The organism is Parazoarcus sp. PS-13 R2A (assembly GCF_057621855.1).
This window is the reverse complement of record NZ_JBYEXN010000001.1, coordinates 1-57105: the sequence shown is the minus strand read 5'-3', so window position 1 is coordinate 57105 and position 57105 is coordinate 1. Positions and strand designations below refer to the sequence as shown.

General features: G+C 64.6%; 51 protein-coding genes and 1 pseudogene (1 of these 52 only partly in view). 25 read left to right on the top strand and 27 right to left on the bottom strand.

What is annotated here, in order from left to right; genetic code table 11:
- On the bottom strand, positions 1–855 hold the 5' portion of the coding sequence (locus AC22G6_RS00260) for an isovaleryl-CoA dehydrogenase (protein ID WP_487365116.1). 327 nt of this gene lie to the left of the window's left edge; the window shows 855 of its 1182 coding nt (coding positions 1–855); the start codon lies at positions 853–855; its stop codon lies off the left edge, out of view.
- A 159-nt stretch (positions 856–1014) separates the two neighbouring features.
- Here AC22G6_RS00260 and AC22G6_RS00255 point away from each other — a divergent pair, with 159 nt between their 5' ends.
- Positions 1015–2058, top strand: a complete 1044-nt coding sequence (locus AC22G6_RS00255; protein ID WP_487365115.1) for an AraC family transcriptional regulator — start codon at positions 1015–1017, stop codon at positions 2056–2058.
- Positions 2059–2076: 18 nt separating this feature from the next.
- On the opposite strand, the gene AC22G6_RS00250 is transcribed toward AC22G6_RS00255, so the two are convergent.
- The 6 genes from AC22G6_RS00250 to AC22G6_RS00225 all read right to left on the bottom strand — a co-directional run bounded on the left by AC22G6_RS00250 (position 2077) and on the right by AC22G6_RS00225 (position 7154).
- Positions 2077–2889, bottom strand: coding sequence for a mechanosensitive ion channel family protein (locus AC22G6_RS00250; RefSeq protein ID WP_487365114.1), 813 nt, complete (start codon positions 2887–2889; stop codon positions 2077–2079).
- A gap of 6 nt (positions 2890–2895) precedes the next feature.
- Positions 2896–4125 (bottom strand): hypothetical protein, encoded by a 1230-nt coding sequence (locus AC22G6_RS00245; protein WP_487365113.1) that lies wholly within the window; start codon positions 4123–4125, stop codon positions 2896–2898.
- 63 nt (positions 4126–4188) lie between these two features.
- Positions 4189–5064 carry a glutathione-dependent disulfide-bond oxidoreductase gene (yghU, locus tag AC22G6_RS00240; protein ID WP_487365112.1) on the bottom strand — a complete coding sequence of 292 codons (876 nt, stop codon included), beginning with the start codon at positions 5062–5064 and terminating at the stop codon, positions 4189–4191.
- Between the two features lie 35 nt (positions 5065–5099).
- On the bottom strand, positions 5100–5753 hold the full coding sequence (locus tag AC22G6_RS00235) for a DsbA family oxidoreductase (RefSeq protein WP_487365111.1): 654 nt from the start codon (positions 5751–5753) through the stop codon (positions 5100–5102).
- 64 nt (positions 5754–5817) lie between these two features.
- The gene (locus AC22G6_RS00230; RefSeq protein ID WP_487365110.1) at positions 5818–6372 is read right to left on the bottom strand and encodes a carboxymuconolactone decarboxylase family protein; all 555 of its coding nucleotides are present in this window, start codon (positions 6370–6372) and stop codon (positions 5818–5820) included.
- Between the two features lie 200 nt (positions 6373–6572).
- Positions 6573–7154 carry a TetR/AcrR family transcriptional regulator gene (locus AC22G6_RS00225; RefSeq protein ID WP_487365109.1) on the bottom strand — a complete coding sequence of 194 codons (582 nt, stop codon included), beginning with the start codon at positions 7152–7154 and terminating at the stop codon, positions 6573–6575.
- A gap of 229 nt (positions 7155–7383) precedes the next feature.
- Here AC22G6_RS00225 and AC22G6_RS00220 point away from each other — a divergent pair, with 229 nt between their 5' ends.
- Positions 7384–7959, top strand: a complete 576-nt coding sequence (locus AC22G6_RS00220) for a Tll0287-like domain-containing protein (RefSeq protein ID WP_487365108.1) — start codon at positions 7384–7386, stop codon at positions 7957–7959.
- A 15-nt stretch (positions 7960–7974) separates the two neighbouring features.
- Here the strand turns inward: AC22G6_RS00220 and AC22G6_RS00215 are convergent, their stop codons facing one another.
- From AC22G6_RS00215 to AC22G6_RS00205, 3 genes are all read right to left on the bottom strand, one after another.
- Entirely contained in the window at positions 7975–8868 is an 894-nt protein-coding gene (locus tag AC22G6_RS00215) for a fructosamine kinase family protein (protein ID WP_487365107.1), read from the bottom strand.
- A 61-nt stretch (positions 8869–8929) separates the two neighbouring features.
- Complete coding sequence (locus AC22G6_RS00210) at positions 8930–9322, bottom strand: cupin domain-containing protein (RefSeq protein ID WP_487365106.1); 393 nt, start codon at positions 9320–9322, stop codon at positions 8930–8932.
- Between the two features lies 1 nt (position 9323).
- Positions 9324–12509 (bottom strand): bifunctional diguanylate cyclase/phosphodiesterase, encoded by a 3186-nt coding sequence (locus AC22G6_RS00205; RefSeq protein WP_487365105.1) that lies wholly within the window; start codon positions 12507–12509, stop codon positions 9324–9326.
- Between the two features lie 150 nt (positions 12510–12659).
- Between AC22G6_RS00205 and AC22G6_RS00200 the strand changes: the two genes are divergently transcribed.
- Positions 12660–13217: a flavin reductase family protein gene (locus tag AC22G6_RS00200; protein ID WP_487365104.1), complete on the top strand. Its 558-nt coding sequence runs from the start codon at positions 12660–12662 to the stop codon at positions 13215–13217.
- Positions 13218–13227: 10 nt separating this feature from the next.
- Here AC22G6_RS00200 and AC22G6_RS00195 read toward each other — a convergent pair whose 3' ends face one another.
- From AC22G6_RS00195 to AC22G6_RS00170, 6 genes and pseudogenes are all read right to left on the bottom strand, one after another.
- The gene (locus tag AC22G6_RS00195; RefSeq protein WP_487365103.1) at positions 13228–13839 is read right to left on the bottom strand and encodes a DsbA family protein; all 612 of its coding nucleotides are present in this window, start codon (positions 13837–13839) and stop codon (positions 13228–13230) included.
- Positions 13840–13946: 107 nt separating this feature from the next.
- Positions 13947–15080: an acyl-CoA dehydrogenase gene (locus AC22G6_RS00190; RefSeq protein ID WP_487365102.1), complete on the bottom strand. Its 1134-nt coding sequence runs from the start codon at positions 15078–15080 to the stop codon at positions 13947–13949.
- Between the two features lie 212 nt (positions 15081–15292).
- Positions 15293–16495 (bottom strand): acetyl-CoA C-acetyltransferase, encoded by a 1203-nt coding sequence (locus AC22G6_RS00185; protein WP_487365101.1) that lies wholly within the window; start codon positions 16493–16495, stop codon positions 15293–15295.
- 31 nt (positions 16496–16526) lie between these two features.
- Positions 16527–17699, bottom strand: a pseudogene (can, locus tag AC22G6_RS00180) (carbonate dehydratase); the annotation flags it as partial.
- Positions 17700–17726: 27 nt separating this feature from the next.
- Complete coding sequence (locus tag AC22G6_RS00175; RefSeq protein ID WP_487365100.1) at positions 17727–18194, bottom strand: PaaI family thioesterase; 468 nt, start codon at positions 18192–18194, stop codon at positions 17727–17729.
- 95 nt (positions 18195–18289) lie between these two features.
- A complete protein-coding gene (locus AC22G6_RS00170; protein ID WP_108950379.1) occupies positions 18290–18733 on the bottom strand; it encodes a MerR family transcriptional regulator in 444 nt (147 codons plus the stop codon).
- A gap of 157 nt (positions 18734–18890) precedes the next feature.
- Between AC22G6_RS00170 and AC22G6_RS00165 the strand changes: the two genes are divergently transcribed.
- The 3 genes from AC22G6_RS00165 to AC22G6_RS00155 all read left to right on the top strand — a co-directional run bounded on the left by AC22G6_RS00165 (position 18891) and on the right by AC22G6_RS00155 (position 22291).
- Positions 18891–19919, top strand: coding sequence for an MBL fold metallo-hydrolase (locus AC22G6_RS00165; protein ID WP_487365099.1), 1029 nt, complete (start codon positions 18891–18893; stop codon positions 19917–19919).
- 38 nt (positions 19920–19957) lie between these two features.
- Positions 19958–21781 (top strand): PHA/PHB synthase family protein, encoded by a 1824-nt coding sequence (locus AC22G6_RS00160; protein ID WP_487365098.1) that lies wholly within the window; start codon positions 19958–19960, stop codon positions 21779–21781.
- A 69-nt stretch (positions 21782–21850) separates the two neighbouring features.
- A complete protein-coding gene (locus AC22G6_RS00155; protein ID WP_487365097.1) occupies positions 21851–22291 on the top strand; it encodes a putative toxin-antitoxin system toxin component, PIN family in 441 nt (146 codons plus the stop codon).
- Positions 22292–22309: 18 nt separating this feature from the next.
- Here the strand turns inward: AC22G6_RS00155 and AC22G6_RS00150 are convergent, their stop codons facing one another.
- Positions 22310–23155 (bottom strand): helical backbone metal receptor, encoded by an 846-nt coding sequence (locus AC22G6_RS00150; RefSeq protein ID WP_487365096.1) that lies wholly within the window; start codon positions 23153–23155, stop codon positions 22310–22312.
- 302 nt (positions 23156–23457) lie between these two features.
- Between AC22G6_RS00150 and AC22G6_RS00145 the strand changes: the two genes are divergently transcribed.
- The gene (locus tag AC22G6_RS00145) at positions 23458–24426 is read left to right on the top strand and encodes a TAXI family TRAP transporter solute-binding subunit (RefSeq protein ID WP_487365095.1); all 969 of its coding nucleotides are present in this window, start codon (positions 23458–23460) and stop codon (positions 24424–24426) included.
- A gap of 150 nt (positions 24427–24576) precedes the next feature.
- The gene (locus AC22G6_RS00140) at positions 24577–27195 is read left to right on the top strand and encodes a TRAP transporter permease (RefSeq protein ID WP_487365094.1); all 2619 of its coding nucleotides are present in this window, start codon (positions 24577–24579) and stop codon (positions 27193–27195) included.
- Positions 27196–27253: 58 nt separating this feature from the next.
- Here the strand turns inward: AC22G6_RS00140 and AC22G6_RS00135 are convergent, their stop codons facing one another.
- The 5 genes from AC22G6_RS00135 to argS all read right to left on the bottom strand — a co-directional run bounded on the left by AC22G6_RS00135 (position 27254) and on the right by argS (position 31634).
- Positions 27254–27670: a PilZ domain-containing protein gene (locus AC22G6_RS00135; protein WP_487365093.1), complete on the bottom strand. Its 417-nt coding sequence runs from the start codon at positions 27668–27670 to the stop codon at positions 27254–27256.
- Between the two features lie 70 nt (positions 27671–27740).
- Positions 27741–28523 (bottom strand): SDR family oxidoreductase, encoded by a 783-nt coding sequence (locus tag AC22G6_RS00130; protein WP_487365092.1) that lies wholly within the window; start codon positions 28521–28523, stop codon positions 27741–27743.
- A gap of 33 nt (positions 28524–28556) precedes the next feature.
- The gene (locus AC22G6_RS00125) at positions 28557–29204 is read right to left on the bottom strand and encodes a thiol:disulfide interchange protein DsbA/DsbL (protein WP_487365091.1); all 648 of its coding nucleotides are present in this window, start codon (positions 29202–29204) and stop codon (positions 28557–28559) included.
- Positions 29205–29277: 73 nt separating this feature from the next.
- Positions 29278–29856 carry an SPOR domain-containing protein gene (locus AC22G6_RS00120; RefSeq protein WP_108950370.1) on the bottom strand — a complete coding sequence of 193 codons (579 nt, stop codon included), beginning with the start codon at positions 29854–29856 and terminating at the stop codon, positions 29278–29280.
- A gap of 14 nt (positions 29857–29870) precedes the next feature.
- Entirely contained in the window at positions 29871–31634 is a 1764-nt protein-coding gene (argS, locus tag AC22G6_RS00115) for an arginine--tRNA ligase (protein WP_487365090.1), read from the bottom strand.
- Positions 31635–31783: 149 nt separating this feature from the next.
- Between argS and ubiB the strand changes: the two genes are divergently transcribed.
- The 7 genes from ubiB (at position 31784) to AC22G6_RS00080 (ending at position 41010) form a co-directional block, all read left to right on the top strand.
- Positions 31784–33316, top strand: a complete 1533-nt coding sequence (ubiB, locus tag AC22G6_RS00110) for a ubiquinone biosynthesis regulatory protein kinase UbiB (RefSeq protein WP_487365089.1) — start codon at positions 31784–31786, stop codon at positions 33314–33316.
- Between the two features lie 114 nt (positions 33317–33430).
- The gene (gene rocD / locus AC22G6_RS00105) at positions 33431–35548 is read left to right on the top strand and encodes an ornithine--oxo-acid transaminase (protein WP_487365088.1); all 2118 of its coding nucleotides are present in this window, start codon (positions 33431–33433) and stop codon (positions 35546–35548) included.
- A 171-nt stretch (positions 35549–35719) separates the two neighbouring features.
- On the top strand, positions 35720–37180 hold the full coding sequence (locus AC22G6_RS00100) for a high affinity choline transporter 1 (protein WP_487365087.1): 1461 nt from the start codon (positions 35720–35722) through the stop codon (positions 37178–37180).
- A 90-nt stretch (positions 37181–37270) separates the two neighbouring features.
- The gene (gene ubiU / locus AC22G6_RS00095) at positions 37271–38284 is read left to right on the top strand and encodes a ubiquinone anaerobic biosynthesis protein UbiU (protein WP_487365086.1); all 1014 of its coding nucleotides are present in this window, start codon (positions 37271–37273) and stop codon (positions 38282–38284) included.
- A gap of 5 nt (positions 38285–38289) precedes the next feature.
- Positions 38290–39186 carry a U32 family peptidase gene (locus AC22G6_RS00090; protein WP_487365085.1) on the top strand — a complete coding sequence of 299 codons (897 nt, stop codon included), beginning with the start codon at positions 38290–38292 and terminating at the stop codon, positions 39184–39186.
- 13 nt (positions 39187–39199) lie between these two features.
- Positions 39200–39700: a ubiquinone anaerobic biosynthesis accessory factor UbiT gene (gene ubiT / locus AC22G6_RS00085; RefSeq protein ID WP_487365084.1), complete on the top strand. Its 501-nt coding sequence runs from the start codon at positions 39200–39202 to the stop codon at positions 39698–39700.
- 128 nt (positions 39701–39828) lie between these two features.
- Positions 39829–41010, top strand: coding sequence for a ComEA family DNA-binding protein (locus tag AC22G6_RS00080; protein ID WP_487365083.1), 1182 nt, complete (start codon positions 39829–39831; stop codon positions 41008–41010).
- A gap of 21 nt (positions 41011–41031) precedes the next feature.
- On the opposite strand, the gene AC22G6_RS00075 is transcribed toward AC22G6_RS00080, so the two are convergent.
- The 3 genes from AC22G6_RS00075 to AC22G6_RS00065 all read right to left on the bottom strand — a co-directional run bounded on the left by AC22G6_RS00075 (position 41032) and on the right by AC22G6_RS00065 (position 45716).
- The gene (locus tag AC22G6_RS00075; RefSeq protein ID WP_487365082.1) at positions 41032–43596 is read right to left on the bottom strand and encodes a branched-chain amino acid ABC transporter ATP-binding protein/permease; all 2565 of its coding nucleotides are present in this window, start codon (positions 43594–43596) and stop codon (positions 41032–41034) included.
- Positions 43593–44468: a branched-chain amino acid ABC transporter permease gene (locus AC22G6_RS00070; protein ID WP_487365081.1), complete on the bottom strand. Its 876-nt coding sequence runs from the start codon at positions 44466–44468 to the stop codon at positions 43593–43595. Before AC22G6_RS00070 ends, AC22G6_RS00075 begins: the two co-directional genes overlap by 4 nt.
- 66 nt (positions 44469–44534) lie before the next feature.
- Positions 44535–45716, bottom strand: a complete 1182-nt coding sequence (locus AC22G6_RS00065; protein ID WP_487365080.1) for an ABC transporter substrate-binding protein — start codon at positions 45714–45716, stop codon at positions 44535–44537.
- Between the two features lie 210 nt (positions 45717–45926).
- Between AC22G6_RS00065 and AC22G6_RS00060 the strand changes: the two genes are divergently transcribed.
- From AC22G6_RS00060 to AC22G6_RS00015, 10 genes are all read left to right on the top strand, one after another.
- Positions 45927–46364: a nuclear transport factor 2-like protein gene (locus AC22G6_RS00060; RefSeq protein WP_487365079.1), complete on the top strand. Its 438-nt coding sequence runs from the start codon at positions 45927–45929 to the stop codon at positions 46362–46364.
- A 13-nt stretch (positions 46365–46377) separates the two neighbouring features.
- Positions 46378–47316 carry a polysaccharide deacetylase family protein gene (locus AC22G6_RS00055; protein WP_487365078.1) on the top strand — a complete coding sequence of 313 codons (939 nt, stop codon included), beginning with the start codon at positions 46378–46380 and terminating at the stop codon, positions 47314–47316.
- A gap of 10 nt (positions 47317–47326) precedes the next feature.
- The gene (locus AC22G6_RS00050) at positions 47327–48547 is read left to right on the top strand and encodes an amidase (RefSeq protein WP_487365077.1); all 1221 of its coding nucleotides are present in this window, start codon (positions 47327–47329) and stop codon (positions 48545–48547) included.
- Between the two features lie 51 nt (positions 48548–48598).
- Positions 48599–49378 (top strand): GntR family transcriptional regulator, encoded by a 780-nt coding sequence (locus AC22G6_RS00045; protein WP_487365076.1) that lies wholly within the window; start codon positions 48599–48601, stop codon positions 49376–49378.
- A gap of 59 nt (positions 49379–49437) precedes the next feature.
- On the top strand, positions 49438–49884 hold the full coding sequence (locus AC22G6_RS00040) for an Lrp/AsnC family transcriptional regulator (protein WP_108972274.1): 447 nt from the start codon (positions 49438–49440) through the stop codon (positions 49882–49884).
- A 378-nt stretch (positions 49885–50262) separates the two neighbouring features.
- On the top strand, positions 50263–51345 hold the full coding sequence (locus tag AC22G6_RS00035) for a TRAP transporter substrate-binding protein (RefSeq protein WP_487365075.1): 1083 nt from the start codon (positions 50263–50265) through the stop codon (positions 51343–51345).
- Between the two features lie 19 nt (positions 51346–51364).
- Positions 51365–51898 (top strand): TRAP transporter small permease subunit, encoded by a 534-nt coding sequence (locus AC22G6_RS00030; protein WP_487365074.1) that lies wholly within the window; start codon positions 51365–51367, stop codon positions 51896–51898.
- Complete coding sequence (locus AC22G6_RS00025; RefSeq protein ID WP_487365073.1) at positions 51895–53220, top strand: TRAP transporter large permease; 1326 nt, start codon at positions 51895–51897, stop codon at positions 53218–53220. Before AC22G6_RS00030 ends, AC22G6_RS00025 begins: the two co-directional genes overlap by 4 nt.
- Before the next feature lie 18 nt (positions 53221–53238).
- Complete coding sequence (locus AC22G6_RS00020; RefSeq protein ID WP_487365072.1) at positions 53239–54075, top strand: sulfite exporter TauE/SafE family protein; 837 nt, start codon at positions 53239–53241, stop codon at positions 54073–54075.
- A gap of 36 nt (positions 54076–54111) precedes the next feature.
- Positions 54112–55698, top strand: coding sequence for a gamma-glutamyltransferase family protein (locus tag AC22G6_RS00015; RefSeq protein WP_487365071.1), 1587 nt, complete (start codon positions 54112–54114; stop codon positions 55696–55698).
- Between the two features lie 81 nt (positions 55699–55779).
- On the opposite strand, the gene folB is transcribed toward AC22G6_RS00015, so the two are convergent.
- Both folB and folD read right to left on the bottom strand, forming a co-directional pair.
- Positions 55780–56187 (bottom strand): dihydroneopterin aldolase, encoded by a 408-nt coding sequence (gene folB / locus AC22G6_RS00010; RefSeq protein ID WP_487365070.1) that lies wholly within the window; start codon positions 56185–56187, stop codon positions 55780–55782.
- A gap of 1 nt (position 56188) precedes the next feature.
- A complete protein-coding gene (folD, locus tag AC22G6_RS00005) occupies positions 56189–57094 on the bottom strand; it encodes a bifunctional methylenetetrahydrofolate dehydrogenase/methenyltetrahydrofolate cyclohydrolase FolD (protein ID WP_487365387.1) in 906 nt (301 codons plus the stop codon).
- Positions 57095–57105 lie beyond the last annotated feature (11 nt).

Sequence of the window (57105 nt, the reverse complement as noted above, 5' to 3'; positions counted from 1 at the left end):
CTCGCCGATCGGAGTGTCGAACTGCTTGCGCTCGTGCAGGTAGGGCACGACTGCATCCATGCACGCCGCCATGATGCCGAGCGGGCCGCCCGACAGCACGGCGCGCTCGTAGTCGAGACCGGACATCAGCACGTTGACGCCGCGGCCGATGTTGGCCTCGCCGCCGAGCACGTTCTCGAGCGGGACTTCGACATCATCGAAGAACAGCGGGAAGGTGTTGGAGCCGCGCATGCCGAGCTTGTCGAGGTGGGTGCCATGCGTGAAACCCTTCATGCCCTTCTCGATGATGAAGGCGGTAATGCCTTTCGGGCCGGCGTTGATGTCGGTCTTGGCATACACCACCAGGGTGTCGGCATCGCCGCCGTTGGTGATCCACATCTTGCTGCCGTTGAGCACGAAATGGTCGCCCTTGCGATCGGCACGCAGCTTCATGCTCACCACGTCGGAGCCGGCATTGGGCTCGGACATCGCCAGCGCGCCGACGTGATCGCCCGAGATCAGCCTGGGCAGGTACTTCTGCCGCTGCGCCTCGGTGCCGTTGCGGCGGATCTGGTTGATGCACAGATTGGAGTGCGCGCCGTAGGACAGGCCGACCGAAGCCGACGCGCGGGAGATCTCTTCCATGGCGATGATGTGGGCCAGGTAGCCCATGTCGGTGCCGCCGTACTCCTCGCTGACCGTCATGCCATGCACGCCGAGATCGCCCAGCTTCTTCCACAGATCGGCGGGGAACTCGTTCACACGGTCGATCTCGGCCGCACGCGGCGCAATCTCGGCCGCACAGAAATCGCGCAAGGTGTCACGCAGGGCTTCGATGGTTTCGCCGAGATTGAAGTCGAGGCTCGGAATATGCATGGTTTGTCTCCTTCTCCGTTTATTCGCAGTCTGGTGGCAGCTCGCGCCTGACGATGATCGGCGCCTCTGCCCGGTGATGAAATAAGGGTAGACCGAAGCGCTGCGCGACAACTGCCATCAAGGTTGCAAATCCTGCCAATAGGATTACGATTTTGAGCCATGAAGATCATCACGCCATCCTCTGCCGAGCTGACGCTCGGCCGCGCAGCAACGCCAATTGCTTTCATTCGTGCGATCGTGCGCGGGTATCGCGCGAGAGGCATGGATCCGGCCAGGGCCTTGCGGCAGGCACAGATTCCGCCACAGGCCCTCGACGACCCGCAGGCGCGTGTCACGGCAGCACAGATGGAAGTGATGTCGGGCATTGCCATGCAGGAGCTCGATGACGAAGCCCTGGGCTGGTTTTCGCGCCGCCTGCCCTGGGGCAGCTACGGCATGCTGTGTCGCGCCTCGCTGACCTCACCGACGCTCGAGGTGGCGCTCAAGCGCTGGTGCCGCCACCACCGCCTGCTGACCGACGACCTCACCCTCGAATTCAGCCAGCAGCGCAACATGGCCACCATCCGCATTGCCGAGGCGCGCGATTTCGGCGACATGCGCGAGTTCTGCCTCGTCAGCATCCTGCGCTACCTGCTCGGCTACGTCAGCTGGCTGATCGACTCGCGCATCGCGCTGAGCGAAACCAGCCTGCCCTTCGCCGCGCCGCCCCACGCCGACGCCTATCCTTACCTCTTCCCCGGCCCGCTGCGTTTCGACGCCGATGCCGCGAGCTTCGCCTTCGACGCCCGCTATCTGTCGCTGCCGCTGCGTCGCGACGAGCGCGCCCTGCAGACCATGCTGCAACGCGCGCTGCCACTCACGGTGCTGCAGTACCGGCGTGACCGCCTGCTGGTGCATAGCGTCAGCCAGATTCTCAACACCAGCCCGGGCTTCGCGCACACGGCGGAGGACGTCGCCGCACAGCTCAACCTGTCGGTCCGGACTCTGCACCGGCAACTGAAGGAGGAAGGCGTCTCGCTGCAACGCCTGAAGAACGAAACCCGCCGCGAACGTGCGATCAAGCTGCTGCTGCAGACACGCAAGCCGGTGAAGCAGGTGGCGGCGGCCGTGGGCTTCGACAGCGAGAAGAGCTTCTCGCGCGCCTTTCGCGAGTGGACGGGCGTGGCGCCGGGGCAGTTCAGGGAAGGTGCCAGCGGGGCCTGAGGCCGTGCCGACGCCGCTTCAGCCTGCGTCGATCTCCGTCGTCGGCGCCGTCGCAAACGACACCCCGAGCCCGAGCAGGGTCGCTTTGCCGCGCACGGTGAGATCGGTCACGAAACGGAACTGCTGGCGCGCATCGACCGGATAGGCCTTGAGGCGATACCAGGTTCCCCACGGCTTCTCGCGCACGACCACGGCGATGGGCTGGCCGAAATGCAGAAAGGCGCTGGAGAGCGCGACATCGGACAAGGCCTGCTGCACGGCAGCGGCATCGTGCTCGGGATTGAGATAGAAATCGGCAATGCACTGCAGTCGCGGGGCGCCGTCATTGGAATTGAAGATGGGCGTATTCCACAGCCGCGAATGCGGAATCGAGACCACGTCGTCGCTCGGCGTTACCACCTGAACCGTTCGCATGCCAACGTGCCGCACTTCGCCGTAAATGCCATCGACCTTGATCCAGTCCCCGTTGCGGTAGGGCATTTCCCCCACCGCGACGACACCGGCAATCAGGCTGCTGGCGAGGTCCTTCAACGCAAAGCCGATCGCCAGACCAACGGTACCGAGCAGCGCGACCATGTTCTGCACCGACGGATTGATCACCACGGGGACGATCATGATGAAGGCCGCGACGATGATCAGCAGGCGCAACACCGGCACCAGGGCCAGCACGAACAGTCTCCGCCTGCCATGCAGGCGGTTGCCGAGCCATGGCAGTGCGCGCTGCGAGCCGGCAATCAGCACTGTGGCGATCAGGAGCACGGCGCCAACCTCGAGCGCCATCGTCCAGTCGGGCGGTCGGAAAATCTGTGCGATCGAGCTTTCGTCAGTCATGGCGGGTCAGAAGTCGTCAATCAGAAAACCCCGTCCGCGCAGCCAGCCACGCACGAGTTCGTAGCCCAGCGCGCTCACCCGCCAGCGTCCCTCACACTGTTCGACCAGGGTCAGTCGCTGCAGGCGCAGCACGATGGCAATGCAGTGGTGGCGCGGCAAGGGCAGCACGGCGGGCAGCACGGCATCGCTCAGCCCGTTGTGCAGCAGCAGCGCATGCAGGACGAGGGCCGCGTCTTCTTTTGCTTCGAGCGGCAGCGCAAGCTCGGGCTGTGCAGCCGACACCCAGACCACTTCGGCTTCCGGGTCGCCCTTCTTCTCCGGCGCGCTCGACTTGGCATCGCCCAGCTCTGCTGCCGGATCGGGCACCGCACGCAGGCGCTGGCGCCAATAGCGGCGTGCCGTGCCGACATTCCCCCGACAGTGCGCTGCAAGCTGCGCCACCTCATCACTGGCGGCAGTGTCGTCCTCGCAGGGGACGGTCAGCATGTCGCGGCCACTGCGGGCGTTGCGAAACCGCAGATGGCGCGCCCCTTCGGTGTCCACCAGCTGTGCAAACAGTCGTGACAAGCGGGGGCCGTCGAACGCCTGAAGCGTCATCGCCACCGGCAAGGGAAGCGACGAAGCCCGCTGCAGAAAAGCCCATGCCCAGCTGTCGCATCCCGCCAACCCCGGCCCGGCGCGCCCGCTGACCATGTCTTCAAGCAGGCTGCGCGCCAGCGCAAGTCCGTTTGCGGTTCGCAGGAAGAAGCGCTCAAGACCGGTCAGCGCCCATGGCTGGCCATCCGCAGGCCACGTCACCTGCCAGCGTCCATCGTTCGCCAGCAGCGCTTCGCATGACGGTGGCTCGATGATCTGCGCGTGATGACGGGCCGCCCAGTCGGCAACGATCTCGGCATGGCCGCAGTGGGGCTGACCAACCAGGACCTGCACACAGGAAATCGCGGCCCCGGCCTCCCCGCTCAATGTCGCATCGAGCGCGTTCGACGCGTCGCGCCAGTCGATCCGGCCCACGAGGTGCTCGAGCTGCATCTCGGGCAGGGAGCGCAGCTCGTCCTCCTTCCTCACCGGCGCGGTGTCGTCGTGATGGGCGCTGTGAAACAGCCGCAGGAACGACGACCAGGCAGCGGCCGCTGCGCTCCCGGCAGCCTGTTCGGGCTGCGCGTAGGCAGACAGCGGCACGAACTGCCACAGCTCGGGGGCTTGTTTTTCCGCTTCGGAGGAGACGCCTTCGCTCATGACGCTATTCTGGCGGAGAAGCCCGCGGATGTCGCATGTAAATCTCCGCTCCCGAAACGTTGCTCAGGCAGTGCTTTCGGGGTCGAGCTTGTCCTGGGTCCGGAGCTCGAAATCGGATGCGTCGTGGCGCTCGTGCAGCTGCTCCGATGGCTTGCCCCAGGTCCGGTTGACCTTGCGTCCGCGCTGGACAGCAGGACGCTGGCGGATCTCTTCGGCCCAGCGGCGCAGGTTCCCGTAGCTTTCGACCTGCAGAAACTCGCCCGCACCATAGGCTTCACCGAGCACCAGATTGCCGTACCAGGGCCACGTGGCAATGTCGGCGATGGAGTATTCATCGCCGCCCAGATAGCGATGCGCAGCCAGCTCACGGTCGAGCACATCCATCTGGCGCTTCACCTCCATGGTGAAGCGGTTGATCGGGTATTCGAACTTCTCGGGTGCATAGGCGTAAAAATGCCCGAAGCCGCCGCCAAGGTAAGGCGCCGAACCCTGCAGCCAGAACAGCCAGTTCAGCACCTCGGTGCGCGCAGCCGCATCCTTGGGCAGGAAATGGCCGAACTTTTCTGCCAGATAGAGGAGAATCGCACCGCTTTCAAACACACGGCAGCCGGTACCGGCATCGAAGAGCGCCGGGATCTTCGAGTTTGGATTGACCTCGACGAATCCGGTCGAAAACTGTTCGCCCTTGGCAATCCGGATCAGATGAGCGTCATATTCCGCGCCGCTCACACCCAGCGCCAGCAACTCCTCGAGCAGGATCGTGACCTTCTGTCCATTGGGCGTGCCCATCGAATACAGCTGCAGGGGATGCTTGCCGCGCGGCAGCGCGGCCTCGTGTGTAGCCCCGGCAATCGGTCGATTGATCTTGGCCCACTCTCCACCATTCTCGGCATCCCAGGTCCAGACCGCTGGCGGGACGTACTTGGTCGCTTCGGACATGATTCAGACCCCCTTGTTGATCGTTGAAAACGCGCTCAATCCGGCATCCCGGCCAGCTGCGCCAGAATGCTTGTGTAGTTGTCGACGCCTTGCGCACCGGTCACAAGGTGGCGACGATTGAAGATCATTGCCGGCACACCTCGAATGCCCTGGTTCAGCCAGGTATTTTCGGCCTCGCGCACATCGACGGCAAAGCGTTGATCGGCAAGAACCGCCAGCGCTGCGTCCCGTTCCAGCCCGACTTCCGCCGCCACATCTGCCAGCACGGCGACATCAGACAGATTCCGCCGATCCCTGAAGTGTGCGGCAAAAAGCGCCAGTTTCAGCTCATGCATGCGCCCCTGCAACCCGGCCCAATGCAGCAGTTGATGCACGTTGAAGGTGTTGTGCATGCGCATGTCGTCGGAAAAGCGGAACTCGAAGCCGAGGCCAGCGCCAATTTCCGTCTTCCTGACCCGGCTCTCCTCGGATTGTTCCGCGGTGGAACCGTACTTCTCGGCGACGTGCTCGCGCAGGTTTTGGCCCCCGGGCGGCATCGACGGGTTCAGCTCGAATGGATGCCAGTGAATCTCGTGCGCCGTGCCGGTCGCCTCCAGCGCATTGGCCAGTTGCCTGTAACCGATGATGCACCAGGGGCAGACCACATCTGACACGATGTCGATCCGCAGCGTCTGAGTCGGAGCGGTCATGATTGAGTCTCTCACTTTTCGCGCGGCCAGCGCCGCGCATCGTATTGGTCAGAAGCCTGCGGGTTCAGGCCGACTTGCGCCACTCGAAGCGCTGAAACATCGCATCCACCGGCGTCTTCGCCAGATGGTTGGTGTAGTTCGACATCACCTTCTGCGAGACGCCGAGCACCACCTCAAGAACCTGGCGCCGGGTGAAGCCTGCGTCGAGGAAATCCTGCACCGCACCCTCATCCACGTTGCCACGGTTGCGCGCCACACTCAACGTGAAGGTCCGCAGCGCCTCCAGATGGGCATTGGGCAAAGGCGTTTCATCGCGCAGCGCAGCGGTGATCGCATCGTCCACCTTCATGCCTTTGGCGATGCCGGTGTGGGCGGGCACGCAGTAGTGGCAGGCGTGCTCCACGTTGATCGACTGCCAGACCACGGTCAGCTCGTCGCTGTCAAAGCTGGAGTTCACGAAAAGCTCATGAACCGTCTGATAGGCCTCCAGCATCCCCGGCGCCTCCGCCATGACTGCGTGCAGGCCCGGAATCATGCCGAAAGCCTTCCTCGATCTGGCGAGCAGCGGCTTGCTGGCTTCGGGTGCGGTGGCTTCGTCGTGAAGTTGAAAATCAGGCATGTGTAGCTCCTTGGTCAGCGATCCGGGCGAGAGCCCGTGACCGGTTGAGAACGGTGGGTGTATCGCAACGCGCCCCGCAAGGTCGGCGGCTGCACTTCGGTATTGAAAGCGACTGTTTAGATCGATCGGTTTAAATTTAAGCCGTTTAAACCGATCGGTCAATACAATTTTTCAGCGCGGGGGTGGAGCGGTGGAAGCTGTCAGCGCAACAAGCGCTGAGCCTGACCGGCAATCGTCCTGAGCGAGGACGCGTCACACATGCCACGGCCCAGCACCCGGATGGCGACGATCATTGCCATCAGCCCTTTGGCGGTCGCTGCGGGATCGAGCCCCTCGGGAATTTCCTTGCGCGCCTGCGCGACTTCGATGCTGCGTCGGAAGAAGGCTTCCATTTCTCGCAGTCCGTTGCGGACGATGCGGTTGACCTCTTCGCCTTGCGCGCCGAGATCGGAAGCCGTGTTGATCAGAAAACAGCCCTTCTTCTCGGTGTCCGCAATGGTTTCGGCGACGATGCCGTCAAACAGCGCTGCGATGGCCTGCACCGGATCATCCATGGATTCGAGTTCGGCCAGCAGTGCCCTGCGGTTTTCCTTGTCGTACTTCTGCAGCGCCTTGATGAACAACTGCTCCTTGCCGCCAAAGGCGTTGTACAGGCTGCCGCGGGTAATGCCCGTCCCTGCGATGAGGTCGGCCATGGACGCGGGCTCAAAGCCCTTCTGCCAGAACACCTTCATCGCCTTGCCAACGACTTCGTCTTCGTCGAATGACTTTTCCCAGGGCATCGCATGCCACCTTGATCTGCGTTAACGACGCCTGATACTAGCATTTTTAAACCGAAAGGTTCAGACCATTGATCAGTGGTCTGCTGCCGAGGGGAAGCGCCCGGACTCATGCCTTCAGAATTGTCAGGCCGTGTGCGCTCGCGCCCCGCATCAGGCCCCGGCACTGGCCCATCCGCAGCGACAGGCGCATAATGATTTGCTTATTTACACAGTCTGGAAGGAGCCCTCCATGCGACATCCACTGCTACGCGCCCTTGTTCCCGTGTTGCTGACCCTTTCTGCATTCCACGCTGTGGCGGACGAAACTGCGCTGCTGGCCGAGGCTCGCGGGGTGGCAAGCAGCATTCCGCCGAAACTGATTGCCGTACTGCAGGAGGAGATTGCGAAGGGCGGCCCCGAGGGTGCAATCGGCGTGTGCCGCGACAAGGCGCCGCAGATGGCGAAGGCCGCGTCGGAGAAAACCGGCTGGAATATCCGCCGCGTGAGTCTCAAGAACCGCAACCCGAAGGCGGTGCCCGACGCCTGGGAGCGTGCGGCGCTGGAGGCCTTCGACCGCCGCGCAGCGGCCGGAGAGGCGCCCGCAACGCTGGAGAAAGGCGAAGTCGTCGTCGAGGGCGGGGTAAAGTCCTACCGCTACATGAAGGCCTTGCCCACGCAGGCGCTCTGCCTGTCCTGCCACGGCAGCGACACCGACATCGACCCGGCGGTCAGGACGAAGCTACAGGCCTTGTACCCCGACGACAAGGCCACCGGGTACACGGTGGGCGAGATCCGTGGCGCCATGACCATCCGCCGCCCGCTCTGAGCCTTGCCGCCTGCGCTAACGCAGCAGCTCGGACGCCAGACTGCGGACCATGCGCTCGGCCTGCCCGAGGTAGGCGCGACCGAAGAGGTTGAGATGGTTCAGCACGTGATAAAGGTTGTAGAGCGTTTTGCGCTGCGCGTAGCCTTCGGCCGGCGGCAAGGCCGCACGGTAGGTGGCGTAGAAGGCGGTGGGGAAGCCGCCAAACAGCTCGCTCATCGCCAGGTCTGCATCGCGGTCGCCGCGATAGACCGCAGGATCGAAGATCACCGGCCGGCCCCCGGCATCCACGGCAGCGTTGCCGTTCCACAGATCGCCATGGAGCAGGCTGGGGCGCGGACAGTAGTCCAGAAACAAGGCAGGCACACGCGCCAGCACCTGTTCGAGCTCGGACCCAAGCGCCGTGCCGTAGCCGGCTGAGCGCGCCCGTTCCAGCTGCGGCGCCAGCCGGCATCTGACGAAGAATTGTGCCCAGGCATGGTGCGGGGTGTTCGCCTGAGGACTTGTGCCGATGAAGTTGTCGCGCCCCCAGCCAAAGTCCTCACCAACATCGAGATGCAGTTGCACCAGCGCTTCGGCAAAGCGGCGGCCATCCTCCGCGCTCAAGAGCGGATGCAGTTCGATGTATTCAAGCAGCAGGAAGGCCTCATCCGCCGTCGCACCGCACGCCAGAACCTGCGGCACCCGAAAGGCACCATTCCCGGCCAGCGCCGCCAGGCCATCGACCTCGGCATCGAACATCGGCAGTGCGTCCGCAGCGTTCAGCTTGAGACAGCAGGGCCGGTCATGCGCGCGCACCTCGAGCACCCGATTGATGCAGCCGCCGCCCAGCGCCCGCGCCTCCGCACCGGAAAAATCCAGCCCGCTCAGGACCTTGATAGCCTGCGCCGTTTCGGCGTTCAGTTTCTGCACGTTTGACACCGGGAAGCCCCTCTCTCGCACAGCCGGCCGGAACCACGCCCTGCCGGCAGCATTACTGCGCCCCCCGTTTCACGAACACGTAGTGCTTGCTGACCGCCTCCAGCACCTCAAACACGCCCTTGAAGCCGGCGGGAATCACGCAGGCTTCACCGGGACCGAACTCACGCGCCACCCCGCCCTCATCGGTGATGCGGATGCGCCCGCTCAACACGTGGAAGAACTCGTCGGTATCGTCGGCGAAAGCGATGCGCCAGGCGCCGGGTTCGCAGGACCAGGCGCCGGCAGACACGCCGTCCTGTTCATAATGATTCCAGGTCGTGCGCAAGGGATTGCCCTCGAGCAGGCGCGCAGGACGCGGATGATCGAATTCGGCCGGCGCGGACGAGCCGGTGAAGGACGTCAGGGTCTTGTGCATGGCGGGTGGCGTGAAGTGGACGCCGCGCATTTTACCCGGCGTCCACGCCTCCGTCGCCCGCCCCGGTTTCCGGCGCGTCGGGCTTCCACGCCGAATCGGGTCGCCAGCTGGCCACCCAGGCGAGCACCGCGTCCGACGGCATCGGACGCGCAATGCCAAAGCCCTGGGCAAGCACGCAGCCCAGCTCGAGCAGTTTCGTTCCATGCGCAACGGTTTCGACCCCCTCGGCGATCACATCGCGCTGGAAGGCCGCGGCCAGACCGACGACGCCCTCGACGATTGCCATATCGTCGGCATCGTCGAGCATGTTCCGCACAAAACTCTGGTCGATCTTCAACAGGCCAGCAGGCAGGCGTCTCAGGTAGGTCAGCGAGGAATACCCGGTGCCGAAGTCGTCCAGCGAAAACCTGACGCCCATCGCAAGGCAGGCGTGCATCAGCTCGCAGACCTGCTCCATGTCTTCGAGCGCATTGGTCTCCACGATCTCGAGCTCGAGCAGCTGCGGATCCACCCCCGGGTGGGCCGCAAGCAGCGCAGCAAGACGCACGACGAAATCGCCTTGCTGCAGCTGGCGTGCGCCGACGTTCACGCTGACTGGCAGGTTCAGTCCGGCGGCACGCCATGCGTCCAGCTGGCTGAGCACCGTATCGATCACCCACTCGCCGACCTCGACGCTGATGACATGATCCTCGATCTGGGGCAGAAAACCGTCCGGCACCAGCAAGCCGCGAACCGGATGCTGCCACCGGATCAGCGCCTCCAGGCCGACCACCACCCCGGTCTTCAGGTTGACCTTGGGCTGGTAGTGAAGCAGGAACTCTCCCCGCTCGAAACCCTCGCGGACGGCCTGGCGGCTGGCGTGCAGGGATTTGAGCTCAGCGTCGTAGCTGACGTCGAAAAAGTGGCAGCGATTCTTGCCGGCCTGCTTGGCCAGATACATGGCCTGGTCGGCATGGCGCATCAGCACTTCGGCCTCCGCGGCATCCTGCGGATACAGCGTGACCCCGATACTCGCGGAAACACGCAGTACGAGCCCATCGACGGTCACCGGTTCGGCCACTGCCTGCAGCATGCGATCAAGCACGACCTCACCGTCCTTCCGTGTGTGGAGGTCAGTCAGCACTGCGACGAACTCGTCGCCGCCGATGCGTGCCAGCGTATCGCCGTCCCGCAGCGCATCCTTCATGCGGTCGGATAGGACGTTCAGCAGCTTGTCGCCGACATTGTGGCCATGCGTGTCATTGACCGGCTTGAAGCCATCCAGATCGAGATACGCGACGGCAAGCGACAGCCCCCGCCGCTGACTCTGCGCCATCGCATGCTTCAACCGGTCCGCCAGCAACACGCGGTTCGGGAGCCCGGTCAGTGCATCGTAGTGCGCGATATGCTCAAGCTGCTTTTCGTGCGCCTTCATCAGGGTGATGTCGGTCAGCAGGGCAACGTAGTTCGTGATGCCGCCGCTGATGTCCCGCACCGAACTGATCGTGAGCATCGCCGCATAGTGTTCGCCGCTCTTCTTGTCGCTCCAGATCTCGCCATACCAGTGACCGCGTTCTCGCAGCATCCGCCACATGGCGGCGTGATAGTCGGGCGTCTGGCTGCCCGACCCAAGCAGGTTCGCGGGCTGGCCGATGAACTCTTCGCGAGCGTAACCGGTGATCTCGCAGAAGGTCTGGTTTGCATCGACGATCCTGCCCTCGGCATCGGTGATGAAGATGCCTTCGCGGGCATCGGTGAAGACACTGGCGGCCAGACGAAGACTGGCCTCGGCCTGCTTGTCCGCGGTCACGTCCTCGACACTCGACCAGATCAGCCGCTCCCCACCGCGCTCAAGCACCATGCTGGATACGCGCACCGGAATGCTGTGGCCATCACGGTGCCGGTAATCGACTTCGTAACGGCAGCATGACTCCATGACGCGAAGACGTTCCAGCTGACGGACTTCGTCGTCGGCCCGTTCCGGCTCGATGATGTCCCGATAATTGAGCGCTTTGGTTTCCGCAATCGTGCGCCCGAGAATGGCGGCAAACGCCGGGTTGACGTCGAGCAGCCGCCCGTCCCGGGAGCGCAGCGCCAGACCGATCGGCGTCGTCTCGAACAGCATGCGGTTGTAGTTCTTGCTGTCCTGCAGCTGCTTCTCGGTCTCCAGCCGCTTTCTCGCCATGCGCGAGAAACGCTCCTGCAGTCGGACCAGCTCAAGCGCGCCCTTGAACTGCGAGACATGCTGATGCTTGCCTGACTCCAGCTCCCCCGTCGACCGGGTCAGCTGCTCAAGAGGCTGCAGGATGCTCACCCGCACGCCCCACATCGCCGTCACGAACATCAGCGCGACGAAGAACAGCAGCATCAGCGCGCCCTTGATCGCCTGCGATTCGATCGCTGCCATCTGTGCATCGAAAGGGATGCCGACGCCGACAAAGACCGGATTGCCGAAATCGCGATCGACCAGCCGCATGAGGGCGAAGATGCGCGTTATTCCGCTCCCGTCCTTGCTGACAGCGACCGTGTAGTTCGAGGCACTGTCCGCGTCCGGCGTCTGGATGTTCAGCTCGCCGAGCTTCAACCCCAGACGATCCCGGGCTTCGGGAAAATGCGCCACGATCCGGTTGTCCGCATCGGCAATGTAGGCAATCGAGTTCTCCGGCAGCCGCGTCTCGGCCAGACGCTCGCTCCACCACGAGAGTGAAATGACCGCAACGGCGGCCCCCACGATGCGGCCGTCGGCCGGCGCAACAACAGGGTACGCAAAATTCACGCTGGTCACGCCCGCGGCCCGGTCGGTCTGGAACTCGCCGATCGAAAACTCCCCCTTGTCGAGCGCACGGCGGATGTATGAGCGGTCTGCAACATTGACCCGGGCCTCCAGCGGCAAGGCGTTGCACAGCAATTCGCCATCCGCACCCGGTACGCCCAGATTGACGTAACGCTCCGTCAGCCCCAGCACCTTGGTCAGAAACGCGCTGCATGCAGGGGATGCCGGCTGCTGCACTTCCGGAAACTGGGCCAGGCGCTCCAGGTAGCGTCGCGTCTCCTCGATCAGGCGAGCCTGATCACTCGCCAGGAGGCTGGCGGTATCGATCGCCTGCTGCTGGGCACCCTCGATCGCCTCGATGCGCCCATTCCATGCGTTGACAGCCAGCATCACCACACCCGGAAGCGCTACGAGTAGAACCAGTGCAACCAGCCTGGCGCGCAGTGAATGCAGAAATTGACGCATGGTTTAGCTGAACACGATCTGCAAACGGAAAGGTGCATGCCGGCCAGAACAGTCTTGCCGTAGAAGAGCATTCTACGCTCAGCTTGCATACAAACCGGCAGCGCCCTGTCGTACCCTTGCCCGTTTCACGAGTACAGGAGTGTCTGCCTCATGAGCCAACGCACGGCCGTCGATCTGAACAAGGCCTACCTGCTGCTGAACCACGGCCCGGTCACGCTCGTCAGCAGCGCTGCGGGCGAGCGCCGGAACGTCATGGCCGCGTCGTGGGCAATGCCACTCGACTTCGACCCGCCCAAGGTCGCCGTGGTGATAGACCGCAGCACCGTGACACGAGAGCTGGTCGAGGCCAGTGGAGAGTTCGTGCTCAACATCCCGTCCCTGAGGATCGCCGAGACCGTGCTGCAGGCGGGGTCGGTCAGCGGCCGCGAGGGTGACAAGCTCGCAGCGCTGGAGATCACGACGAGCCCGGCGTCTGCCGTCGGCGCCCCGCTCGTTGAAGGCTGCCTCGGCTGGCTGGAGTGCAGGGTGATTCCCGAACCGGAGAATCAGCGCAAGTACGATCTGTTTGTGGCCGAAGTGGTAGCCGCATGGGCCGACCCGGCCGTCTTCAGCAACGGCCGGTGGTCATTTCAGGATGGGGAAAAACGCACCATCCACTATCGCGCCGGCGGGCACTTCTTTGCGACCGGCGACGGCTTCGAGGTGTGACCCGGCAGACTCAGAAGCCGCCCGTCTCCAGCCAGCGCTCGATCTGAGGCAAGCGGTCGACACCCCAGAAGCACTCGCCATCGATGACGACATACGGCGAGCCGAAGATCCCGCGCGCAAGTGCCGCCTCGCATTCGGCCTTCAGCCTGGCCTTGATGGCATCGGCTGAGACGGCAGCACCGAGTTCATCACCCGGCACGCCCACGGATTCGGCCACAAGCTTTACCGTATCGAGCGACGAGATGTCGTGACCGTCGACAAAGAAGGCGCGAAATACGGCCAGCGCAAAGCGTCGCGCCAGCGCCGGATCGGTATCCTGCAGATGGTAGAACGCACGTGCGGCATGCTGGGTTGCCACCGGGAAGGGCTCGGGAACCACGAATGGCAGCCCAAGATAACGGGCGCTGCGGACGATGTCGTGCAGCGAGTAGTCGCCCTTCATCGGCAGCCCGGTCAGTGGCACGCCACCGGTAACCTTGTACACCGCACCCAGCAGGTACGGATGCCAGGCCACTTCGCGGCCGTACCTGGCGGCCAGCGCGTCGATCTTTTCTGCCATGAAGTAACCGTAGGGCGAGGAAAAATCGAACCAGAATTCAATCGGGTTTGCAGTACCGGGCACGGCAGTCACTCCATCAAGACTGGAAAAAATCCTGCGGATTCAGCAACGGGAAGAGAGGGAGGGAAACCCGCCACCACAACCCGCAGGACCGGAAGCACGGCTGACGATCAGCCGGCGAGCGCGCGACCGATCACCAGCTTCTGGATATCGCTCGCACCCTCGTAGATCTGGCACACACGGACATCGCGGTAGATGCGCTCGACCGGGAAGTCGCTGACGTAGCCATAGCCGCCATGCACCTGAATCGCGTCAGAGCAGACCTTTTCGGCCATCTCGGAGGCAAACAGCTTGGCCATCGACGCCTCCTTGAGGCAGGGCCGACCAGCATCCTTGAGCGTGGCCGCGTGCCACACAAGCTGGCGCGCAGCCTCGAGCTGTGTCGCCATGTCGGCAAGGCGGAAATTGACCGCCTGATGCTCGAAGATCGGCTTGCCGAAACTCTCGCGTTCCTGCGCGTACTTGACCGCCGCCTCCAGCGCGGCACGCGCCATGCCCAGGCACTGCGCGGCGATACCGATGCGACCCGCCTCGAGGTTGGCCAGCGCGATCTTGTAGCCCTGACCTTCCTCACCGATCACCGAATCGGCCGGAATACGGCAGTTCTCGAACAGGATCTGCGTGGTGTCGGAAGCCTTCTGGCCCATCTTCTCCTCGATGCGCCCCACCTGGTAGCCCGGCGCGCTGGCGGGAACGAGGAAACAGGTAATACCCTTCTTGCCCGCTGCCTTGTCGGTGACTGCAAACACGATGGCCATGTCGGCATGCTTGCCCGAGGTGATGAACTGCTTGACCCCGTTCAGCACCCACTCGTCGCCCTCACGCACCGCCGAGGTCCGGATGGCCGACGCGTCGGAGCCGACATGCGGCTCGGTCAGGCAGAAGCAGCCCAGCTTCTCGCCGCGGGCGAGCAGCTTCAGCCAGGCTTCCTTCTGTGCGTCGGTACCGAAACGGTTGAGGATGCCGCAGGGCAGCGAGTTCTGCACACTGACGATGGTCGAGGTTGCGCCGTCGCCGGCGGCAATCTCTTCCAGCGCCAGCACCAGGCTCATGTAGTCCATACCGGCACCGCCCCACTCCTCGGGCACCACCATGCCCAGCGCGCCGAGCGCGGCGAGTTCCTTCAGCGCTTCGGCCGGAAAGGTGTGGTTGCGGTCCCAGTCGGCCGCAAAGGGGGCAAGGCGTTCCTGTGCAAAAGCACGGATGGAGTCGCGGATCATTTCCTGTTCAGCAGTCAGAATCATTGTCTCTTCCCACGGAAGGCTCAAGCCTTCGTCGTTCATGTATTAAAAATCGCGCCGGACCAAAGCGGGCCGTGGCGGGGACTTCCGCAGCAGTCGAGGACTGTCCGAGCCCGCAGGGCGAGTTCCGCAGACTGCGGAGGAAGTTCCCGTCGCGGCCCGCGACTCGTGGCACAAACCCGCACCCTTCATCGCAGGCCTCAGCGAGACCAGCCTCAGCTCACCGCAGCATTCACCTCGATCGCCATCGCCGTCGCCTCGCCACCGCCGATGCACAGGCTGGCAACGCCACGCTTGAGCCCCTTGGCGCGCAGCGCACCGATCAGCGTCACCAGAATGCGGGCACCCGAGGCACCGATCGGATGACCCAGCGCGCACGCGCCGCCATTCACGTTGACCCTGTCATGCGGCAGCTTCATCTCCTTCATCGCCGCCATCGTCACCACGGCAAAGGCCTCGTTGATCTCCCACAGGTCGACGTCTTCGACGCCCCAGCCAGCCTTGGCCAGCACCTTCTGCATCGCACCGACCGGCGCCGTCGTAAACCACGCCGGCTCCTGCGCGTGGGTGGCGTGGCCAATGATCGTTGCCAGCGGCGAAAGGCCGAGCTTTTCCGCCGTCGACTTGCGCATCAGTACCAGCGCAGCCGCACCATCGGAGATCGACGACGAGTTTGCTGCGGTGACCGTACCGTCCTTCCTGAACGCAGGCTTGAGGCTGCCAATCTTGTCGAGCTGCGCCTTCAGCGGCTGCTCGTCCTTGTCCACCACGACATCGGCCTTGCGCCCCGAGACGGTCACCGGTGCCACTTCCCAGCTGAATGCACCGCCATTGATCGCGTTCTGCGCACGCGTCGTGGAGGCCACAGCAAACTCATCCTGCGCCGCACGGGTAAAGTCGAAGTGCGAGGCGCAATCCTCGGCAAAGGTGCCCATCAGACGACCCTTGGTCTCCTTCGAATAGCTGTCCTCCAGGCCGTCGAGAAACATGTGATCGAGCATCTGACCATGACCGAGGCGATAGCCGCTACGCGCCTTGGGCAGCAGGTAGGGTGCGTTCGACATCGACTCCATGCCGCCCGACACCATCACATCGTTGGTTCCGGCCAGCAGCAGATCGTGCGCCAGCATCGTGGCCTTCATGCCTGAGCCACACACCTTGTTGACCGTGGTGCAACCGGCCGACAGCGGCAGGCCTGCACCCAGCGAGGCCTGACGTGCGGGCGCCTGACCGACGCCTGCGGGCAGCACGCATCCCATGATGACCTCCTCGACCTGCTCGGGCGACAGCCCGGCGCGCTCGACCGCCGCCTTGATGGCGACCGCGCCGAGCTGGGGGCCGGTCAGGCCGGACAGGTCGCCCTGAAAGCCCCCCATCGGGGTGCGGGCAACGGATACGATAACGACGGGATCAGACATGCAATTCTCCATTTTCGAACAATGACTGCACTCAGTTGCCGAGTGCTTCGAGCGCCGCGGCATAGCGCGGCATCAAATCTTCGCTGCGGCTGACGTTGATCCCGAGATCGCGAATCAGTCCGTTCTTCAAGCCGTAGATCCAGCCATGCACGGTCAGACGCTGACCGCGCGCCCACGCATCCTGCACCACCACCGTCTGCGCCACGTTCACCACCTGCTCCATGACGTTGAACTCGCACAGCCGGTCGTGACGCTGCTCCAGCGGCAAATCGTCCACTGCCCCGCGATGCTTGACGTGGACGTCCTGCACATGACGCAGCCACAGGTCGACCAGGCCGACACGGTCACGGTTGAGTGCCGCTTTCACGCCACCACAGCCATAGTGGCCCACCACCATGATGTGCTTCACCTTGAGCACATCGACCGCGAACTGGATGACTGACAGGCAGTTGAGGTCGGTATGCACCACCACGTTGGCCACATTGCGATGGACGAACACCTCGCCCGGCAGCAGGCCAACGATCTGGTTGGCAGGCACGCGCGAATCCGAGCAGCCGATCCACAGGTATTCCGGGCTCTGCAGATGCGCCAGCTTCTCGAAGAAACCGGGGTCGACCTCCTGCATCTGGCGCGCCCACGCCACGTTGAAATCGAACAGGTGGAACAGGTTCTCGTTGTTCACCTCGGCCTCGGACCAGTTGTCGAGATCGAGGGTCATGAACACCGTCCCCTCGACCGGCGTCTGGTAGTAGGAAGGCGCCTCAGTGAAACCGAGCTCGCGATACAGCTTTACCGCGATCCGCATCGCGGGCAGCGTATCGAGCATCACCCGCCGGTAACCGAGCGCCTTCGCCGCCTGGATTGCAGCCATGGCGAGCTGGCGCCCCACACCGGTGCCGCGCGCCTCGGGCTCGACATACAGCCGCTTCATCTCGCACATGCCGTCCGACAGGCGGCGCACGCCGACACATCCGGCCGGGCGGCCATCCACCTCGGCGTAGAACAGGCGCCCGTCGGCTGCGCCATAGGCGCCGGGAAGATCGGCAAGCTCTTCGGCGAAGCCCTGAAAGTTCATATCGACGCCCAGCCAGGCCGCATAGTTGCGGAAGAACTGGCGCACATGCGCAAGCTCCGCAGCGTCGCTGGCAGTAATCGTGAGCAGGCGGACGGTCATGCTTTGGTCTCCTCGTTGCCTTGTGCCTGACGTCGCAGCACGCCGGCCATATCGACCTCAGGCTGCGCCGTCCTTCTTGCCGTGCATGGCGATGATGGTCTGCTGCATCACCGCGCACAAGGTCCAGTGTTCGTCGCGCACCGCATACACCTCGGCGCGCGTAATCAGCAGCGTGCGCCCGGGCTTGATCACTTCGCCCCGCGCCACCAGGCGCTGCCCGTCCGCCGGCGCCAGCAGGTTGAGCTTGTACTCCACCGTCAGCACGCTGGTGTCCTGCGGTGTCAGCGTATTGGCTGCATAGCCTGCGGCCGAGTCGGCAATCATGCCGACCACCCCGCCATGGATATATCCGTGCTGCTGGGTGATCTCGGGCCGGTGCGGCAGATGGATCTCCGCAAACCCGGGCTCCAGTTCCGCCAGCTCCGCCCCGATCAGCCGCATCGCCTTCTGCATGCCGAAGCTGGCCCGCACACGGTCAGCATAGTCCGGATCCTTGGGCTGGAACTGAGGTGCCTCGTGTCTCATGGGTGTCTCCGTGGGTTAATTTTTATTTGTTTTTACGTTTACGTCAACGTAAACTAAAATTCAAAAAAATCAAGCCGGGCCTGCCGGCGGACGACTCACGCGGTGCTCGCGCTGTCGATGTGCTTCACCAGTTCGGCCCGTGCCGCCGCAGCCCCCTCGGGGTTGTGGCCGAGCAAGGCGTTGCACTGGCGCTCGAGACTGTCGATCTCGATCAGCACGGCTTCGATGTCGATGCGCTGCTGTTCAAGCGCGGCGCGCCGCTCCGCCAGCACCTTGGTAAAGCGCTCGAGCTGCGGTGCGGAATTGCGCACGCCGCCGTACATGTCGAGCAACTCGTTGATTTCGGCCAGTGACAGACCAAGGCGCTTGCCGCGCAGGATGAGCTTGAGACGGGTGCGATCAGCCTTGGTATAGACGCGGGCACGCCCGGTGCGGGCCGGCGTGAGCAAGCCCTGGTCTTCGTAGAAGCGGATTGCACGCGGGGTGATGTCGAACTCGCGCGCAAGCTCGGTGATCGTGTAAGTCTGTTCGCTGGCCATTTTGAGCGGTTGCGGTCGCCGCCACAGGGCTGCGGCCGAACGCGTGATTAGCGTGAGAAGGATTGACAATGGGTTCCGTACTGCGGAAAAGTTAAGCAGATTCCGGGGGTTTGGGCAATGTGAATCTCGCCCCCCGCCACACGACACGAGATCAGGAATGACGACAGCGAACGAACTGCAGTACCCCTTCGAACAACTGCCCGATGGCGGCACCGTTGCCCAGGTCGCGCCCGGCATCGGCTGGGTGCGCATGCCGCTGCCCTTTGCGCTGAACCACATCAACCTGTGGCTGCTCGACGACGGCGACGCGCTGACCGCGGTGGACACTGGTTTCGGCCTCGAACCGATCAAGGAGCACTGGTCGCAGATCCTCGACGCCGACCCGCGCCCCCTGTCGCGCCTGATCATCACCCACTGCCACCCGGACCACCTCGGGCTCGCCACCTGGCTGACTGCGCGCAATGGTGCGACGCTGCACATGACACAAGGTGAATTCCTCGGCGGTCATGCCATGTGGCATCAGCTGCCCGGCTATTCGGTCGGTGACATGATCATGCAGTTCCGCAGGCACGGCCTCGACGAAAAGCGCCTCGACGCCCTCACCGAACGTGGCAACGGATATCGTCGCGGCGCGCCCGAGATGCCCTCGAGCTACCAGCGCATGTTCGCGGGCGACCGCATCCGCATCGGCGCGCACGAATGGGAGGTCATCGTCGGCTATGGCCATGCGCCCGAACACGCCAGCCTGTATTGCGCTGCGCTCGGCGTGCTGATCTCGGGCGACATGCTGCTGCCGCGCATTTCCACCAATGTCAGCGTTTTTGCAGCGACGCCGGATGACGATCCACTGGGCTGGTTCCTCGATTCATTGCGCCGCATCAATCACTTGCCTGAAGACACGCTCGTGCTACCATCCCACGGCAAGCCTTTCCGTGGCATACGTAAAAGAGTCGACGAACTGATCGAACATCACCGCGAGCGCTGCGCTGCACTATTGGCAGAATGCCGCACTGCACGGAGCGCTGGCGAGTTGCTGGGTACGCTTTTTCCGCGCGAACTGGACACGCATCAGGTCATGTTCGCCATGGGAGAGGCCATTGCCCATTTGAACCATCTCGTGAAGCAGGGAGAGCTTTGCAAGGTGGAGGGAGATGATGAAGCGATTCGCTTCATCAAGATAAGCTGATTGGTCTCCGGACCGATCCAACAAGGAGCACAACAACGATGGCTGCACCCAACGAGAACGCTCAAACCGAGCTGCCCGATCCGCAGGAAGTTGCTCAGACCTACGCCGAGGTCGCCAAGCGCGCCTCCCACCTGATCAGCGATCACGTTCAGCGCCAGCTCAAGAAGGGCGTGGCCGCACCCGCGGACGAACTCGGCATCGCCCAGGCTTTCATGGACATGATGGCAAAGCTGCTGTCGAATCCGTACAAGCTCGCTCAGTCGCAGATGAACCTGGTGTGGGACTACTTCACCCTGTGGCAGCACTCGATGCTGCGCTTCGCCGGCATGCATGCTGCGCCTGTCGCCTCGCCCGAGCGCTCCGACAAGCGCTTCAAGGACGAAGAGTGGCAGGAACACTTCATGTTCGATTTCGTGAAGCAGTCCTACCTCATCGCCGCCCGCCACATCCACGACACCGTGAGCGGTGTGGATGGCCTCGACGAGCAGTCGCAGAAGAAGGTCAACTTCTACACCCGTCAGTACATCGACGCGCTGTCGCCGTCGAACTTCGCGCTGACCAACCCCGAAGTGTTCCGCGAGACGGTCAAGAGCCACGGTCAGAACCTGATCAAGGGCCTCAACAACCTGCTGCGCGACGTCGAGGACGGCGGCGGTCAGCTGCGCGTCAAGATGACCGACACCACCGCCTTCGAGTTGGGCAAGAACGTTGCCACCACGCCGGGCAAGGTCGTGTTCCAGACTGACATGATGCAGCTGCTGCAATACACGCCGAGCACCGACAAGGTTCTCAAGCGCCCGCTGCTGATCGTGCCGCCCTGGATCAACAAGTTCTACATCCTCGACCTGCGCGAGAAGAACTCCTACATCAAGTGGTGCGTGGACCAGGGACACACCGTGTTCGTGATCTCCTGGGTCAACCCGGACGAGAAGCAGTCCGAGAAGACCTTCGAGTCCTACGTCAAGGAAGGCATCATTGCCGCGCTTGACGCCATCGAGCAGCAGACCGGCGAGAAGGAAATCAACGCCGCAGGCTACTGCCTCGGCGGCACGCTGCTGGCCACCACGCTTGCCTACCTGGCAGGCAAGAAGCAGAAGCGCATTGCCTCGGCAACCTTCTTCACCACGATGACGGACTTCTCCGATCCGGGCGAGCTTGGCGTCTTCATCGACGAGCAGCAGGTTTCCAGCCTCGAGAAAAAGATGTTCGAGCGTGGCTATCTCGAAGGCTCGGAGATGGCAGGCACCTTCAACATGCTGCGCTCGAACGACCTGATCTGGTCCTTCGTGGTGAATAACTACCTGATGGGCAAGGATCCGTTCCCGTTCGACCTGCTGTACTGGAACTCCGACTCGACCCGCATGCCGGCCAAGATGCACAGCTTCTACCTGCGCGGCATGTACATGGAAAACCGCCTGGTACAGCCGGGTGGCGTGGTCATCGACGGCGTGCCGATCGATCTGAGCAAGATCAAGGTGCCGTGCTACTTCATCTCCGCCATCGAAGATCACATCGCACCGTGGAAGAGCACCTACGCGGGTTCGCTCAACTTCGGCGGTCCGGTTCGCTTCGTCCTCGGCGGCTCCGGCCACATCGCAGGCATCGTCAACCCGCCGGTCGCCAACAAGTACGGCTACTGGGTCAACGCTGCAGCCAAGTCGCCGGCCACCGCCGACGCCTGGTTCGAAGGCGCCCAGCAGAACCCCGGTTCGTGGTGGACCGACTGGCAGGCATGGGTGTCCGGTCACGACGGTGACCAGGTCGATGCGCGCGATCCCGCCAAGGGCAAGCTCAAGGCCATCGAAGATGCGCCCGGCTCCTTCGTCAAGATGCGTCTCGACGCACCCAAGGCTGCAGCCTGATCCCAGGATAAGCGCCTGCTGACCGGGGGAAGGGTTCGCCCTTCCCCCTTTCTTTTTTCTGGAACCCCGATGACGGCCGCACGAAATCTGGTCCTCGACACCAATACGGTGATGGCCCTGTGGCACTTCAAGGACCCTGCTCTCGAATCACTGTCCAGCGCCATCGACGCCGGCACGCTGAAGCTCTTCAGCCGCGACGACGCGCTCGAGGAATTCCGGCGGGTGCTGGCCTACACGCAGTTCAGCATCAGCCCTGACGATCAGACGCGCCTGCTCGACACCTATCGCAACCGCATCAGTCCGGCACCCGCCACTGCAGTCGACGCATTGCAGCTGCCGGCCTGCCGCGACCGTGACGATCAGAAGTTTCTGGAAATCGCGCGCGACGCCGGCGTCGACCACCTGCTGACCCGCGACAAACTGCTGCTCAAGCTCGCCCGCCACAGTGTGCTGCGTGACCGCTTCCGGATCCTGACGCCGGAGCGCTTCATTGCCGAAGGGCTGTGCTGAGGCTTCGCACCCGCACCTTCACCCTGCCCCACGCACGGCCAGGTTTCGTCTCAGTCCGGCCAGATAGCGCAACCCCTCAATCGCACGACTGCCGTACCACGACGCCATCTCGCCATCGATCAGGCACGACGGCCGCTGCGAAAGCGCCCCGACTTCGGCCAGGTGCCGGTCGGTAAAGCGATACGGCTCAGACGAAAGAAAGACCCGCTCGACCGCACGCATCCAGGGCGCACTCCAGTCCACTTCGGGGTAGCGCGGCTCATCCTCGGGCGGCAGGCTCTGCCAGCCCACAGCCCCCAGCATCGCCGAGATGTAGGTTGCCCGGGATACCGTCATCCAGGGATCGCGCCAGATGAGGTAGAGCACCGCCTCGTCGCCGTACCCGGCCTTCACGGCAGCCGCCTCGTCGAGCGCCTCCTGCAGGCCGGCCGACAGCGCGGCAGCCTCCGCCTCGCGGCCGAAAATGCCACCGAACAGCCGGTAAAGCCCGAAATTGTCCTGTGGCACGCAGGGATGGGTCACGATCACGTTGGGCACGAACCCGGCCAGCGCCTCCACCGTCTCGCGCCGGTTCTCGTCGATATTGACGATGAGGTGGGTCGGTTCGAGCGCACGCACCGCTTCGAGCCTTACATCCTTGGTACCACCGATCTTGGTCACCTTGCACAGGGTCTCGCGCGGGTGGATACAGAAACCCGTGCGTCCAACCAGCGCATCGGAGAGCCCCAGTTCGCACACCAGCTCGGTCAGCGAGGGCACCAGGGACACGATCCGGGGCGCGGCGTCCGCCGGCAAATGCCGGTTCCCGAGCGCGTCGCGCAAGTCGGCCGGAGCGCGCGCCGAAGCGTGTCCGGGAGTTGTCATGGATATCATGCGCAGATGATAACAAGCGCAGCAGGCGTTGCGCGGACGTGACCCGGCCGCGCCGGCCATGCATCCGGCAAACCAGGCCCATCCAGACGGAACGGGAGCCGCGGACGCGAATGCCCACCGGGCGTCACTTCGGGGTATCCCTCATTGGCGCGGGCTTATATTCCATGTAGTCTGACTATCGCAGGACATTCTGTTGTCCGGATTTTCACGGCGGGCTTCGAACAGGCGCAGCCTGCCATCATCAACGCACCCTATCTGGTGCGGTCCTTACCTGCACGGTTTCAGGAGAACTCATGAAGAAGCTCACCACGCTCGCAGCAGCACTCGCAATCGTCGGCACCCTCGGCGCAGCGCCGGCTCAGGCCGAGACGAAGTTTGTGACCATTGGTACCGGCGGCGTAACTGGCGTGTACTACGCTGCTGGCGGCGCAATCTGCCGCCTGATGAACAAGGACCGCGCCCAGCACGGCATTCGCTGCTCGGTCGAAAGTACCGGCGGATCGGTCTACAACGTCAACACCATCAAGGCTGGCGAACTCGACTTCGGCGTCGCCCAGTCCGATGTCCAGTTCAATGCCGTGAAAGGCCTGAACCAGTTCAAGGACGGTGGTGCCGTGACCGAACTGCGCGCCGTCTTCGGCCTGCACCCCGAGCCGCTGACCGTACTGGCCCGCAAGGAAGCCGGCGTCACCAAGTTCGAAGACTTCAAGGGCAAGCGCTTCAACGTCGGCAACCCGGGTTCGGGACAGCGCGCGACGGTCGACGTGCTGCTGCCGGCGCTCGGCATGAAGACCTCGGACTTCTCGCTGACCTCCGAACTCAAGCCCGATGAGCACAGCGCTGCACTGTGCGACAACAAGATCGACGGTTTCGCCTATGTCGTCGGCCACCCCGCCGCCAACATCCAGGATCCGACCACGACCTGCGGAGCAAAGCTGGTTCCGGTCACCGGTGCCGGCGTCGACAAGCTGATCAAGGAGTTCCCCTACTACGCAGCCGTCACCATCCCGGGCGGCATGTACGCGAACAACCCGGACGCCACCAAGACCTTCGGTGTCGTGGCCAGCTTCGTGACCTCAGCCAAGGTGTCTGACGACGTGGTCTACACCATGGTCAAGGCTGTCTTCGAGAACTTCGAGGACTTCAAGAAGCTGCACCCGGCATTTGCCCACCTCGAGCCGCAGGGCATGATCAAGGACGGCCTGTCTGCTCCGCTGCACAATGGCGCGATCAAGTACTACAAGGAAAAAGGCTGGATGTAATCCGGCTGCCGGCGTAATCCTGCCGGCCTGCTGGACGTCTCCCGAAATGCACCGCGACTCGGGAGACGTCTGTTATCCAGACAACGCAGCGACAGGCCAAAAGTCTGTTGCTGCGTTTGCGTATCACCTGAATCCGGGGAGGCGCGGCGTATGACCCGCTCGAAGAAAACCCATACAACCCACGAACTGACCGATGAACAGCTGAAGCAGATCGTTGCCGAAGCCGATACCGGTGGTCGCAAACCCACGGGTCTTGCAGCACAGTTTCTCCTTGTCATTGCGCTGGCGTGGTCCCTGTTCCAACTCTGGATCGCCTCTCCCCTGCCGTTCTCGCTCGGCGTTTTCGTCCTTAACGATACCGAGTCCCGCGCCATTCACCTGGCGTTTGCTGTCTTCATGGCCTTTGCCGCCTACCCGGCATTCAAGGGCTCACCGCGCGCCTATATCCCCGTCGTAGACTGGATACTGGCAACCGTCGCCGCATTCTGCGCAGGCTACCTGTTCCTTTTCTACGCTGAACTGGCATCCCGCCCCGGCATTCCGACCACGCTCGACCTGGTCGTCGCAGTCACCGGTCTCGTTCTGCTGCTCGAAGCAGCCCGTCGCGCCCTCGGCCTGCCGATGGTGATTCTGGCGGTCTTCTTCCTGATCTATATCTTTTTCGGCCAGTACATGCCGGACGTCATCGCACACCGCGGCGCGTCGCTGTCCAAGGGCATGAGCCACCTGTGGCTGACCACCGAGGGTGTGTTTGGCGTCGCACTCGGCGTGTCCGCCAGCTTCATCTTCCTGTTCGTGCTGTTCGGCGCCCTGCTGGAAACCGCGGGCGCGGGCAACTACTTCATCAAGTCGGCCATTGCGCTGCTCGGGCACATGCGCGGCGGCCCGGCGAAGGCTGCCGTCGTGGCATCGGCCTCGACCGGCCTGATCTCGGGCTCGTCGATTGCGAACGTGGTCACCACCGGCACCTTCACCATTCCGCTGATGAAAAGCGTGGGCTACCGTGACGACAAGGCGGCCTCGGTCGAAGTCGCCTCGTCGGTGAACGGCCAGCTAATGCCGCCGGTCATGGGTGCAGCAGCCTTCCTGATGGTGGAGTACGTCGGCATCACCTACGTCGAGGTGATGAAGCACGCCATCGTACCGGCACTGATCTCCTACATCGCTCTGTTCTACATCGTTCACCTCGAAGCGATGAAGATGAACCTGCAGGGACTGCCGCGTCGCGAACCCCTGCCCTGGCAACAGGCCACCATTACCACCCTGATGACGGTGTCCGGCGTAATCATTCTGGCCGCCATCGTGTACTGGGGTTTTGGCTGGCTCAAGGACGTTGTTGGCGAATCCGCCTTCCTGATCGTCGGCGCCATGATGCTCGTCGCCTACGTCGCGATCATCCACTTTGCCGCGAAGTACCCGGAGCTCCACATGGAGAAGCCGGGTGACAAGATGGAGTACCTGCCCGAGATCGGGCCGACCCTGAAGTCCGGCCTGCACTACCTGCTGCCGGTTGCCGCCCTGATCTGGAACCTGATGGTGGAGCAGCTCTCGCCTGCACTGTCCGCATTCTGGGCCACCCTGTTCCTGATCTTCATCCTCGTCACCCAGCGCCCGCTGTTCGCCTACTTCCGCGGCAAGGGCGAGTTCGGCGTGGCCCTGCGCCACGGCTTCCAGGATCTGTTCGACGGCCTCGTCACCGGCGCCCGCAACATGATCGGCATTGGCATCGCAACCGCCACCGCTGGCGTGATCGTCGGCACCGTGACCCTGACCGGTATCGGCCTGGCCATGACCGAGCTGGTCGAGATCCTGTCCGGTGGCAACCTGATGATCATGCTGTCGCTGGTTGCGGTGATCTGCCTCATCCTCGGCATGGGGCTGCCGACCACCGCCAACTACATCGTGGTGTCGACGCTGATGGCGCCCGTGATCGTCGAGCTCGGCGCCCAGCAGGGCCTGCTGGTGCCACTGATCGCAGTCCATCTGTTCGTGTTCTATTTCGGCCTGATGGCCGACGTGACGCCACCGGTCGGACTGGCTTCCTATGCAGCAGCGGGCATTGCCAAGAGCGACCCGATCAAGACCGGCTTCACCGCATTCGGCTACAGCGCACGAACGGCGATTCTGCCCTTCATGTTCATCTTCAACACGCAGTTGCTGCTGATCGGCATCACCGACGTCTTCCATCTGGTGATGACGATCGTCAGTGCCACCATCGCCAGCCTGATGTTTGCCGCAGCCACCCAGGGCTGGTTCGTCACCCGCAACAAGATCCATGAAACGCTGATTCTGCTGCTGGTGACCTTCAGCCTGTTCCGCCCCGGCTTCTGGCTGGACATGGTATATCCCGCATACGACGAAGTGCCGGCAAGCCAGCTCACACAGTTGGTGGAAGCTGCGCCACCCAAGGGCGACCTGCGCGTCTGGGTGCAGGGACTCACGCTCGAGGGTGACGAGGTATCCAAGGGCGTGCTGCTGCCGCTCGGAGAGCCTGGCAACGCGCGTGAGCGCCTGTCACGCATGGGCCTGACCCTGATGACGCTGGGTGACGACGTTCAGGTGGCTGCGGTGAAGTTCGGTAGCCGCGCTGAAAAGCTCGGGCTTGAGCAGGGCTTCAACATCACCTCGATCGAACTGCCCGCAGCCGGCCGTCCGGACAAGGAATGGGTCTTCGTGCCCACGCTCCTGCTTCTCGCAATGGTCTGGTTCATGCAGCGTGCCCGCGCGCGCCGCGAACCGCCGCGACCACCGCACAACCCGAATGCCTGATGCAAGAAGGGCGCTCCACGGAGCGCCCTTTTTTGTGTGCTGCAGAACCGCAACTGCGTCAGATCAGGGACGGGCCATTCACGATGGCCGCGGCGTCCCGCTCATTGATGCGTACGGTGGCGCTCGCCAGAACATGCGCGATCAGCCAGTCCTTCAAACGCGCAACGCCTTCTTCGTCGAGCTCGACGAAACGGCAGCCAGCCTTGCGCGCATGACCTTCACCCACCTGATTGACCACCTTCGCATGACCTTCGATACGATCCGGCACGCTTTCACGCTGCAGCACGAAGCGAAACTCGGCGCCGGGATCGAGGTCGTGCGAGACGGGCAACGAAAACCCCTCCAGCGAGAGGTCGTTGAGGGGGCGGCGCTCACCGTTGACCATTGCCCAGAAACAGATATCGCCGCGACGTTTCGCGACGAATCTCTGACGCGCACGACGCTCGGCCGCGTCATCGCCCACCGCTGCATTCATCAAATCGCTCCAAGACGTGATTTTCGCCTATGTTAGCGCAGGCTCGCCGCGCAAGGGCGTGAGGAATACCTCAGAGTGGAAGCCCGCGCGGTTTGCGTCCGGCACGGGCAAATACATGGTCGAACACGCTGCGCGGCAGAACCCGCAGCAGCTTTGCCACCCAGCCCATCTGCCAGGGCGTCACGGCAAAACGGTCGCCACGCTCAATGACACGGGCAATCCGCTGCGCGGCGACGTCGGCATCGAGAATGAAGGGCATTGGATAGGGGTTGATCGCAGTCATCGGCGTGCGGATGTAGCCCGGCGCCACGCTGACCACCTTTACGCCGCTGTCGTGAAGCTCGACACGCAGACTTTCGAGGTAGGCAAGCGCGCCCGCTTTCGACGCGCTGTAGGCCCCCGCACCCGGCAAGCCGCGAATACCTGCCACCGAGGCAATCCCGACCAACCGCCCGCTGCCGCGAAGACGCATGGCCTCGACGAAAGGCTGGAAGGTTGCGACCATGCCGAGCAGATTCGTGCGCAGCACGCGATCAAACGCGTCGACGTCCTCGGCATATTCGGTAAGCGTCCCGACCGAGACCCCGGCGTTGGCAATGACGATGTCGGGCACGCCGAAGGCTTCGACGAACTGGCTGGCGGCGCCACGCAGTGCCAGCGGATCACCGACATCGGCAACCAGCACCTGGTGCGTGCCGGGCAGCGACGCCACCAGTGCGTGCATCGGCTCGGCTCGGCGCGCAACCAGCCCCAGCGTCGCCCCCATGCCTGCATAGTGACGGGCAAGTGCTTCGCCCAGGCCGCTGGACGCCCCCGTAATGAGGACGCGCAGCGGCTGTCCCGGCTCAGTCACCGCTGCGGCCGTCTAGCAGGCGCAGACAAGCCATCAGCTCTTGCGCGCCTCGCTGCGCACGCGCGTGAGCAGCGCGTCGACCTGCTTCAGCGTGCCTTCGTGACTGCCGGTCAGCGAGGCCGAAGTAATGAACCGACCATCGACCGCCATCGTCGGCACGCCCTGAACCTTGTATGCACGGGCGATCTGGTCCGCACGCTTGACCAGCGACTCCACGCCGAAGGACTTGTAAGCCTCCATGAACTTCGCGGTATCAATGCCGCGCTTGCCCACCCATGCCCGCACGCCGTCTTCCGTATTCAGCGGCTCCCTGTCGTTCTGCACCGCACCGAACACGAGTTCGTGCAGGGTATCGACCTGACCGGTCACCTCGAAGGTGTAGTATAGCCGGGCCAGTGCCTGCAGCTGGGGGTTGCCCCAGATTGCCGGCACGCGGACGAAGCTGACGTCGGCCGGCAGGCGCTTGATCCACTGCCCGAGCAGCGGGTCGAAGTCGTGGCAGTGCGGGCAGCCGTAGTGGAAGAACTCGATCACCTCGATCTTGCCCTTGGCCGCCGTCGGAACGGACGGCTCCAGCACCTGGTAAGCCGGACCAGATCCGCTCTGGGCGAGCACCTTGCCCGCGGACCCGGCGAAAAGCGCAAGCGCGCCAAGTTGCTGCAGGGCATGACGACGATTCATTCTTTACTCCCGTGTTGGTTGAAGCCGGTCTGACGCGTGCAAGGCACGCTTCGTTCCGCGTCAGCGCTAAAAATCATTGACCGGCGCGGGTCACAGTGGTGTTGAAGCCCGACGAAGCCAGACGGCTGCGAACCGGATTCAGCTCGTCCGGGCCGGAGAAGGGTCCGATCCGCACCCGGTGCACCGTGCGCCCGTCGGGCAGCTGGCCCCGCTGCGAACTCGCCTCGACACCGGCCAGCGCCAGCCTTGCCTTCAGGTTGTCCGCCTCGGCCGCGTTCTCGAAGGCACCGAGCTGGAGGTAGAGCTTTTCGACCGGGCGCTCCACCACCGGCGCGCTCGGCGCTTCAACCGGCGCCTGTGCCGCCGGCACGTTGTCGCCCTGCGGCAGGATCTTGTAGAACTCGAAATCCTGCTTTACGACGGGGCGGTCGCCGGGCTTTCCGGGCAGCGCGGCAGGCGGCTGGTTGACCGCCGGCACGCGTGGTGCGACCGGCGCCGACTGAAACGGGTTGGCGCGGGTGAAGAACCATGCCGCACCCGCAGCAATCAGCGCGCCCAGCATCAGGCCGATGAAAATGCCGATCAGGGTCCCACCACCGCTGCGCGCGGGAGCACGGCCCGACTTGCGGGGGGCTTTACGAGGCTGAGTCAAAACAATCTCCGGATTTACATCGATTCAGGTGCGGACACACCGAGCACGGCCAGACCGCTCACCAGCACCTGACGCACCGCCTCGGCAAGCGCCAGACGGGCAAGCTTGACCGCCTCGTCATCGACCAGCATGCGCTCGGCGTTGTACCAGCTGTGGAAGTCTGCCGCGAGATCCTTCAGGTAGAAGGCAATCTGGTGCGGCGCGTAATCGGCCGCAGCCGACTGCACCAGCTCGGGAAAGGTCGACAGGCTGGCACACAAAGCGAGTTCGCGCTCGTTCTGCAGCTGGCCAAGATCGGCCTGTGCCAGCTCTTCGCGCTCGCCGCCCCACTGACTGAGCACCGAGCACACCCGTGCATGCGCGTACTGCACGTAGTAGACCGGGTTCTCGTTGCTCTGACTCTTGGCCAGGTCGAGATCGAAGTCGAGGTGCTGGTCGGACTTGCGCAGCACGTAGAAGAAACGGCAGGCATCGTTGCCGACTTCCTTGCGCAGCTCGCGCAGGGTGACGAACTCGCCCGAGCGGGTCGACATCGAGGTCTTCTGCCCGTCGCGGTAGAGCACCGCGAACTGCACCAGCGCCACGTTGAGTTTTTCCGTCGGCAGGCCGAGCGCGGCGATGGCGCCCTTCACGCGCGGGATGTAACCGTGGTGGTCTGCGCCCCAGATGTCGATGATGCGGTCGAAGCCACGCTCATACTTGTTCAGGTGATAGGCGATATCCGACGCAAAGTAGGTGTAGAGACCGTTCTCGCGCTGAACCACGCGATCCTTCTCGTCGCCGAAGGCGGTCGAGCGGAACCACTTGGCGCCGTTCTGCACGTAGATGTGACCCTGCTGCTCGAGCTGGGTCACTGCACGCTCGACCAGGCCGGTATCGAACAGGCTCTGCTCCGAGAACCACTTGTCGAAGCGCACGCCGAATTCCTGCAGATCCTCGCGGCCGTCGCCAAGCTGCTCATTGAGCGCGAAACCATGCACCCACGGGTAGTCCTCGCCGAGCAGACGCTTGGCGTTGGAAATCAGGGCGTCGAGATGGAGCTCGCGTTGCTGCTTGGCTTCGTCATCCTTGCGCTCCACCGGCGGCAGGCCCGGCGTGCCGGCCGTCACCTGCGCTGCGGTAAACCTGGCGAAACGGTCCTGATGGGCGTCGCGCATCTCACGCCCCATGGTCACGACGTAATCGCCCTGGTAGGCATTGGGCGGGAATGCGACCTCGACCCCGAAGAACGCGAGGTAGCGCAACCAGGTCGACAGCGCCAGGATGTCCATCTGACGACCGGCGTCATTGACGTAGTACTCGCGGCTGACATCGTAACCGGCGAATTCCAGCACGTCCGACAGCGAGGCGCCGTAGGCAGCACCGCGGCCGTGGCCGACATGCAGGGGTCCGGTGGGGTTGGCGGAGACGAACTCCACCTGCACCTTCACGTTCTTCTTTTCGCCGCGACCGAACGCAGCGCCCTTGGCGAGCACCTCGCTGACCACGGCCGTCTTGGCAGCAGTGGCCAGGGTGAAGTTGATGAAGCCCGCGCCGGCCACCTCGGTTTTGGCCACCAGCGGCGACGCCGGCAGCTCGGCCAGCAGTTTCGCGGCGAGTTCGCGCGGGTTGCGCTTCATCGGCTTGGCCAGTTGCAGCGCAAGGTTGGTGGCAAAGTCCCCATGGCTGGCCTGCTTCGGGCGCTCCAGCAGGATCGGGGTATCGGCCAGCTCGGGCGCAACGCTTTTCAGCGCGGCTTTCAGGAGATCGGCAAGTAGAACTTTGGGGTCGGCGCTCATGACACTTTCAGGGACATCGAAACCGCCGATTATAGCGGATCAACCCACCCCTCTCCCGCCCGGCATGTGAGCGCAGGTTACGTTCTCTGCCTTCCACCGCCCCCCCTTTCCCGCTAAAGTCCCGGTTCTCCTGCTACCGGTTGTCCAAAGTGCGTCTCCTGCGTCTCACCAAGATCGTTTCCGTCAGTCTGCGTTTCGGTCTGGACCGAATGATTCTGGACGCCGACACCAGCGGTCGACTGGCCCGCGTATGGAATTTCGTGTTCTTCTGGCGCACCTACGACGAACCTCGTGGCGTGCGCCTGCGCCGGGCGCTCGAGTCGCTTGGCCCCATCTTCGTCAAGTTCGGGCAGATGCTCTCCACCCGGCGCGATCTGCTGCCGCCGGATCTGGCCGACGAGCTCGCGATGCTGCAGGACAGGGTGCCGCCCTTCCCCACCGAACAGGCACTCGCGCTGTTGCAGACGATGTACGGCAAGCCGGTCGATGATGTCTTTGGCAACTTCAACCGCACGCCGGTGGCTTCCGCCTCGGTGGCGCAGGTGCACTTTGCCGAGTTGCCCGATGGCACCGAAGTGGCGGTCAAGATTCTGCGTCCGGGCATCGAGCATGTGATCGCGCACGATCTGGCCCTGCTCGAAGTCGCGGCCATGCTGCTCGAGAAGGTCTGGCCCGAGGGCCGGCGGCTCAAGCCGCGCGAGGTCGTTGCCGAGTTCACCAAGTACCTTAACGACGAACTCGACCTCATGCGCGAGGCGGCCAACTGCTCGCAGCTGCGGCGCAACTTCAAGGATTCGTCCCTGATGATCGTGCCCGAGGTGCATTGGGACTGGTGCGGTCGCAACGTGATGGTGATGGAGCGCATGCACGGCGTACAGATCTCCCAGATCGAAGCGCTCAGGGCGCAGGGCACCGACCTGCCCGCGCTGTCGCGCGCCGGCGTGGAGATTTTCTTCACCCAGGTGTTCCGCGACGGCTTCTTTCATGCGGACATGCATCCGGGCAACATCTTCGTGCATCGCGACGGACGCTACATTGCACTCGACTTCGGCATCATGGGCACGCTCAACGAAGTCGACAAGAACTACCTCGCGACCAACTTTCTCGCCTTCTTCCAGCGCGACTATCACCGCGTCGCACTGGCCCATATCGAGGCCGGCTGGGTGCCGGCCAAGACCCGGGTGGACGAGTTCGAGGCCGCGATCCGCACCGTGTGCGAGCCGATCTTCGACAAGCCGCTGAAGGACATCTCCTTCGGCAAGACCCTGCTGCGCCTGTTCCAGACCGCACGCCGCTTCGAGATGGAGGTCCAGCCGCAGCTGGTGCTGCTGCAGAAGACCCTGCTCAACATCGAGGGCCTCGGGCGCCAGCTCGACCCCGAACTCGACCTGTGGAAGACGGCAAAGCCCTTTCTCGAGCGCTGGATGAACGAGCAGATGGGCTGGCGTGCGCTGGTCCGCGAAATCAAGACCGAGGCGCCAAGCTGGGCCGGCACCCTGCCGCAGCTGCCCCGGCTGATACATCACACCCTCACCGAAGGCGGCAAACAGCAGGCGGCTCAGCAGGCGCGCATGGAGCAGCTCGCCCGCCAGCAGCGTCGGCAAGGGTGGCTGCTGTCGGCCATCGGCGTGCTTGCCGCTGCCCTGCTCGCACTGGAGGCGTACCGGGTCTTCGGCAGCTGAGCGCCGGGACGGGCGCCGTGCGGATGCGTTCGCAGCGAACGAATCTGCGCCGGCACCCTCCAATGTTGTAACGTCACACAAGCACCCGCCGATCGGCGGAATGGGAGGTGCCTCATGACGAACACAACCCACCTGCCTGCCGGCCCCCACACCCGGCTCACCATCATCAGTGCAGCATCCGCGCTCGGCGCGCCGCACCCCGGCCCGGCCGCAGCGGCGCAGTCGCTGCGCAGCAACGGCTTGACCGAGCGCCTGTCGAATGCCGGCATCAAGGCCGAATGGGCGGATGTCGTGCGCCCCACCCAGCCAGCGGCCGACACGAAAGACATGGCAGCCCGGCTGGAAGCCAGCGCGGCGTTCGCGCGACGCCTGGCTGACCGCCTGGCCGCACTCGACCCGGACGCCTTCCCATTGATCCTCGGCGGCGATCACGCCATTGCCGCAGGCACCTGGCGCGGCATCGGCCGGCGTGCCGGCGGTGCGCCCGGCCTGATCTGGATCGATGCCCACCTCGACAGCCACACGGCCGAGTCCACCCATTCGGGCAACATCCACGGCATGCCGCTGGCGGCCCTGCTGGGAGAGGGCGACCGCAGCCTGGTCGGCATCCCCGGCCCACGGCTCGATCCGGCGCGGGTATGCGTCATCGGTGCGCGTGCCTGGGAAACGGAAGAACACGAACGCCTGACGCGGCTCGGCGTGCGCATCTTCGACATGAATGAAGTCCGCGAGCGCGGCCTTCCCGCCGTGTTCTGCGATGCGCTGACGATCGTGCGCAGCAACGGCAGCCAGCCCGGCTTCGGCCTCAGTCTCGATGTCGATGCGCTCGACCCGCTGGCCGTACCTGCCGTGACCTGTCCGGCCGCGGAGGGCATCGATCCCCGGGCGCTGGCCGACGTCCTGCTCACCCTCAGGACCTGCGGCGACTTCATTGCGATGGAAATCACCGAGTACCGGCCCGATCTCGACACTGACCGCCGCAGCGCGGACTGGGTGGCCGAACTCGCCTGTGCTGCACTTGGACCGGGGAGCTACTGGCTGCGCGAGAAGGAGCGCCACTTCGGCGCCAGCAACTACGCACCGCTGCCGGTCGTGTTTCATCGCGGCGCGGGCGTATGGCTGTGGGACGTCGAAGGACGCCGCTATCTCGACATGATGAGCGCCTACTCCGCCGTCAGTTTCGGCCACGGCCACCCGCGCCTGCTGCGTGCACTCGAAGACCAGGCACGACGGCTCGCGCTGACCTCACGCGCATTCTCCAACGATCGCCTTCCGCTGCTGCTCGAACGCATGTGCGGGCTGTTCGGCTTCGAACGCGCCCTGCCGGTCAACACCGGGCTGGAAGCGGTCGAGACCGCACTCAAGGCCGCGCGCAAGTGGGCCTACACAGTGAAAGGCGTGGCCGCGGACAAGGCGGAAATCATCGCCTGCGACGGCAACTTCCATGGCCGCTCGATCACGATCGTCGGACTCTCTGCCAGCGAGCAGTACCGCGACGGCTTCGGCCCCTTCCCGCCCGGCTTGCGCCGCATTCCCTTCGGGGACCCGGCAGCACTCGAAGCGGCGATCACGCCCGAAACCGCGGCCTTCCTGGTCGAACCGATCCAGGGCGAAGGCGGCATCATCGTGCCGCCCGCCGGCTACCTGGCGCGCTGCGCCGAGATCTGCCGTCAGCACCGGGTCCTGCTCATCGCCGACGAAGTCCAGACCGGGCTCGGCCGCACCGGCCGCCTGCTGGCCTGCGATCACGACGGCGTGCGCCCGGACGGTCTCATCCTGGGCAAGGCGCTCGGGGGCGGCCTGCTGCCGGTATCGGCCTTCCTCGCCGACCGCGAGGTCATGGACGTCTTCCACCCCGGCGACCACGGCTCCACCTTCGGCGGCAACCCGCTCGGCGCCGCCGTCGCGCTGGAAGTGCTTGCCCTGCTTATCGAAGACAGCCCCTGGGAGCGCGCCGAACGACTTGGCGAACGCCTGCGCAGCCGCCTGGAAGCGGCAAGGCTGCCCTGCGTTCGCGAGATTCGCGGCCGCGGCCTGCTGATCGGCATTGCCATCGATCCGGACATCGCATCCGCCGCGAGCGTCGCCGAAACACTGCTGGCACGCGGCATTGCAACCCGCGACACGACCGGCAACGTGATACGTCTTGCGCCGCCGCTGATCATCGACGAGACAACGCTCGACGACAGTGCGGATACGGTCATCGACACCCTCGCCGCACTCGGCGGCTGACCCACGCGACACCGGGAGGCGGGCCCGCAGCGGCCACGCCTCCAGGTGCCACCGAGAATCCTGACATTGACAGCGTATTCAGTCCCTTAGCGCACATTTCGGCGCCACTTTCCAGCCATTCGTTGCTACACTCCGGCGCCCCTTTCTCCACGCTCCGGAAGAGACCTGTTCATGCTGCTCTGGCTCGTCGTCGCCTACCTGCTTGTGTCCATTGCCATCGGTCTGATTGCTGCAACACGCGTGCACAACACCCGTGACTACATCACCGCCGGTCGCAACCTGCCGATGTTCGTCGTGCTCGCCATGGTGTTTGCCACCTGGTTCGGCGCCGAAACCGTGCTCGGCATCTCCGCCACCTTTCTCGAGGAGGGCTTTCGCGGCCTGATTTCGGACCCGCTGGGTGCGGCGGTGTGCCTGGTGCTGTTTGGCCTCATCTTCGCCCGCCCGCTGTACCGCATGAACCTGCTGACGCTCGGCGATTTCTTCCGCCAGCGCTACAACCGCAGCACCGAGCTCATCCTGTCGATCTGCATCGTGCTCTCCTACCTCGGCTGGGTCGCGGCGCAGGTCACCGCGCTCGGGCTGGTATTCAACGTGCTGTCGCAGGACGTGGTGTCGACCAATCAGGGCATGCTGATCGGCGCCGGCGTGGTGTTGCTCTACACCCTGTTCGGCGGCATGTGGTCGGTGGCAATGACCACCTTCGTGCAGATGATCGTGATCGTGCTCGGCCTGATCTACGTCACCTGGCTTGCAGGCGACATGGCCGGCGGCTTTTCCAGTGTGGTCGGCCAGGCTGCGGCCGAAGGCAAGCTCGATTTCCTGCCCACGCTGGACGCGGCGGACATGATTGGCTGGATTGCCGCCTTCCTGACCATGGCGCTCGGCTCGATCCCGCAGCAGGACGTGTTTCAGCGCGTCAACTCCTCGCGCAACGAGCGCATCGCGGTGTGGGGCACGACGCTCGGCGGCGTGTCGTATTTCTTCTTCGCTGCGGTGCCGCTGTTCCTCGCCTACACCGCGCAGATCATCGACCCCGCCATGGTCGAGCGCCTGATCGGGGAAGACTCGCAGCTCATCCTGCCCACCCTGATCATCCAGTACATGCCTTTCGCGGCACAGGTCATCTTCTTTGGCGCCCTGCTGTCGGTGATCATGAGCACCGCCTCGGGCACGCTGCTGGCGCCTTCGGTCACCTTCTCCGAGAACGTGCTCAAGGGCTTCTTCCCCGGCATGAGCGACCGCCAGTTCCTGCTCAGCACCCGGATCACGGTGGTCGTGTTCACCGTGCTGGTCACGCTGTACGCAACAAGCACCGAGTCGAGCATTCATCAGATGGTCGAGAACGCATACCGTGTCACCCTGGCCGGGGCGTTCGTGCCACTCGCAGCGGGGCTGTTCTGGAAGCGGGCCAACAACCTCGGCGCGGCGCTGGGCATCGCGCTCGGGCTGTCCACATGGATTCTCTTCGAGCTTTTCGTCCCCGAGGGCGACATCGAGCCCCAGCTGTTCGGCCTCGCCGCCAGTGCGCTCGGCATGCTGATCGGCGGACTGGTGGGTGCGCCCGCCCACCATCGCCCCCACGCCGGACATCACCGGGCGGCAGCGGCAACACACCACGCTTCACGCTGAACACTGCCTGCGTTTGACCCGGGTCAAAGCACCCGGGGCAGTCGGCCACTAAGGTGGCGGAGCTTTGAATCCGCCACCCTGGTGCCCCCAATGAATTCGTCCCAGCAGATCGAACTCGTCTGCCCCGCCGGCAGCCTGCCGGCGCTCAAGACCGCCATCGACCACGGCGCAAACTGCGTCTATCTCGGCTTCAAGGACGCCACCAACGCGCGCAACTTCACCGGGCTCAACTTCGATCCCAGGCAGATGCGCGACGGCATTGCCTATGCACACCAGCGCGGCGGCAAGGTCCTGCTCGCGCTCAACACCTATCCGCAGGCCGGCAACTGGTCGAGCTGGACGACGGCAGTGGACCGCGCCGCCGAGATGGGCATCGACGCGGTCATCCTTGCCGACCCCGGCCTCATGGCCTACGCCGCAAAGACCCACCCGCAGCTGCGCCTGCATCTGTCGGTGCAGGGTTCGGCCACCAGCTACGAGGCGATCAACTTCTACCACGAGCGCTTCGGCATCCAGCGCGCGGTGCTGCCGCGGGTGCTGTCGCTGCCGCAGGTGGAACAGGTCATTGCCAACACCGCGGTCGAAATCGAGGTCTTCGGTTTCGGCGGCCTGTGCGTGATGGTCGAAGGGCGTTGCGCCCTGTCCGCCTACGCCACCGGCGAGTCGCCCAACTGCAACGGTGCCTGTTCGCCCGGCAAGCATGTGCGCTGGGAACAGACACCCAAGGGCATGGAAACCCGGCTCAACGGCATCCTTATCGACCGCTTTGCCGACGGCGAGCGCGCCGGCTACCCGACGCTGTGCAAGGGCCGCTTCGAGGTCAATGACGAAACCTATTACGCGATCGAGGAGCCGACCAGCCTGAACACCCTGGAGCTGCTGCCCGAGCTCGCCCGCATCGGCGTGCGCGCCATCAAGATCGAGGGCCGCCAGCGCAGTCCGGCCTATGTCGCCCAGGTCACCAAGGTGTGGCGCGCCGCGCTCGACCAGGTGATGCGCGCACCCGACGACTTCAAGGCGCTGCCGGCCTGGATGGCCGATCTCAACAAGATTTCCGAGGGCCAGAGCCATACCCTCGGCGCCTACTACCGCCCGTGGAAATAAGCCCGATGAAACTCTCCCTCGGCCCCCTGCTGTACTACTGGCCCCGCCAGAGCGTGCTCGATTTCTATGCCGGTATCGCCGACAGCACGGCAGACATCGTGCATCTGGGCGAAACCGTGTGTTCGCGACGTCACGAACTGCGCCTCGACGACTGGCTCGAGGTCGCCGCCATGCTCGCCGATGCCGGCAAGGAAGCGGTGCTCTCCACCCAGTCGCTGATCGAATCCGAGTCCGATCTCAAGACCCTGCGCCGGCTGTGCACCCAGACACGGTTCCGCGTCGAAGCCAACGACATGGGCGCGGTGCGCTTGCTGGCCGAGGCCGGTCGTCGCGACTGGATCGCCGGCCCCACGCTGAACATCTTCAACCCGCACACCCTGGATCTGATGGTGCAGTCCGGTGCGACACGCTGGGTGGTGCCCCCGGAAATGTCCGGCACACAGCTCGACGAACTGCGCAGCAGCCTGCCGTCCGCGCTAGAGGCCGAAGTCTTCGCCTACGGCCGCTTGCCGCTGGCGCACTCCGCGCGCTGCTTCACCGCACGCCACTACAACCTGCAGAAGGACACCTGCGAGTTCCGCTGCCTCGGCATCAGCGACGGCCTGAGCCTGAGCACCCGCGAAGGTGAGCCCTTCCTCACCCTCAACGGCGTGCAGACGCAGTCGGCCCGGGTGCACAACCTGCTCGCAGACCTGCCCGCGCTGGCGAACAGCGCCGAGGTGCTGCGCATCAGCCCGCAGGGCAGCCACACCCGCGAGATCGTCGAGCTCTTTCGCGCCGCCCTGGACGCCCGTCAAACCCCGAAAGCAGCGTTCGATGCCAGCCTGCCGCTGATGCCCGACGCCCCCTGCAACGGCTTCTGGCACGGCAAACCCGGTGTCGACCAGCTGGTCAGCGCCTGAAGGAAACCCCCACATGTCCCAAGCCCACCCGCTCCCCGCCCCCCGCCTCTCCCTGTGGCTGCCCGGCATCGCACAGCGCCTCGGCAGTCTCAAGGTGCCCGCCTTCACCCTGCCGGCAACGCTCGCCCGCGTCGTTGCCCGCCTGCCGCAGCAGCCACCCGCCCTGGCGCTCGTCACCGCACTCAACCTCGCGCTCGACCGCGTGCTGCCGAGGGATCAGCTCGAACCGCTGATCGGGCGCAATCTGCGCATGCGCGTCAGCGACGCCGGCCTGACCCTGGACTTCAGCTTCAACGAACGCGGATTTCATCGCGCAAAAGACGTCCTGAAGCCGGACCTCATTCTGTCGGCAAGCGCCCGCGACTACCTCGCCCTGGCGCTGCGCGAGGAGGATGCCGACACCCTGTTCTTCAGCCGCCGCCTCATCATGGAAGGCGACACCGACCTCGGCCTGCTGGTCAAGAACACACTCGACGCGGTGGACTGGGACGCACTGCTGGGTCGCCGCGGCTGACGGCGCGCTGTCACCACGCAAAAGCGCCCCGATTTGGTGCATTTAAATTATTGATTAAATTGAACTTGTGTCGCATGGCACGACGGCCTCAAAATCCGCGCTGATTTTTTTCAGAGACTTTCAGGCCCATGCCGTATTCAGATCCCAGCAACCAGTACATTCCGCCCACCACCGCACTGATCGGAAGCGCCCACGGCTACGTCTTCAATGCAGACGAAGTCACGCTCGAAGCCGAGATTCATGCGGTCGACCCGCTTGCCACCAGCTACCTGAACTGGTCCCTGCAACTGTGGGCAGGCGACGTCCTGGTTGCCGAAGCCTCCTTTGGCGCGCTCTATCCCGACAGCTTCGGCATCGCCCGCGTCGGCGCCACCGTGAGCGCCAATCTGCCTGCCGGCACGAACGAGCACATGCTGACCCTGGTCCTGGCCGGCGACGACGGCACCGGCCTGCAGCGCTATGACGCCGTGACCTACCCGCGCAGCGAGCGTTTCGTGCTGCCGCTGATCGAGGGCTCGGTTGCCTACCGGCTCGACACCGACTGCACCGAGATCAGCGCCGAGTGCATCCGCAACCCGCGCGCCGCCGACAACATGAGCGGCTCGCTGGTGCTCGAACTCTGGGCCTTGCCCACTGCCTATCAAGGCGGCGCATTCAGCGGCATTCTGATCGGCAGCGAGTTTGTCGGCGCCCTGGCCGGCCAGTCGCAATGGAACAATGTCTCAGCCCGCCTTCCCGCGTGCGAACTTCCGGCGGGGCAGTGGCATCTGGTTCTGATGCTGCGCGAATGGGTCGGCAACACCTACCTGACCCGCGACTACCGCAACTTCGCGCTCACCGTGGACGGCCCGCTGCCGGCTCCGACGGCTGCGCCTGAAGCCGAAGCCGAATCCGAAGCCGCGCCTGCTCCGGTCGCAACGCCCGCGCCAGCCGCGGCGCCTGCAGAGAAGCCGGCGGTAAAGACCGCCAAAAAGCCAGCCGCAAAAGCCGTCGACAAGACCGCTGAAAAAACCGCCGACAAGGCGCCAGCCAAGAAGAGCAAGCCTGCAGCCGCGACCAAGGCGCCCGCTGCCGAGCCCGTCAGTGCCGCCAAGCGCAATGCCAAGAAATCGGCTCCTGCGCACAAGCCCGGCCGCGTCTCGATCAATACCGCAGGCGTCAGCGACCTGGCCGCTGTCAGTGGCATCAACGGCGCCACCGCAGAAGGCATCATCGCCGGCCGCCCCTGGGCAACGCTCGATGACCTGATCAAGGTCAAGGGCATCGGCACCAAGTCCCTCGACAAGCTCAAGCACCTGCTCAAGCTCTGACCCCTCCCCGGCGAACCTGCTTCAGGTTCCGCCGAGGTAGGCCTTCGCCAGGGCACTGTCCGCCGCAATTTCGGCGGCAGTGCCCTGGGCGACGACACGCCCGCCCTCCAGCACGTAAGCCCGATCGGCGAGCGCGAGCGCGAGCGAAGCCATCTGGTCGACGAGGAGAATTGTCAGTGACTCATGTCGCAGGCGATCGAGCACGTCAAACAACTCTTCGATGACTTTCGGTGCCAGGCCGAGCGATGGCTCATCGAGCAAGAGCACTTTTGGTTGCGCCATCAGACCGCGCGCAATCGCAAGCATCTGCTGTTCACCGCCAGAGAGCAGCCCTGCGCGCTGATGAGCGCGTTCACGCAGACGCGGAAAACGGTCGAGCATTTCCTGCAGACGGTCCTCCCTGCCCTGCGGACTGCGAAAGGCGCCCAGGCGGATATTGTCGAGCACGGAAAGCTCGGGAAATACCTGACGTCCTTCCGGCACCAGCACCAGCCCGAGGCCCACGACCTGCTCCGCCTCAAGTCGCTGCAGATCGACCCCGTCGAGGTGAACACCGCCGCCGAAGGGCCGATGCAGACCTGCCAGCACCCGCATCAGCGTCGACTTTCCCGCACCGTTCGCGCCCAGCAGCGCAACCAGTTCGCCGCGACGTACCTTGAGCCCCACGTCGTGCAGCACCGGAGCTGCACCGTAACCCGTGGTCAGCGCATCGACACCCAGCACTTCCGGCGCGGCCTGCCGGCCTTTGTTGCGCACTTCGCCCGATGCACCACAGGCCGGTTCAGGCAACCCGCTGCCTTCGCCAAGATAGGCCCGCCGCACATCGGCATTGTCGAGAATCTCCTCCGGCCGCCCCTCCGCCAGCGGCTGGCCGGCATCGAGCACCAGAATCCGGTCCGAGATGCTCATCACCAGGGGCATGTCGTGCTCGACCACCAGCAGGCCGACACCTGCCTGGGCGACGCGAATGAGCAGTTCGGCCAGCCGCGTCTTGTCTTCGCGCGACAGGCCCGCAGCCGGTTCATCCAGCAGCAGCACATCGGGGTCGGTCGCCAATGCACGCGCAATCTCGACCAGGCGCCGGTCCACATGCGCGAGGTCGGCCGCCGGCGTACCCTCTGCGCCGGTGTAGCCGCAGAAGGCAAGCAGGGCGCGGGCGTGGTTACGCACCGAAGCCGAGCGGAACGCAGCGCGCCCGAGCAAGGGTCCAAGACGCCCGCGGCTTACAGCGAGCGCCACGTTGTCGAGCACGCTCATCGAACCGAACAGCAGGGAGGTCTGGTACGTCCGCGCGACACCCGCGCGCGCCACGGCACAGGCTCCCGTCCCGCCAAGGCTCCGTTCGCCTAGCAGGACATCGCCCTCGGAAGGCCGGTAGAAGCCGGTCATCATGTTGATCACGGTCGACTTGCCCGCGCCATTGGGCCCGATCAGGCTGGTCAGCGCGCCAGGCTCGACCTTCAGCGTCACTCCAGACGCTGCACGCAGGCCGCCAAACACCATCGCGAGTCCGTCCGCGCACAGCGGTTTGCGGCTGCGGGACGCGATCGCGACAGCCTCGTCCTTTACTTTCTCACCCTCAACGACGCCTGCCGGCGCCGTGCGCGTGCCACGCCGCCACAGGCGCGACACCATGCCGACCACGCCATCGGGTGCAGCCCACAGCACGACCAGCAACAGGAGGCCGAAGAAGAGCAGACGGAATTCCTCAAGGCTGGAAAGCCATTCCGGCAGCAGGCCGACGATGAGCGCGCCGACCAGGGGGCCGGACACCGCACCCGACCCGCCGATCATCACGACCAGTACGAACAGGATGGACATCGTGAAGCCGAAGGTATGCGGCGTCACGAAGCCCGACAAGGGTGCGAACAAGCCGCCGGCAAGGCCTGCCAACGCCGCGGAAACCACGAATGCAACCGTCTTCACCCGCAGCGGATCGATGCCGACCGACTCCGCCGCGGTCTCGCTGTCGCGCACGGCGCGCATCGCCGCACCCCAGGTTCCGCGCGAAATCAGTGCATACACCCACAGCGCGGCGACCATGGTCAGCAGCGCAATGATCGCAACTGCACGCTCGCCGGTGATCGCGCTGCCGAGCGCTGGCGAGCCGATGCCCATGATGCCGTTCTGACCGCCGGTCAGATCCCGCATCTCGACAATGCTGTGCTCGACAATGAAGCCGAAGGCAATCGTCAGCATGGCCAGATAGGGGCCGCGCACGCGCAGCGCCGGCAAGGCGAGCAACGCGCCCACCACGCCGGCCATCAATGCAGCGAGCGGCCAGGCCAGCCAGAAGCTCAGGCCCGCAGACCCGGTCAGAATCGCGACCGTATAGGCGCCGAGTGCATAGAAGCCGACATGCCCGAAGGAGACCTGCCCCGCCAGACCGAGCAGAACGTTGAGGCCAATGCCGACGATGGCGAGCAGCGCCACATTGGCCAGCACATAGACGTAGTAGCCATTGAGTGTCAGCGCCAGCACCACGCCGACGACCAGAATCGCGGCCACGGCGCCAAGTTGCGCCGGGGAGCCTGGCACTGCGGCAGCGCTTGCCGCGGGTGCGCGACCGAAAACGGGAACTTTCATACCTTCCTCACCTGGGCGCGTCCGAACAGGCCATTGGGCCGCAGCGCCAGTACAAGAATGACCGCGCCGAACATGATGATCTGGGTATATCCTGAGCCAAGGGTCGACGTGATCAGTGCCTCACTGACGCCGAACAGAAGTCCGGCGATCATCACGCCCCAGGCACTGGTGATTCCGCCGAGGATGGCAACCGCGAACGCCTTCAGGCCGAACAGCGTCCCCATGTCGGAATGCACGTTGAACAGCGGCGCAATCAGCACCCCGGCCACACCGGCGAGCAGGGTCGACAGCGCAAACGCGACCGCAATCGCACGCCGGATGGGAATGCCCATTAGTCTCGCCGCGTCACGGTTCTGGGTCACCGCAAGCATGGCCGTACCCCAGCGGCTGCGCCGGGAAACGGTGTGCAGCACCGCCGCAAGCGCCAGACCGACGAGCGGAATCAGAACCTGCAGCGGATAAACGCCCAGCCCTGCGCCACCGATCTCAAGCGGCGTCTGCGCCAGCGGCGACGGCAGGTTGCGTGGCTCCTTGCCGAAAGAGAACATCACCAGGTTGTCGAGCACGATCCCGAGCGCCACCGTCGCCATCAACCAGGCGTCGGAGCCCCGGCTGGCGAACGGACGCACCGCCACGAACTCCACCACCAGACCATAGAGCGCACACAGCAGCAGTGCGACGAGCACCGCAGGCAACAGCGGCCAGCCCCAGCTCTGGGCGAAGACAAAGGTCAGCACGGCACCGAGCATCATCGAACTGCCCTGGGCAAAGTTCACGGTACCGGACACTGCATAGGTGAGGTAGAAACCCAGCGCCATCAGCCCGTACATGCTTCCGAGTCCGATGCCGCTGATCAGGGCGGATAACAACATGATGAGTTCCGTATCGGAAGGAATGAAGGCCCGGCAGGCGGCACGCGCCGCCCGCCGGCCGGTTCATCACTCGCCCAGGCTGACGGGGAGGATGCGGTTGTCGATGAAGCGGGCCCAGACGTAGTCATCCTTCGTGACCGCGTCATGCACACCCGGCGAGAAGGGCTTGGTATAGGTCTTGATCAGCCCCTGATACTCGTCGATGGCGTAAAAGCCTTTCCGTACCGCGTCGCCATCCGTCGAACCCGCTTTCGCAATGGCTTTCGCCGCCAGGTGCATGCCGTCATAGGCATTGGCCACGCCCACAGCCGGCGAGATGTTCTCCGGTCCCTTGATATCGGGGTATTTCGCCATCAGGGCCTTGGTCACGCGCTCGCCGACCGCGGTCTGCTTGCCGAAGAAGCTGTAGGTCTGCACGAAATGCACGTTCTTTGCGCTGGGCCCGGCAAGCTCGGTAAACCGGCCACCCGCCGGCCCCCAGTGCGACACGATCGGCACCTTCCAGCCCATGCGATCGAGCGACTTCACGACCTGTGCTGAAGGACCGACGTTGCCGACCATGAACAGCGCATCCGCCCCTGCGGCCTTGAGCCGCGACAGTTGCGGGACCACATCGACGTCGTTGCCCTCGAACTTCTCCACGCCGACAGCCTGCAGCCCCTTCTCGGACAGTGCGGCGCGCAAGCCCTTCTCGTTCGACTCGCCCCACGGGTTGTTCACCAGGATCATGCCGAACTTGCTCGCACCAAAGGTCTTCTGCGCATACGCGAGCATGGCCTGATCGACGATCTCATCAACCGCCGACACACGGAATACATAGTTGGGCTCGGCACCGTTCTTGGTAATCGGCGTACCTGCTGCCCACGGCCCCATGAACGGCACCTTCTCCTGATTGACCAGCGGCACGATCGCCATCGAGACCGGGGTGTCGAGGCCACCGAAAAGCACGGTCACCTTTTCCTTGAAGATCAGCTCACGCGCTGCCACCACGCCCTTGCCCGGATTGGACTCGTCGTCGCGACGCACCAGTTCCAGCTTGCGCCCCCCAAGCAGGCCACCGCTCGCGTTGATTTCATCGATCGCGATCGTCAGGCCGCGGGTGATGGCCTCACCCGACAGGGCGGACTGCCCGGACAACGCGGCCACCAGGCCGATCTTGATCGGTTCGGCGGCGTGGACGGGAGAAAGAAGACTCAGTGAGGCCACAGCAGACGCAGCGGCCAGAAAACTCCGGCGGGACATGTTCATGGTGCATCACTCCATTCTGGGAGAGGAAAGATCGGAAACCCGAACTCCTGTCGCAAGCCCCGTGCCAGATATTCACCAGAAACAAAAACAAAGTGGAATCACTTGATACAACAAAGTGCCGACACTTTGGCCCAACTCTTGCATTCACATCCAGGAACCGCCTGATTCGACAAAGTCGCACCGCCACGGTGCAATTCGGAGGAAATAGAGATGAATGACGCACCAATCCCGATCATTGCCGACAATGAATGCGCCATGAAAGCGGCAACTATTGTCGACACTTATCTGCGCACCCTGATGATTCCCGACCCGGAGAGCGCACGCCGCTTCATCGCACCCGATCTGCAGATCACGTTCACCGGCGGACGTGTCATGCACGACCCTGCCGAATGTGCAGCGTTCAATGCCGGACGCTACGCCTGGGTAAAGAAGCGCTACGAGCGCATTGAGGTCGTCAGCGGCGCCACCGAGAAGGAAGCCATCGTGTACAGCCTTGGCACGCTGTTTGGCGAATGGCCTGATGGCACCCCCTTCGAAGGCAACCGCTACGTGGATCGCTACGTACTGAGCCACGGACGCATTACCCGAATGGAGGTCTGGAACGACAGCGCCGAACGCCTGCTGAGCCGTGCCGGCCTCAACAGCTGAGCGAGCCACCGCCATGACTGAATCAGCTGCCCACGAAAGGCTTGCAGACCACGGCCGCTTTCCCTACCAGGCGATCACCGCGCGCCCCGACTACTGCTGGCCCGGCGGTGCGCGCCTTGCGGTCTATATCGGCTTCAACGTCGAGCACTTCGCATTCGGCGAAGGCCTGGGCGCCAATCTCGGCCCAGCCTCCCCCCAGCCCGACGTGCTCAATTTCAGCTGGCGCGAATACGGCAACCGTGTGGGGGCGTGGCGTTGCCTGGAACTGTTTGACCAGCTCTCGTTGCCGACCGGTGCCCTGATCAACACCGCACTCTACGACCACTGCCCCGAACTCATCGCCGCCCTGCGCGCACGAGGCGACGAGCTGATTGCGCACGGCCACACCAACGCCGTGCGTCAGAGCGAGCTCGACGAAGCCGCCGAGCGCCGCCTGATCGCCGCCTGCCGGACCCGGATCGAGGCCGAAAGCGGTATCGCACCGGCGGGATGGCTATCGCCGTGGATTTCGGAGAGCCGGCTCACCCCGGATCTGCTGAGCGAAACCGGCTATCAGTACACCCTCAACTGGAGCCACGACGATCAGCCCACACGGATGCTGACCCGCAGCGGTGAAACGCTGTGGTCCATTCCCTATCCACAGGAGCTCAACGACATTCCGATGCTGATCGCGCGCCAGATGGACGCAGCGCCCTTTGCCGACATGATCATCGACAACTTCGAAGAGATGCGCATGCAGGCCCAGGCTCAGCCCCTGGTCATGGGTATCGCACTGCACCCCTATCTTGTCGGGCAACCCTATCGCCTGCGCCATCTGCGGCGCGCGCTCACGCACATTGCAGCCGCGCGCGACCGCGGGGAGATCTGGTTCGCCACGCCGGGACAGATCTGCAGCCATGTCGCCACCCTCGACCACAATGCCACGCCTGCCTCGCAGCGCGCCAACCCCTGAAGGACGCTCCATGAACGCCTCATCCTCGCTCCCCGGCGAATCCGGTTTTCCCATTCAAGACAGCGTAGGCGCTTGGGTCGAGCACGGCCGCTTCGTGCTCGAGCCCACCGCATCCGGCCCGCTCAGCGGCCTGAGCTTTGCCGTGAAGGACATCTTCGACGTCGCCGGCCACCCCACCGGCGCAGGCAACCCCACCTGGCTCGCCACTCACCCTGTGCCTGACGCGAGCAGCCCCATCGTCGACAGCCTGCGCGCCGCCGGCGCCACCCTTGTGGGCAAGGTGATGACTGACGAACTGGCGTACAGCATCAACGGCGACAACGTCCATTACGGCACCCCCATCAATGCCCGTGCGCCCGGACGTGTACCCGGCGGCTCCTCGAGTGGCTCGGCTGCAGCGGTCGCGGCTCGCCTGTGCGATTTCGCACTCGCCAGCGACACCGGCGGCTCCACCCGCGTTCCGGCGAGCTACTGCGGCCTTTACGGTTTGCGCACCACGCATGGGCTGCTGCCGCGCGCCGGCATGGTGCCACTGCATCCATTCTTCGACACCGCCACCTGGCTGGCACACGACGCCAGAACCTTTGCCCTCGTTGCCGATGTCCTGTTGCCGGCATCTGCGCATCGCTTCCGCCGTCTGCTCAAACCCGCTGCAAGCTGGGCGCTGGCCGACGCGTGTTTCAAGGAGCCACTGAACAGGGTGCTTGACGCGGTCGCAGCCACACTCGACACGCGCCCGGAGGAGATCAGCCTGAGCGCAGAGGGCGAGACGCTCGACGACTGGCGCCGGACCTATGTGACGGCCGGTGCGCACGAAGCCTGGCAAACACATGGCAACTGGATCGAAGCAAACCAGCCGCGCTTCTCAGAGGCCATCACCGCGCGCTGGGCACACGCAGCCAGCGTAAGCGACACCGACGGCAATGCCGCGCGCCAGCGCATTCTTGCGCTGCGCGCGCACATCCGCGGACTGTTCGGGGACGATGCGATTGCCGTCATCCCGTCCTCGGCGAGCATCGCACCGGAGCGTGGCGCGAGCGGCAGCGCGGTCGATTCGGTCCGGATGCGCACGCTGCAGATCACCTGCCTCGCGGGCATCGGCGGCCTGTGCCAGGTGAGCATCCCGTTCACAGGCAGCGACGGACTGCCACTGGGCGTCTCACTCGTGGGGCCCGCCGGCAGCGATGCCGAATTGGTAAGATTCGCCATCCGCATTGCCGAAATGCTCTGACTCACCCGACGCCCGGCCCCAGGCCGGGCGGTTTGCCGCAAGACACTGGCCATGGACAACAAGCACATTTCCCCCGACGAACACGCGAACAGCGGGCTATCGACCATCACTGCCGCGCACGGCGACGATGGCGATGAGACACTTGCCCTGGGGCGCCGGGGCAGTGGCGACATCGAGCAGCAGATCTATCACTCGGTGTTCGAGGGCGTGATGAGCCAGCGCCTTGCGCCTGGCACCCGCCTGCCGGAGGCGGTGCTGAGCAAGCTGTTCAGCGTCAGCCGCTCTACCGTGCGCAAGGCGCTGCAACAACTTGCCCACGACCACATCGTCGAGTTGCGTCCCAATCAGAGCCCGGTTGTTGCCACGCCAACGCCGGAAGAAACCCGCGCGATCTTTGAAGCGCGCCAGGTCATGGAGGCGGCAATCGTCAGGCTCGTGACGCAGCATGCCACCAAGGACGACATTGCCTTTCTGCGCGATCAGCTCGATACCGAACACACGGCAATGCACCGCTTCGACCAGCCATCCTGGGCCCGTCTGGCGAGCAGCTTCCATCTCAAGCTGGCCAGCCTGGCGCGCAATGCGGTGCTGCAGGGCTATCTGAACGAACTGGTCTCGCGCTGCTCACTGATCGTCGCGCTCTACGAACCCCCGGGCAACGCCACCTGCGAGCACGACGAACACGGCCGCATCGTTGACTGCATCGAGCGCGGCGACGCCGAGGAGGCTGTTGCGCTGATGCAGGCTCATCTCGATACACTGGAGCGCAACATCTGCCTCGACCGATCGGAAGAGGAGCACAGTCTCGCTCGCATGCTGGGGCTGAGGTAAGCAGCCCGGCGGGCACGGAAGCTGCGTCGAAACCGGATCAACTTTCGCAGCGAACCACCATGAACAAGCTCGACAGCGCCCTGCTCGCCATCCTGATCAAGGATGCGCGCGCCTCCTTTGCCGACATCGCCAGACAGCTCGACATCTCGCGCGCCCATGCCCGGACGCGGGTGCAGGCCCTGGTCGAGAGCGGTGTCATCGAACAGTTTTCGGCAGTGGTCAATCCCGAGAAGCTGGGCAAGGTGGTGTCCACCTTCATCGATCTCAAGGTCACGCCCGCACGGCTGGAGCCGATTGCCGACGAGCTGGCCAACTGTCCCGAAGTGGTCAGCCTCTACATCATGAGCGACCTGCAGAGCCTGCACATCCACACCCTCACCGACAGCTACGAAACCTTCGACGCCTTCGTTCGGCAACGCATCTTCAATCGTCCCGAGATTCTCTTTGTCGACTGCAAGACGCTGATGTCACGGGTGAAAAATCGCCGCGGCGGGGCCCGGCTGTAGTCCTTCACGGCGGCAAGCAGACGCACATTTTTGCACCATCATGGTGCAAAAACACCAGCGCAGTGCATTCAAGACATTCGGCACGCTACACAGCCGATGCGCCAACATCCGGCGCCAAATGGTATTGCGGACCTTCCGAATGTAATCAGAACCCGATGAAGCTGGCCATTTGTATGCCCAATTCTTTCACCCCGCGCCCCAGTTTGTGCACTGCACTACACCTAAAGGCTTATCCACCCACATTGACTAATCGTTAAAAATTAACAACTTACTAAAATTCACAAGCTGGCACGGCCATTGCTAAACCTGTCTCGAGTCACTTTACAAATGGCACCCCACAAGGGCGCCACATCGAGATCCCAACAGGAGCACGCAGCCATGACCCTGAATCGCCGCAAATTTCTCACCGGCGCAGCCGTTTCCGGCGCCATCCTCGGCGCACCTGCCATCGCCAGCGCACAGTCGAAGACCACCTTCAACTGGAAAATGACCAATGCCTATGGCCCGGGATCGCCCTTCTATGTTCAGGGCCCGGGCAGCCCGATGGATTTCTGCAAGAAGGTCGAGGAAATGTCGGGCGGCCGGCTCAAGATCCAGCACTTCGCCGCCGGCGAACTGATTCCCGCACTCGAGGGCTTCGACGCCGTGTCCAAGGGCATGGTGGAGATGAACGCCGCCAACGCCTACTTCTGGGCCGGCAAGATTCCCGCTGCACAGTACTTCACCACCGTGCCCTTCGGCATGAACACCCAGGGCATGAATGCCTGGATGTATCACGGCGGCGGCATTGAACTGTGGAACGAGCTCTACGCCGCGCACGGCCTCGTTGCCATGCCCATGGGCAACACCGGCACCCAGATGACGGGCTGGTTCCGCAAGCCGATCGAGAAGGTTTCCGACTTCGACGGTCTCAAGATGCGCATTCCCGGTCTGGCCGGCAAGGTCTATGCCCAGCTCGGCGTGGCCGTGCGTCTGCTCCCGGGTGGCGAGATCTTCCCGGCGCTTGAGCGTGGTGTGATCGACGCGGCCGAGTTCGTCGGCCCCTACCAGGACCGCCGCATGGGTCTGCACAAGGCGGCCAAGAACTACTACACCACCGGCTGGCATGAACCCACCAACGTCACCGAGCTGATGATCAACAAGAAGGCGTGGGAGAGTCTGCCCAAGGACCTGCAGGCCATCGTCAAGGCAGCCGCCTCTGCCTGCAACGTCGAGAGTCACGCCTGGTGCGAAGCGGTGAATGCCGATGCGCTCACCGATCTCGTCACCAATCAGGGCGTGATCGCACGGCCGCTGCCCAACGACGTCATCGTCAAGCTGAAGGAAGTCACCGCCGACACGCTCGAGAGCCTGGCCAAGGCCGACGCCGACACGCGCAAGGTGCACGACGCCTTCATGGCCTTCCGCAAGAAGCACGAGTCGTGGGCCGCCGTCAGCGAAAAGGCATTCCTGTCGCTGTAAGCACCCTCCGGAGACGCTGATGAACAAGCTGTTGAAGCCGCTCGAACTCGCGATAGTCGGGTTCGGGTGGGTGGCACGGGCCGCGGTCCTGGCGCTGGTGTTGATGGTGGCCTGCAATGTGTTGCTGCGCTACGTCTTCTCCTGGAGCCCGGTCGCTGCGCAGGAACTCGAGTGGCACCTGATCTCCCCGATCGCGCTGCTCGGCATGGCCTACGCGGTCTATCACCGTGCGGACGTGCGCGTGGATTTCATCTACGACCGTCTCGGCGCCAGAAGTCAGGCCGTGATCGATCTGGTGAGCGGGGTGTTCACCCTCGCCGTCGGCGTGATCATCGCCTGGCTGGCCGTGCCCTACGTGATGCAGGCCTACGACATCGGCGAGGTCTCGCCCGACCCCGGTGGGCTTCCCATGCGCTATCTGGTCAAGGCCTTCATCCCGCTCGGCTTCTCCCTGCTTGCCCTTCAGGGTCTCATCGACACGCTGCGCGCCGCCGCGACGCTGATCAGCGGCGCGCCGCACACCCCTCACGATTCGCTGGAAATACGCACATGAGCCCCAACGAATGGATTGCGCTCGGTCTCATCGGCGGCTTCCTGGCGCTGATGATGATCGGCATACCGGTGGCCATCGCGCTCGCGGTCTCGGGCTTTGTCGCCGGCTACCTCGGTTTCGGTTCGATGCTGTTCTCGCTGCTGCCGGCGCGCCTGTTCGGCGTGGTGACCAACTACACCATGCTGGCGATTCCGCTGTTCGTCTTCATGGGCGTGATGCTGGAGAAATCCCGCGTCGCCGAGGACATGCTCGAGACCATCGGCCGCGCCATGGGCGGGCTCAACGGCGGCATGGGCATCGCCATCATCCTGGTCGGCGTGCTGATGGGTGCCTCGACCGGCATCGTCGGCGCCACCGTGGTCACGGTCGCAATGCTCACCCTGCCCACCCTGATGCGTCGCGGCTACAAGCCCAGCATCGCCTGCGGCACGATCTGCGCATCCGGCACGCTGGGCCAGATCATCCCGCCCAGCCTGGTGCTGATTCTGCTCGCCGAGATCGTTGGCGAGTCCGTCGGCACGCTGTTTGCCGCAGCGTTCATTCCCGGCCTCGCGCTGGCACTGATCTACGTCATCTTCCTGCTCGTGGTCGGCAAGCTGCGTCCGTCGTGGGTGCCGGCGATTCCCGCCGCTGAGCGCGCGCAGGCCGTCCCCGGCACGCTCGGGCGCGACCTGGTCCGCTCGGTGGTACCGCCGCTGCTGCTGGTGGTCGCCGTACTGGGCTCCATCATCGGCGGCATTGCCGCGCCGACCGAGGCGGCCTCGATGGGTGCGCTGGGCAGTGCGCTGATCGCGCTGTTCGCACGGCGCATGAGCTGGAAGCTGATCAGCGAAACCCTGCACGGCACGCTCACCATCACCGCCATGGTGTTCTTCATCCTGCTGTGCGCACAGCCCTTCTCGCTGGCCTTCCGCGGGCTCGGCGGCGAACAGATGGTGCACGACCTCTTCAGCCTGCTGCCTGGCGGCGAACTGGGTGCCCTGATCTTCCTGATGGTCCTGCTGTTCGTGCTCGGCTTCTTCCTGGAGTGGATCGAGATCTCCTACATCGCACTGCCGATGTTCCTGCCGGTGTTCCACGCCTACGGCACCGACATGGTATGGCTGGCCACCCTGGTGGCGCTGAACCTGCAGATGTCCTTCCTCACCCCGCCCTTCGGCTGGGCACTGTTCTTCCTCAAGGGGGTGGCGCCACCGGGCATCACCACGCGCGACATCTACGTCGGCGCCCTGCCCTTCGTGGTGCTGCAGATGCTCGCCGTCGCCCTTCTCTTCATCTTCCCCGGCATCGCCACCTGGCTGCCGAAGTTCATCGGCTGGTAAGCCCCCGGAGGCAACACAATGGAATTTTTCGACGGCTACAGTGCCACCTGGCTGGCAGGGCTGGTCATTGCCCTGATCACCACCGGGGTGGTGGCCGGCATCCTTGCCGGACTGCTTGGCGTGGGTGGCGGTATCGTCATCGTGCCGGTGCTCTACCACCTCTTCACCCTGCTCGGCATCGACGAGTCGGTACGCATGCATGTGGCGGTGGGTACTTCCCTCGCCACCATCATTCCGACCTCGATCATGTCGGCCCGCGCGCACCGCCGCCGTGGCAGCCTCAACCCCGAACTGCTGCGCAAGCTGATTCCGCCCGTCGTGGTCGGCGTGCTGATCGGCTCGGTCGCCAGCGGCTACTTCAGCGGCCAGGTGCTCACCTCCATCTTTGCCACGGTCGCCCTGCTGGTCGCGCTCAACATGGCCTTCAAGCGCGACGGCTTTGCGCTTGGCGAGGGTCTGCCGGGGCCGCTCGGCACCGCGATGATCGGCGTCACCATCGGCGGCATCTCGACCCTGATGGGCATTGGCGGCGGCACGCTCAGCGTCCCCACCCTCAACGCCTTCCGTACGCCGATGCACGTGGCCGTGGGCACCGGGGCCGCACTCGGCATGATCATCAGCCTGCCCGGTGCGATCGGTTTCCTGATCAACGGCATGGGCGTACCCAACCTGCCGCCGGCCACCGTCGGCTATGTGAACCTGCTCGGGATGGCACTGATCGTGCCTGCGACCATGGTCACCACCTCATGGGGTGCCCGTCTGGCCCACGCCATCGACGCGCGCCGTCTGCGCCAGGTGTTCGCGGCCTTCCTCGCGCTCACCTCGCTGCGCATGTTCTACGGCCTGCTCGCCTGACCGGGCGCGGGCCACGCCACCTACAAGGAGACACTCATGCTGCACACCCTCACTGCCCTCGGCGGCATGCAGGTTGCCCCTCACCACCTCGCCGCGCAGGCCGGACGCGACATCCTGCGCGAAGGCGGCAACGCGGTCGAAGCCATGGTCGCCGCGGCCGCCGCCATTGCGGTGGTCTATCCGCACATGAACGCGATCGGCGGCGACGGCTTCTGGCTGATCCACGAACCGGGCAAGGCGCCGGTCGCGATCGACGCCTGTGGCTTTGCCGCCGGGCTTGCCGACCGCCAGTTCTACGCCGGGCTGGATGCCATCCCCGCTCGTGGCCCGAAGGCGGCACTCACGGTTGCCGGCACGGTCGGCGGCTGGAACAAGGCCCTGGAAGTCGCCGCCGACTGGGGGACTGCGCTGCCGCTGTCGCGCCTGCTCGCCGACGCCATCCGCCATGCGCGCAACGGCGTAGCCGTCACCGCCAGCCAGGCCGCCCTCACGCGCCAGAAGCTCGACGGACTGAAGGACGCGCCCGGTTTCGCCGACACCTTCCTGGTCGATGGTGCGCCGCCCGAAACCGGACATCTGCTGCGCCAGCCCGCGCTGGCCCAGACGCTCGAGACCCTCGCTGCACGCGGCCTCGATGACTTCTATCGCGGCGAGATCGCCGAACTGATCGGCGCCGAACTCGAACGCGTCGGCAGCCCGGTTCGCACCCACGACCTCAACGCCTACGCCGCACAGATCGTCGATCCGCTATCGGTGCGGCTCGGCGACAGCACGGTGTACAACCTGCCGCCCCCGACCCAGGGCCTCGCCGCACTGATGATTCTCGGCATCTTCGAACGCCTCGGTGTCAGCGAAGGCGAAGGCTTCGCCCATGTCCACGGCCTGGTCGAAGCCACCAAACGCGCCTTCCGCGTGCGCGACCGCGTGGTCACCGATCCGCGCCGCCTGCCCGCCGACCCGCGCAGCTTCCTCGACGCGCCTGCGCTCGACGCCCGCGCCGCCGATGTGGACATGCAGGTCGCGCTACCCTGGCCCGATCCCGCCGCACCGGGCGACACCATCTGGATGGGCGCGATCGACCGCGAAGGGCGTGCAGTGAGTTTCATCCAGAGCGTGTACTGGGAGTTCGGCTCCGGCGTGGTGCTGCGCGACACCGGCATCACCTGGCAGAACCGCGGCATGAGCTTCTCGCTCAACCCTGCCGCGCTCAATGCACTGGAGCCCTCACGCAAGCCCTTCCACACCCTGAACCCGTCAATGGCGCTGTTCGACGACGGCCGCGTGATGCCCTACGGCACCATGGGCGGCGAAGGTCAGCCACAGACCCAGGCCGCCGTGTTCACCCGCTACGCCCGCTTCGGCACGCCCCTGCAGCAGGCGGTCAGCGCACCGCGCTGGCTACTGGGCCGCACCTGGGGCGATGTCAGCACCAGCCTCAAGCTGGAGAGCCGCTTTCCGCCGGAGCTGGTGCAGGCATTGCGCGACGCGGGGCATCAGGTCGAAGTGCTGGACGAGGCCTACAGCGACACCATGGGCCACGCGGGTGCGCTGGTCAGACACCCGAACGGGCTGATCGAAGGCGCGGTCGACCCGCGCAGCGATGGCGTGGTGGCAGGCGTCTGATGAAAATGGCGGCGCCGGCCCTTGCAGCGCATGAAGTCTGCAAGGGCCGGCGCGCCATGAAAACAGTATCGCGCGCAGGGCTCAGGCCGCGGCCCTGACTGCCGGCACCTTCGTCGCCACGACGGTCGGCCACGCCGCCATGCGGCTCACCGATACCCGGCGCGCACCCGGCACCGCCGCCGGCTTGGCGATTGTTACCTCCAACCGGCGGATGGCGAAGCATTCGCCCAGGGTGTCGAGCATCACCTGGCTCAGGTGTTCGAGCAGGTTGAAGTGGCGCGCTGCGATCAAGGCTTCGAGACACGCCACCACTTCGTCGTAGTCCACCGTGTGGCGGATGTCGTCGCTGCGCCCGGACGCGGCGCCGTCGATGCACAGGGTCAGATCCACCAGCAGGGTCTGGCGCGCGGCCAGTTCGTGCGGGTAGATGCCGATCGATGCTTCAAGCGCCAGCCCTTCGAGACGGATCACGCACTCGTCGGCGCCCATCTCAGACCGCCTTCAGCACCGGGGCTTCCCAGTCCTGATAGTCGTCGGCAGGGGTCGCCTGCAGGCTGCGTTCGGCCGAGCGCAGCGTGTTCTCGATCAGCATGGTCACCGTCATCGGCCCCACGCCGCCGGGCACCGGCGTGATCCACGAGGCCTTTTCCTTCACTCCGTCGAAATCCACGTCGCCGACGATGCGGTTGTCCGGCAGACGGTTGATGCCGACGTCGATGACGATGGCGCCCTCCTTGACCATCTGCGGCACGATCAGCCCCGGCTTGCCGGCGGCCACGATCAGGATGTCGGCCAGAATGGTGTGCTGAGCGAGATCGCGCGTTTTCGCGTGGCAGATCGTCACCGTGGCTTCGCGCTGCAGCAGCATCAGCGCCATCGGCTTGCCCACGATGTTGCTCGCCCCCACCACCACCACGTTCTTGCCTGCGACCTCGGTGCCGGTGGTGTCGAGCAGGAGCTGCACGCCGTAGGGCGTGCAGGGCGGGAAGATGGTGTTGCCCACCACCAGCCCGCCGACGTTGTACAGATGAAAGCCGTCGACGTCCTTATGCACCGAGATCGCTTCGAGCACCCGGCGCACATCGATGTGGCCGGGCAGCGGCAGCTGGATCAGGATGCCGTGCACCGTGGGGTCGGCGTTGAGCTGGGCGATACGTGCCAGCATCTCCACTTCCGGCGTATCGGCCGGCAGCGCCACGTGCAGCGAGCGCACGCCGCACTCCTCGCACGCCTTCACCTTGTTGCCCACATACACCCGCGAAGCCGGGTTGTCCCCGACCAGGATGACCGCCAGCCCGGGGCGCACGCCCTGCTCCACCAGCCGTCCCACGCGCTCGCGAAAGCCCACGCGAAGCTGCTTCGACAGCGCCTTGCCGTCGATGATCTGTGCCGTCATGCCGGCCTCTC

What these genes read in the sequence shown, in the direction of transcription:
- AC22G6_RS00200 (WP_487365104.1), top strand. Translation starts at nt 12,660, where the DNA reads ATGAGCCAACGCACGGCCGTCGATCTGAACAAGGCCTACCTGCTGCTG.
- argS (WP_487365090.1), bottom strand. Translation starts at nt 31,634, where the DNA reads ATGAGCGCCGACCCCAAAGTTCTACTTGCCGATCTCCTGAAAGCCGCG.
- AC22G6_RS00055 (WP_487365078.1), top strand. Translation starts at nt 46,378, where the DNA reads ATGACTGAATCAGCTGCCCACGAAAGGCTTGCAGACCACGGCCGCTTT.
- AC22G6_RS00060 (WP_487365079.1), top strand. Translation starts at nt 45,927, where the DNA reads ATGAATGACGCACCAATCCCGATCATTGCCGACAATGAATGCGCCATG.
- AC22G6_RS00160 (WP_487365098.1), top strand. Translation starts at nt 19,958, where the DNA reads ATGGCTGCACCCAACGAGAACGCTCAAACCGAGCTGCCCGATCCGCAG.
- AC22G6_RS00235 (WP_487365111.1), bottom strand. Translation starts at nt 5,753, where the DNA reads ATGACCGCTCCGACTCAGACGCTGCGGATCGACATCGTGTCAGATGTG.
- AC22G6_RS00125 (WP_487365091.1), bottom strand. Translation starts at nt 29,204, where the DNA reads ATGAATCGTCGTCATGCCCTGCAGCAACTTGGCGCGCTTGCGCTTTTC.
- AC22G6_RS00155 (WP_487365097.1), top strand. Translation starts at nt 21,851, where the DNA reads ATGACGGCCGCACGAAATCTGGTCCTCGACACCAATACGGTGATGGCC.
- AC22G6_RS00035 (WP_487365075.1), top strand. Translation starts at nt 50,263, where the DNA reads ATGACCCTGAATCGCCGCAAATTTCTCACCGGCGCAGCCGTTTCCGGC.
- AC22G6_RS00090 (WP_487365085.1), top strand. Translation starts at nt 38,290, where the DNA reads ATGAAACTCTCCCTCGGCCCCCTGCTGTACTACTGGCCCCGCCAGAGC.
- AC22G6_RS00040 (WP_108972274.1), top strand. Translation starts at nt 49,438, where the DNA reads ATGAACAAGCTCGACAGCGCCCTGCTCGCCATCCTGATCAAGGATGCG.
- AC22G6_RS00015 (WP_487365071.1), top strand. Translation starts at nt 54,112, where the DNA reads ATGCTGCACACCCTCACTGCCCTCGGCGGCATGCAGGTTGCCCCTCAC.
- folD (WP_487365387.1), bottom strand. Translation starts at nt 57,094, where the DNA reads ATGACGGCACAGATCATCGACGGCAAGGCGCTGTCGAAGCAGCTTCGC.
- AC22G6_RS00080 (WP_487365083.1), top strand. Translation starts at nt 39,829, where the DNA reads ATGCCGTATTCAGATCCCAGCAACCAGTACATTCCGCCCACCACCGCA.
- AC22G6_RS00210 (WP_487365106.1), bottom strand. Translation starts at nt 9,322, where the DNA reads ATGCGCGGCGTCCACTTCACGCCACCCGCCATGCACAAGACCCTGACG.
- ubiU (WP_487365086.1), top strand. Translation starts at nt 37,271, where the DNA reads ATGAATTCGTCCCAGCAGATCGAACTCGTCTGCCCCGCCGGCAGCCTG.
- AC22G6_RS00020 (WP_487365072.1), top strand. Translation starts at nt 53,239, where the DNA reads ATGGAATTTTTCGACGGCTACAGTGCCACCTGGCTGGCAGGGCTGGTC.
- AC22G6_RS00205 (WP_487365105.1), bottom strand. Translation starts at nt 12,509, where the DNA reads ATGCGTCAATTTCTGCATTCACTGCGCGCCAGGCTGGTTGCACTGGTT.
- AC22G6_RS00170 (WP_108950379.1), bottom strand. Translation starts at nt 18,733, where the DNA reads ATGGCCAGCGAACAGACTTACACGATCACCGAGCTTGCGCGCGAGTTC.
- AC22G6_RS00185 (WP_487365101.1), bottom strand. Translation starts at nt 16,495, where the DNA reads ATGTCTGATCCCGTCGTTATCGTATCCGTTGCCCGCACCCCGATGGGG.
- AC22G6_RS00045 (WP_487365076.1), top strand. Translation starts at nt 48,599, where the DNA reads ATGGACAACAAGCACATTTCCCCCGACGAACACGCGAACAGCGGGCTA.
- AC22G6_RS00175 (WP_487365100.1), bottom strand. Translation starts at nt 18,194, where the DNA reads ATGAGACACGAGGCACCTCAGTTCCAGCCCAAGGATCCGGACTATGCT.
- AC22G6_RS00100 (WP_487365087.1), top strand. Translation starts at nt 35,720, where the DNA reads ATGCTGCTCTGGCTCGTCGTCGCCTACCTGCTTGTGTCCATTGCCATC.
- yghU (WP_487365112.1), bottom strand. Translation starts at nt 5,064, where the DNA reads ATGTCCGAAGCGACCAAGTACGTCCCGCCAGCGGTCTGGACCTGGGAT.
- AC22G6_RS00190 (WP_487365102.1), bottom strand. Translation starts at nt 15,080, where the DNA reads ATGATTCTGACTGCTGAACAGGAAATGATCCGCGACTCCATCCGTGCT.
- AC22G6_RS00145 (WP_487365095.1), top strand. Translation starts at nt 23,458, where the DNA reads ATGAAGAAGCTCACCACGCTCGCAGCAGCACTCGCAATCGTCGGCACC.
- folB (WP_487365070.1), bottom strand. Translation starts at nt 56,187, where the DNA reads ATGGGCGCCGACGAGTGCGTGATCCGTCTCGAAGGGCTGGCGCTTGAA.
- AC22G6_RS00075 (WP_487365082.1), bottom strand. Translation starts at nt 43,596, where the DNA reads ATGAAAGTTCCCGTTTTCGGTCGCGCACCCGCGGCAAGCGCTGCCGCA.
- AC22G6_RS00070 (WP_487365081.1), bottom strand. Translation starts at nt 44,468, where the DNA reads ATGTTGTTATCCGCCCTGATCAGCGGCATCGGACTCGGAAGCATGTAC.
- AC22G6_RS00140 (WP_487365094.1), top strand. Translation starts at nt 24,577, where the DNA reads ATGACCCGCTCGAAGAAAACCCATACAACCCACGAACTGACCGATGAA.
- rocD (WP_487365088.1), top strand. Translation starts at nt 33,431, where the DNA reads ATGACGAACACAACCCACCTGCCTGCCGGCCCCCACACCCGGCTCACC.
- AC22G6_RS00025 (WP_487365073.1), top strand. Translation starts at nt 51,895, where the DNA reads ATGAGCCCCAACGAATGGATTGCGCTCGGTCTCATCGGCGGCTTCCTG.
- AC22G6_RS00255 (WP_487365115.1), top strand. Translation starts at nt 1,015, where the DNA reads ATGAAGATCATCACGCCATCCTCTGCCGAGCTGACGCTCGGCCGCGCA.
- AC22G6_RS00030 (WP_487365074.1), top strand. Translation starts at nt 51,365, where the DNA reads ATGAACAAGCTGTTGAAGCCGCTCGAACTCGCGATAGTCGGGTTCGGG.
- AC22G6_RS00150 (WP_487365096.1), bottom strand. Translation starts at nt 23,155, where the DNA reads ATGACAACTCCCGGACACGCTTCGGCGCGCGCTCCGGCCGACTTGCGC.
- AC22G6_RS00230 (WP_487365110.1), bottom strand. Translation starts at nt 6,372, where the DNA reads ATGCCTGATTTTCAACTTCACGACGAAGCCACCGCACCCGAAGCCAGC.
- AC22G6_RS00135 (WP_487365093.1), bottom strand. Translation starts at nt 27,670, where the DNA reads ATGAATGCAGCGGTGGGCGATGACGCGGCCGAGCGTCGTGCGCGTCAG.
- ubiT (WP_487365084.1), top strand. Translation starts at nt 39,200, where the DNA reads ATGTCCCAAGCCCACCCGCTCCCCGCCCCCCGCCTCTCCCTGTGGCTG.
- AC22G6_RS00165 (WP_487365099.1), top strand. Translation starts at nt 18,891, where the DNA reads ATGACGACAGCGAACGAACTGCAGTACCCCTTCGAACAACTGCCCGAT.
- AC22G6_RS00065 (WP_487365080.1), bottom strand. Translation starts at nt 45,716, where the DNA reads ATGAACATGTCCCGCCGGAGTTTTCTGGCCGCTGCGTCTGCTGTGGCC.
- AC22G6_RS00220 (WP_487365108.1), top strand. Translation starts at nt 7,384, where the DNA reads ATGCGACATCCACTGCTACGCGCCCTTGTTCCCGTGTTGCTGACCCTT.
- AC22G6_RS00225 (WP_487365109.1), bottom strand. Translation starts at nt 7,154, where the DNA reads ATGCCCTGGGAAAAGTCATTCGACGAAGACGAAGTCGTTGGCAAGGCG.
- AC22G6_RS00250 (WP_487365114.1), bottom strand. Translation starts at nt 2,889, where the DNA reads ATGACTGACGAAAGCTCGATCGCACAGATTTTCCGACCGCCCGACTGG.
- AC22G6_RS00050 (WP_487365077.1), top strand. Translation starts at nt 47,327, where the DNA reads ATGAACGCCTCATCCTCGCTCCCCGGCGAATCCGGTTTTCCCATTCAA.
- AC22G6_RS00245 (WP_487365113.1), bottom strand. Translation starts at nt 4,125, where the DNA reads ATGAGCGAAGGCGTCTCCTCCGAAGCGGAAAAACAAGCCCCCGAGCTG.